Raw genomic sequence first — 55,786 nt, forward strand, 5'->3', positions numbered from 1 at the left:
TTGATCATTACCGCAGCATCGAGGAACAGCGCGCGACGCTCGGCTATGACATCGACGGCGTTGTCTACAAGGTCAACGATCTGGCGCTGCAGGGACGGCTGGGGTTCCGCTCCACCACCCCCCGCTGGGCCATTGCGCATAAGTTCCCGGCCGAACTCGCCTGGACCCGGCTGGAAGCCATCGACATCCAGGTCGGCCGCACAGGCGCGCTCAGCCCGGTGGCGCGGCTTACCCCGGTGACCGTTGGCGGGGTGGTGGTGTCAAACGCCACTTTGCACAACGAGGATTACATTCAGGGGCGCGACTCCAAGGGCGAGGAGATCCGCGGCGGCAAGGACATCCGCATCGGCGACTGGGTGCAGATCTACCGCGCCGGCGATGTGATCCCGAAAGTGGCCGATGTGGACCTGTCCAAGCGCCCGGAAGATGCAGAACCCTATGCGTTTCCGCACACCTGCCCGGAATGCGGCAGCCCGGCGGAACGGGAAGAAGGCGATGCCGTGCGCCGGTGTTCCGGCGGTCTGATCTGCCCTGCGCAGGCGGTCGAAAAGCTCAAGCATTTCGTCTCCCGCGCGGCCTTTGATATCGAAGGACTGGGCGCCAAGCAGGTGGAGCAGTTCCACAGCGATGGCTGGATCAAGGAGCCTGCGGATATCTTTGATCTGCAAGAAAATTATGGCTCTGGCCTGCAGCAGCTGAAGAACCGCGAGGGCTGGGGGGAGAAATCCGCTGACAACCTGTTCGCGGCGATTGAGGAAAAGCGCACGATCCCGCTGGCCAAGCTGATCTTTGCCCTTGGCATCCGCCACGCGGGTGAGGTCGCGGGCCGCGATCTGGCGCTGCACTACCGGGACTGGCAGGGAATGGCGGCTGCGATTGACGCGGCCCGTCCGGCGGCGCTGGCGCACCGGGCCGCCGATGAGGCCGAGGAGACCGAACGCCAGGCCGCCAAGGAGGAGGGCCGCCGCGCCCGGATATCTGAGACCCGTTCTGCCGCCGTTGCTGATTGCGGCGTGCCGGCCGAAGCCGCAGCCGCCTGGGCGGACCTGATCGGCGTCGACGGGATCGGCGCGGTGCTGGGCCTGTCGCTGTCGGATGCCTTTGCCAACCCGGAGGAACGCGCGGCCATCGACCGGCTGGTGGCGAAACTGACCATCGTGCCGCCCGATGCGCCGGCTGCGGACAGCCCGGTGGCGGGCAAGACTGTCGTATTCACCGGCACATTGGAGAAAATGACCCGCGCCGAAGCCAAGGCCCGGGCCGAGGCGCTGGGGGCCAAGGTCTCGGGCTCAGTTTCCAAGAAGACCGATATCCTGGTGGCTGGCCCCGGGGCGGGCTCCAAGGCCAAGAAGGCGGCAGAGCTGGGCATCCAGACCCTGGATGAAGACGGCTGGCTGGAGCTGATCGCAGAGGCATGAGCGGGCGTCCGGAGATCCTGTTTCCGCTGTTTGCCGGCGCCGAGACCCTGCAGGGTGTCGGCCCGAAAACCGCGCAGAATCTGCTCCAGATGGATATAGAAACGCCGCGCGACCTATTGTTTTCACTGCCTTATTCAGTGATCGACCGTCGGCGGCGCGACACCATCCGCGGGGTGGATTTGCCCGCGGTGGTGACGGTTGAGGTCACTGTGGGCCGTCACCGGCCCGCGCGGAGCAAGGGCGGTGCTTACCGCATTCATGTGCAGGACGCGGAGACCGAGTTCCAGCTGGTCTTTTTCCACGGCCGCAGCCGCTATCTGGAGGCACAGCTGCCGGAAGGCGCGCGCCGGGTGGTCTCGGGCAAGCTGGAGCTGTTCGACGGCATCGCGCAGATGGTGCATCCCGATCACATGCTGCCGGTGGAGGAGGCGCATGAGATTCCGGAGTATGAACCGGTCTACAGCCTGACCCATGGGGTCACGCAGAAAACCATGTATAAGGCGGCGCAAAGCGCGCTGTCGCGGATGCCGGAGCTGGCGGAATGGATCGACCCGGCGCAGATGCTGAAGGAAGGCTGGCCCGCCTGGCATGAGGCGCTGCAGTCTGCCCATGCGCCACAAGGCCCGGATGACCTGAGCCCGTTGTCGCCGGCGCGGGCGCGGTTGGCCTATGATGAGCTGTTTTCGCATCAGCTGACCCTGGCCCTGGCCCGCCAGACGGAGCGCAAGGCGCGGGGCATCGAAAGCCACGCCACCGGTCGGCTGCAGTCGCGTGTGCTGAAGGCGCTGCCTTACAAACCCACCAATGCGCAGGCGCGAGCGATCGAGGGAATCTCCGCCGACATGGCATCGCCCAAGCGCATGAACCGGCTGTTGCAAGGCGATGTTGGCGCCGGGAAAACCCTGGTTGCTTTCATGGCTTTGCTGGTCGCGGTTGAAGCGGGCGGGCAGGGGGTGATGATGGCCCCGACCGGCATTCTGGCGCAACAGCACATGGAAGGTCTTGCGCCGCTGGCCGAGGATGCGGGCGTGGTGATCGAAATCCTGACGGGCCGCGACAAAGGGGCTGAGCGCAAGGCCAAGCTGGCGGCGCTTAAGCGCGGCGACATTCAGGTTCTGGTCGGCACCCATGCGGTGTTCCAGCAGGATGTCGAATTCCGCGACCTGCGGCTGGCGATTGTCGATGAACAGCACCGCTTCGGCGTGCGCCAGCGGATGGAGCTTGCGGAAAAGGGCAAGGGCGCCGATGTGCTGGTGATGACCGCAACGCCGATCCCACGCTCGCTGGCGCTGGCGCAATACGGCGACATGGATGTCTCGGTGCTGGATGAGAAACCGCCCGGGCGCAAGCCGGTCAAGACGGCTGTCATCAGCACCGAACGCATGCAGGAGGTTGTCGATCACCTGCGCAAGGCGATTGCGGAGGGGCGGCAGTGCTACTGGGTCTGCCCGTTGGTGGACGAGTCCGAGCTGAGCGATCTGACCGCGGCGGAGGAGCGATTCAAGCATCTGCGCGCGGTGCTGGGCGAGGGGATTGCTGGCCTGGTGCACGGTCAGATGCCGCCCGCCGAGAAAGATGCCGCGATGGCGGCGTTCCAGGAGGGCAAGACCAAGGTTCTGGTCGCGACCACGGTGATCGAGGTGGGGGTGAACGTGCCCAATGCCTCGATCATGGTGATTGAGCGGGCGGAAATCTTCGGCCTGGCGCAGTTGCACCAGCTGCGCGGCCGGGTCGGGCGCGGCAGCGCTGAATCGACCTGCCTGCTGATGTATCAGCCGCCGCTGACCGAAGGCGGCCGCAAGCGGCTGGAGGTCCTGCGCGAGACAGAGGACGGCTTCCGGATTTCGGAGACCGATCTGCAGATGCGCGGGGCGGGCGACATGATTGGCACCGCGCAATCGGGCGTGCCGCGATTCCGGATTGCCGACCTGGAGCGTCAGGCCGGGCTGATGGCGGTGGCGCAAAGCGACGCCCGGTCGCTGCTGGCAGCCGATCCCAAGCTGGAAAGCGTCCGCGGCAAGGCGGCGCGTGTTCTTCTGTGGCTGATGAAGCAGGATCAGGCAATACGTTTGATTTCAGTGGGTTAAGCCGAGATTCCGTGGCGGGCTTTCTGCTGCGTTCTTGTTTGTTCGCAAATGTTCTCAAAAAGTTCTTTACAGGTGTTCCTGAAAATGAGAACAAAGGGGCAACAAGATTGCCAGAGAGCAGCGAACCAAACTGGAGGAGGCCCGAGCCATGATGACACAGATCAAGACCACCATTCAGAATGCCCATTCCACCCTGCTGCAGGACGCCATCGGCGCGGCCTCGCTGATGGTGATGCTGGTGGCCGCACTTCATTTGCCCGGCCTGCTGTGACCCTTATTCCGATTTCCTGATTGCATCTGCTGTGCCGGGCCGGCCCTTTCCTGTCCCGGACTGTTTTAGGGGGTCAACCGCCTGTCCCGATCCCTGAATGGATTGCCTCAAGATCCTGCCTGGTCTGCCCGGGTCCCGCACAGCAGAGCATAACTGCCGCCGCCATCCTGCCCGGATGCGCGGCGGTTTTTGTTGGACAGGCGGATTCAGCAGCAAATTCACCCTTGCAGTACTGCAGGGGAGGTCGCGGGTTTTACAGTCAATTGCAGTCAGTGGCGCAAAAGGCAGGCGTCAGGCGCACTGCTCCTTGGCGGCGGTCTGCATCGCCTCCAGGGTGGCCTCAAGCGCCAACATGATGGAGGCGTGGCGGTTCTTGAACTCGCGCGCGGGCTGCAGAACTTCCAGCCCGTCAAAGGGCGCATCCGGCACCGGGCCGTCCTGGGTCAGCATGGTCTTCAACTGGTCGCGCGCCGTTTCAACCTCAGCCAGCGAGCGGCCGACCACATTGGCGCCGACCACCGCTGCTGAGGCTTGCCCCAGCGCGCAAGCCTTTACGTCCTGGCCGAAATCCGTGATCCGCCCGTGCTCAACTTTGATATCAACGGTGACGGTGGAGCCGCACAGCGGGGAGCGTTTCTTGACCGTGGCGTCAGGGGCCTCCAGCCGGTCGAGATGCGGAATATCCGCGGCCAGCGCCAGAATGCGCGAAGAATACAGCTTGATCAGATCGGATTCGCCAGACATCGCTTTCCCGGGCTTTCCCTGCTTGGTGGTTCCCCATACATAGGGAGCCGAACAGCAGATGCAAAAGGTTTTTCTCCATGTCTATTGCCGCGCCCTTTGATCCCGCCAGCCTGGTATATGATGACGCGGGCCTGATCCCCTGCATCGCGCAGGACGAGGCCTCGGGCGAGGTGCTGATGATGGCCTGGATGAACGCGGAGGCGGTGGCGCGCACGCTGGAAACCCGCCGGGTCACCTACTGGTCGCGCTCGCGCCAGGCGTTCTGGATCAAGGGGGAGACCTCCGGCCACGTGCAGGAACTGGTCGATCTGCGGGTCGATTGCGACCGGGACTGCCTGCTGGCGCTGGTGCGCCAGACTGGCGCCGCCTGCCATACCAACCGCCGGACTTGTTTCTATACCGCGGTGCGGGAAGGCGGCGAGGTCGAGCTGATGAAGCCGATGGAGTGAGCAGCACCTAAGGGGGGCGGCCCTGGCGGGCCGTGCCTCCGGCGGGGATATTTTCAGCCAGAAGAAGCGGGCAGACCCACCATGCCGCGGATGTCCTGCGGGGTGGCACCCTCGGCGCGGTACCTGGCGATGGCGCGGGCGTCGTCGCGTTTGGCGAGCCGCTTGCCCTGTGCATCGCGGATCAGGCGGTGATGATGATAAACCGGTGTGGGCAGGCCCAGCAGACTTTGCAGCAGCACGTGGATTTGGGTGGCCTCGAACAGGTCAGCGCCGCGCACGGCATGGGTGATGCCCTGGTCCGCGTCATCCGCCACCACCGACAGGTGGTAGGAGCTGCCCATGTTGCGGCGCACCAGGATGATGTCGCCAACACCTGAAATCAGCTGCTCAGGGTCCAGCTGGTGCGAGCCTTCAAACTCCGGCCCGGTTTCGGTGAAGCTGCGCAGCTCTGCGGCCTGCACGGCCTTTTCCATGTTCAGCCGGATCACGTCGCGCTCTGTCGCTTCAGCGGGCGGGCGGCTGCGGCAGGTGCCGGGGTAGATGCGCCCGTCGGGGCCGAATTGCGGCACGCCTTCCTGCGGCGCCCCCGCCGCGGCCTCGATATCGGCGCGGTTGCAGCGGCAGGGGTAGGTGAGCCCCAGGGCGGTCAGCCGGTCCAGTACCGCGCGGTAGCGGGGCAGCCGCTGTGATTGGCGCATCACCGGCTGCGGCCAGCTAAGGCCCAGCCAGTGAAGGTCGTCATAGATCTGCGCCTCCCATTCGGGCCGGGCACGGGACTGGTCGATATCTTCGATGCGCAGCAGGAAACGGCCGCCCGCAGCCACGGCCATATCATGCGCCAGCAGTGCGGAATAGGCGTGGCCCAGGTGCAGCGGTCCGGTTGGCGAGGGCGCAAAGCGGGTGGTGAATGTCACGCTTTCTCAATTACATAGACGGTTGATTTCAGGTCGATTCCGGGCAGATGGTCGCCGTATTCCCTGAATAGCAGCCGTGCCGCGGAACAGTCCAGCCAGTCATTGAGCTTGCCGGTATAGGCGCGGTCCTCCAATGCGTGATCATTGTATGAGAAGACAAACAGGCCGCCGCGCGGCAAGGCGTGCATGATCATATCGAACACCGCAGGCGGGGCCGCGCCGGTGCCCAGCACACCGCAGCCGGTGATAAGGCGGTAGGCGCCTTCCGGGATCGGTGTGCTGTCGGCAACATCGATCTGTGTCAGTTTGCGGTAAACACCTTTGCTGCGGGCCTGGGCAAGCATTTCCGCCGAAGGCTCCATGCCGTCCACGGTTTCAAAACCCCGCAGCCGAAGGGCCAGGCCCGAGAGGCCAGTGCCGCAGCCGAAATCCAGAACTGGCTCGCCCATCTCCGGTTGGAATTTCGCCAGTGCTTGGGCAATCCGCCCCGGTGTCGCATACCCGTTACCGGCAATCTCGGCGTCATAGGAAGCGGCCCACTGGTTGTAGTGCTCCAGGGTCGCTTCCGGTGTTTCAAGGTCGTAGGCCTTGTCCAGAAACTTATCGCTCATGGCGTAAGTTTAGGCGCTGCTTCCGTATCGCGTCTAGGAAAAGTTGCCAAGCCACTCCTGCCAGACCGCTTTGGCGCGGTCGGTATAGGCCTTGTAGCGGTCCTTGCGGCCGCGGCGGCCGCCCTTCAGGCCGTCGACCGGGCGGAACAGGCCGAAGTTCACGTTCATCGGCTGGAAGGTCTTGGCCTCGGCACCGCCGGTGATGTGGTGGATCAGCGCGCCCATGGCGCTGTCCTGCGGCACCTCGGGCAGTTCCCGGCCGAGGATCTCTGCTGCTGCCAGCCGCCCTGCCAGCAGGCCCATGGCGGCGCTTTCCACATAGCCCTCGACGCCGGTGATCTGACCGGCAAAGCGGATGTTGGGCTTCCGCTTCAGCCGCATCTGCGCATCCAGCAGGGTGGGCGAATTGATGAAGGTATTGCGGTGGATGCCGCCAAGCCTGGCAAAGCTGGCATTCTCCAGGCCCGGGATCATCCGGAACACCTCAGTCTGGGCGCCGTATTTCATCTTGGTCTGGAAGCCGACGATGTTGAACAGCGTACCCAAAGCATTGTCGCGGCGCAGCTGCACCACGGCATGGGCCTTTTCTTCAGGCTTATGCGGGTTGGTCAGCCCCACCGGCTTCATCGGCCCGTGGCGCAGCGTTTCGCGGCCGCGTTCGGCCATCACCTCGATCGGGAGGCAGCCGTCGAAATAGCCCGCGGTTTCGCCCTCGTGGAACTCAGTTTTGTCAGCTGACAATAACGCGTCGATGAAGGCCTCGTACTGGTCCTTGTCCATCGGGCAGTTGAGGTAGGCGGTGCGCTCTTCCTCGGTCTCGCCCTTGTCATAGCGGGACTGCATCCAGGCCTGGGACATGTCGATGCTTTCGGCATAGACGATCGGCGCGATGGCATCGAAAAAGGCCAGCGACTCGGCGCCGGTCTCGGCCTGGATCGCTTTGCCCAGTTCCGGCGAGGTCAGCGGGCCGGTGGCGAAGATCCAGTGGCCGTCTGCAGGCAGCTCGGTGATCTCCTCGTAGGAGACCGACACATTCGGATGCGCCTTCAGCCTGGCGGTCACGGTTTCGGCAAAGGGCTCCCGGTCAACGGCCAGGGCGCCGCCAGCCGGCAGGCGGTGCTGATCGGCGGTGGTCATGATCAGGCCGTTCGCCTGACGCATTTCCCAGTGCAGCAGGCCGACGGCGTTCTGCTCGTCATCATCCGAGCGGAAGGAGTTGGAGCACACCATCTCGCCCAGGTTGCCGGTCTGGTGGGCAAAGGTTTCCACCTTTGGGCGCATTTCGTGGATCACCACCTGAACGCCCATGTTTGCCGCCTGCCAGGCCGCTTCCGAGCCGGCCATGCCGCCGCCCACGATGTGCAATGTCTGTGCCGAATGATCTGTCATGCCCGCCACATAGGGCAGGGGGCGGGGCTGTGCAACCGGCTTGGCGGCTCAATGCGGGCCGCGGAGATGCCGCATTCTGCGCGTGGCGAATGCCGGATGCTCAGGCTGAACGGATGAAGGGGGAATTTGGGGCCGCCGCTGCGGGAATGATCGACCGGTGAGAGAGAACCGGCTGGAGGGACCCTTCCGCAGCAGCAGCCCAAATTGTGCAGGCCCGGGACTGTGCGCCGACCTTGCCCAATCTTTGCCATCTTTCCGCCTGAATTGAAAGGCAGTTGGCTGGCGTCTTAAGGAAACAATAGGTTTCGATTGGTAAACAAAGCCTAAAGTTCTCCGAAAATTTTCGGAAAACCTTATTCCTGCCAGTCAGGCGCGCGTTTTTCGATAAAGGCGGCCATGCCTTCGATGGTGTCGCGGTACATCAGGTTCTCGACGATCACCCCGCTGGTATAGGCATAGGCCTGATCCAGCGGCATCTGCAGTTGCTCATAAAACGCCTGCTTGCCGATCTTGACCGCCGCGCCCAGTTTCGCGGCGATTGTTTCGGCCAGCTTGGTGGTTTCCGATTCCAGCTGATCCAGCGGCACAGCGCGGTTGGCCAGCCCCAGTTCCACCGCGCGGGCCGCGTCGATGAATTCGCCCGTGGTCAGCAGCTCAAACGCCTGCTTGCGCGGGATGTTGCGGGACAAGGCCACCATCGGGGTGGAGCAGAACAGCCCGATGTTCACCCCGTTGACGCCGAACCTGGTGCCCTCAGCCGCCACCGCCAGATCGCAGGAGGCGACCAGCTGGCAGCCCGCCGCCGTGGCGATGCCGTGGACCTGAGCGATCACCGGCTGGGGCAGGGACTGCAGCCCCATCATCACGCGGGTGCAGCGGGCGAACAGATCTTGGAAGTAGGCCTTGCCTCCATCTTCTGCGGCACGGCCCGCAGTCATCTGCTTGATGTCATGGCCCGCGCAAAAGCCTTTGCCGGTGCCGGACAGGATCACTACCTTGATGCTGCTGTCCTCGCGCAGGGCCTCAAACTGTTCCTGCAGCGCCGCCAGCATCTCGTCCGACAGCGCGTTCAGCTTTTCCGGTGTGTTCATGGTCAGCCGGGCAATGCCGCCCGTGTCGCAACGTTCCAGAATTGCCATCTTGCTCTCCTCCCAAGGGTTGCGCCAACTCTAGTCAGCGCGAAGGGAAAGGAAAAGCATGGCACTGGCATTTGATGTCGCAGGTCTGACGGACTACCTGCATGAGATCTTTCCGCAGGTGAAGGACGATTTTGCCATTGATGCGATGGATGAGACGGGTCTGCGGATGCGCCTTCTGACCGCGGAGCGGCACCTGCGGCCCGGCGGCACCGTGTCGGGCCCGTCGATGTTCGCGCTGGCCGATTGCGCGATCTATGCGCTGATCCTGTCGCGGCTGGGGCGCGAGGCGCTGGCGGTCACCACCAATTGCGCGCTCGATTTCATGCGCAAGCCTGTGGCAGGCGCCGATGTGATCGCCGAGGCGCGGTTGCTCAAGCTGGGCCGGGTTCTGGCGGTGGCGGATGTGCTGATGTATTCCGAAGGGATGGCGGAGCCGGTCGCCCGCGCCTCCATGACCTATTCGATCCCGCCCAAGCGCTAAAGCCCGGTGGCCAGCGGCTGGCCGACCTTGACCAGCGTTTCCCGGCCCTTGGCGCTGTTGGCCGCGAGGTCATCGGCAAACCGGATTCTGCCCGGCTCGAACACCACCACCACGGTGGAGCCGCCGAACTTGAAATAACCCTTTTCGTCCATCTTCTGCACTTCGCCGGCCGTGCGGGTGTTGACGATGGCGCCGACGCCAAAGGCGCCGACCTCGACAAAGCAGTAGCTGCCGAAGTTTTCGGTCTCAACCAGCGTCCAGCTGCGCTTGTTCTCGCCGAACACATCCGGCCCGGCCCCCAGCGCAATCGGGTTCACCGAATGCAGCGCGCCGGGAATGTCCTCTGCCGCTGCGATCCGGCCTGCGGCGGGGAAGTGATAGCGGTGATAATCCGCCGGGCACAGCCGCACGATGGCCAGCGCGCCGCCGATGAAGCGGTCCGCAATGCCCGGCAGCATGGTACGGACTGACATCGGATAGCCCTTGACCGGGACAAACACATCCTCTGCCAGTTCAGGGAACACCAGCACCCGGCCGTCGGCGGGTGATACAATATCCTTCGGGTCATCGCTGAAGGGGCGGGCTTCGGGTTTCAGGTGGCGCACAAAGAAATCGTTGAAACAAGCGTAGCTGTCAGCAGGGGCCGTGGCCTCAGACATGTCAATCGACAGATCGTCGACCACCTTGGCGATCTTGCCCCTGGAAAACCGCGAGTCGAACCAGGCGCCCATCAAGCGGCTGATGAGCGCGGAGCGGAACAGCAGCTTTTCCACCGGCCTGGCGCTGGCATTCTGATAGGCCCAGCGGATCCATTTCTCGCCCAGCACCACCTCCTCAAAGGTCTCGCCGGTTTCGCGGTCAACAACAAGGATGGGGTCGCGCTGCATTTGGCCTGCCACGTCTGATGAATGTCCCGCCGCGCCTAGCAAAGACGAGCAGTCAGGCCAAGGGGGATTGGTGCGCAACGTTAGGGCCGGGACCGTCCAGGGGCTGGATCAATCAAATCAGCGTTCGCCCGCCGTGGGGCGGGCGGACGCGTGTTTGCCGCTGGCGCGGCAGGCGAATTGGAAAAAACAGACCCGGTTCAGGCTGCAACCAAACAAGACGTAATAGATTACAACAAGGTTTCCGAATTAGCCCCGGATACGAAAAAGGGGGCCGAAGCCCTCTCATGCCTCCCGCTTACGGGAACAGCTTTTTCACATAGTTCGGCAAGGCAAATGCGGCTTTGTGAACTTCCGGGTTGTAATACCCGGTCTCGATCCCGGCAGCGGCAAAGCGTGCCTCCAGATCCTCAAGGCTCACGTTGCGGGCTTTGTCCGAGTGGCTGCCCCAGCCGAACGCCATCGGCCCGCCCGCATAGGTCGGCACGGTGGCCAGATAGCAGGACGCATCGGCAAACAGCGCCTGGAATGCGCGCAGGGTGCCGGTCAGCTCATCGCCCTGCATGAACGGCACGCCGTTCTGGGTGACGATGATTCCGTCCTCGGTCAGCGACCGCGCCGCATGGCCATAGAAGGTATCGGTGAACAGAACTTCACCGGGGCCGATCGGGTCAGTCGAATCGACGATGATCACGTCGAACTTCTCGGTGTTCTCTTTCATGAAGAGCGCACCGTCGTTGATCACCAGATTGAGGCGCGGATCATCAAAGGCGCCGTCGCTCAGCATCGGCAGATACTCTTTCGAGAAATCCACCACGCCGCCGTCGATCTCCACCATGGTGACATGCTCGACCGAGGTGTGGCGCAGCGCCTCGCGGGCCATGCCGCCGTCGCCGCCGCCGATGATCAGCACGCGCTTTGCGTTGCCATGCGCCAGGATTGGCACATGGGTCAGCATCTCGTGGTAGATGAAGTTGTCGCCTTCGGTGGTCTGCACCACGTCGTCCAGCGTCAGAATGCGGCCGAACTGGCCGTTCTGGAACACTTTCAGGCGCTGGTGCTCGGTGTTGCTGTCATAGAGCATCTCATCCACGCGCAAACGCTGGGCGTAATGCGCGTGCAGGCTCTCTGTGACCCACTCCTTCTTGACGGCATCGCTCATGCTGCCACCTCTTTGGCGATCAGCTCCTCCCCGCGCAGCAGTTCGCGCACTTCCACCATGTCGGTGCTGAACGCTTCCTTCAGCACGCCGACGGCTTTCCAGGGCTCTGCATCGCCGCACATGAACACGTCAAACGCGCCATAGCCGATTTCCGGCCAGGTGTGGACGGAGATGTGGCTTTCCGCCAGCACGGCCACGCCGGACACGCCCTGCGGCGAGAACTTGTGGGTGTGGATGTGCAGCAGGGTGGCGCCGCAGACCTCGACGCATTTGCGGAAGGCGTTCTGTATGCGCTCTTCGCAGTCCAGGCCGGTGCCCTTCATCACTTCGATGATCAGATGGGTGCCGGCAAACACCTTGCCATCCTTGCGGATGAAATGGTCTTCGCGGTCGGAATCAACAACAGCATCAAGATTCGCGGCAGTTACACCGCGGGCGGTATCTTCCTCATGGGCGCCTGTCTCCAGACCGATCCCCAGTTGGAAGAGGTTGGCGTCTTTCATGGCGCTCCCCTTCGTTCCAGTAGATGACAATCCAGACGGCCCTTAGCGCCCCCCCGGATAAGAGTCCGGGGTTGGGATCGGTGCCGAAAGTGAAGGGGCATGTAGGACCCATGAAGGATTCGATCAACCTTTAATTTCCGCATAGCTGGTAACGCATGGGCGGGCGGGTCCGGCCGGGGCGCGGAGGGCATAAAAAAAGGCCGGGGCGAACCCCGGCCGTCAGGTTGTTCTTTTGCCCAGGGGATCATGGGCGCCAGAACGGAAGAGTGGCTTCATAATGAGCGTCGGCGCGGGACAGGCCGATGTCCTGCAGTTGCGCGTCGCTCAGGTGTTTCAGCTGGCACCGGGTTCGGTGGCGCAGGCTCCACTTGGTCACCAGCACGGCAAAGAGGACGGCCCACTGCGCCAGCACCGGCAGGGCCGGGCGGCTGTTCAGAAAGGACATGTTCGATTGTGCCATTTGCGTGTGCTGTGCCATGGGAGGCTTCCTTCGTATTGTGTTGATACAATCCTGTTGATTTGCTGTAAATTCCTGATACAAAGAGGCGGGTGTAATGTCCAAGGATGGATTGTAATGGGTACAATTTGGCCGCAGAGCCTGGCAGAGGCCAAAGGGCCGAAGTATAAGATGGTGGCCGACACAATCCGGTCCGCCATCGAAACCGGCGGATTGAAAACCGGTACAAAGCTCCCTCCGGTCCGCGATCTCGCGTACCAGTTGAGCATTACGCCCGGCACCGTGGCCCGCGCCTACAGCATTCTCACCGATGAGGGGGTGCTGGAAGCCGAGGTCGGGCGCGGCACCTTTGTAGCCGAAAAGAAGAAACCGGTGCCGGATGACGTATGGTCGCGGCAGCTGCATTTGGCCGAGGCGCGCGATCCCGGCCACGTCAGCCTGTTCAGCCCGCGCATTGCCGACATGGGGCAGGTCGCCGCGGTGCGCGAAGCGCTGCAAAAAGTGGCCGAAGGCGACGCGCAGAAGTTTCTGAATTACCCGACCCGCGACGCCTATCTGCCGGTGCGCCAGGCCGCAGCCGCCTGGGTGGGGCAATCGCCGGTCGGCACTGTCACCGAAAATGACATTGTACTGACGCACGGCGGCCAGAACGGGCTGATGGTGGTGCTGCAAGCCATCCTGGAGGGGCCGCAGCCGGTCATCATGGTCGAGGATCTGACCTATGCGGGCTTCCGCCGCGCGTCGGAGCTGCTGAGGGCGCAGGTGGTCGAGGTGGCGATGGACGACCACGGCATCCGCCCGGATTCGATGGAGCTGGCCATCCGCAAGACCGGCGCCACCGTCCTGTGCACCAGCCCGGAGGTGCACAATCCCACCGGGCTTTACACGCCTTTGGAGCGGCGAAAGGAAATTGTCCGGATTGCCCGCCGCCACGGGGTGCAGATCGTCGAGGACGACTGCTACCGCCTGGGCGAGTCCCGGGCGCCCAGCTACCGGGCGCTCGCGCCGGAGCTGGCCTGGCACGTCTCCTCGATCTCCAAGATCCTGACGCCCGCCCTGCGCGTCGGCTTTGCGCTGGCGCCAGAGGGGCGGGCGGCGGATCTGCGGCGGGTGGCGGAACACGGCTATTTCGGGCTGGCGCAGCCGCTGGCCGATCTGATCCGTATCCTGCTGACCGATCCCCGGCTCCCCGGGCTGGTCGGCAAGGTCCGCGCCGAGATGGCCCGCTATGTGCGGGTGGCGGTCAATGCACTGGGCGGCTTTGACCTGACCTGGAACCCGGATGTGCCGTTCCTGTGGCTGCGGCTGCCCTCGGGCTGGCGGGCGGCGGCCTTCACCCGCGCGGCAGAGGCGAACGGTGTGCAGATCCGGTCTGCCGATGAATTCGCCCTGCGCGACGGCCGCGCCCCGCACGCGGTCCGCATCGCCGTCAACGCCCACGTGCCGCTGAAACGCTTCGAGGAGGCGATGCTGCGCCTGCGCGCCCTGCTGGACAACCCGCCGGAGCAGATCAGCGTCTGAAATTATGGGGTATTATAATACCTATTTTATAAATCATTGAATACTAAAGGTTTATTATTGTTTGACCCTGTTGACGCAGCATTGCGATCCCCGTAAACCCCCTCCATCGCATTCAGGCGGGACCGTTTTGGATTCTGCCTTCACGACAAACAGGATTGACCTGCCATGAAAACCTTCTCTGCTACTCCGGCAGATATCGAGAAGAAGTGGATCCTGATCGACGCCGAGGGCGTTGTTCTGGGCCGTCTTGCCTCGATCGTTGCCATGCGCCTGCGTGGCAAGCACAAAGCCTCGTTCACTCCGCATATGGACATGGGCGACAACGTCATCATCATCAACGCCGACAAGGTGCAGATGACCGGCAAAAAGCGTGACGAAAAATTCTACTGGCACACCGGCCACCCGGGCGGCATCAAGTCGCGCACCAAACAGGACATCCTGGAAGGTGCCCACCCGGAACGCGTCGTGTTCCAGGCCGTCAAGCGCATGCTGCCGGGCAACCGCCTGTCGCGTCAGCAGATGACCAACCTGCGTATCTATGCCGGTGCCGAGCACCCGCATGAAGCCCAGGCCCCCGAAGTTCTGGATGTTAAATCCATGAACAAGAAAAACACCCGGAGCTGATATCGATGGCTGATCAGATCAACACTCTCGAAGAGCTCGCAGCTGCAACCGGCGTGGAAGCAGTGGCTGAGGAAACCATCGCGCGTGAGCCGGTTCGTGACGAACTGGGCCGCTCCTATGCCACCGGCAAGCGTAAAGACGCTGTTGCCCGTGTCTGGATCAAGCCGGGCTCCGGCAAGGTCGAGGTGAACGGCAAGGAAATCAACAAGTACTTCGCCCGTCCGGTGCTGCAGATGATTCTGCGCCAGCCGTTCCAGGTTGCCGGCGTCGAAGACCAGTTTGACGTCTACGCCACCGTCAAGGGCGGCGGCCTGTCCGGTCAGGCCGGCGCGGTCAAGCACGGCATCTCCAAAGCGCTGCAGCTGTACGATCCGTCGCTGCGCGGCGCGCTGAAGGCCGCTGGCTTCCTGACCCGCGACAGCCGCGTTGTGGAACGTAAGAAATACGGCAAGGCCAAAGCCCGCCGCTCGTTCCAGTTCTCGAAGCGTTAATTCGGAACACATCAAATTCGAAAGGGTCCGCCGCTGGCGGGCCCTTTTTTTTGCCTGCCTGCTTTTGCCGAAATCTTTCAGGGTTCTTTTAGAAAGATTTTCTAATTTGTTTCCGGATTCGAGTGACCAGCAAGCGAAGGCAGGACAGATAATGGTAACACCGGAAAACCCCAAGACCGCACCGATCGGAAACGGGCAGCTGGACATCGGCCGCTTCACCCATGGCTACGAGGACCTGGACATCCAGGAGCAGGGCGGCGGCGCCAATGTGTCCATCGGCGCGTTTTGCAGCATCGGCAGGGGTGCAAAGATCCTGCTCGATGCCTCGCCCGCGCTGGACCGGATCACCGCCTTTCCCTTCGGCGAGGTTTTCACCGGGGAGCTGGGCAGCGCCGGGGTTCACGTGCCGCGGCAGGGCGGCGGCGATGTTGTCATCGGCAACGACGTCTGGATCGGCGCCAATGCAACCGTGCTCGCCGGGGTGACCATCGGCAACGGCGCCGTCATCGGCCCCAACGCCACTGTTACCTGCGATGTCGGCCCCTATGAGGTTTGGGCAGGCAACCCGGCGCAGATGGTGCGCAAGCGGTTTGACGATACGGTCTGCGGAAAACTGCAGGAACTGCGCTGGTGGGACCTGCCGCTGCCGCTGATCCAGGAAATGGCGCCGCTGCTGTCGGCCCAGCCGACGGTGGAGCTGATCGAAGGTCTGCAAGGCATCGTCGCCGATCTGGTGACCTTCACCGATCAGGAAACCGCCGGCAGCGCAGCCTGAGACGGGGCAGGGCCTTTGCCCGCGGAACACCACCGTGATTTCCGGCCCGGGACCCGGCCAGGTCCCAGGGCCGTTAACTTTTGCGGAAAACTGTCGTAACATCGGCGGCACTGCTTCCTGATGGGGGAAAGCTGTCATGCCGCAAACCATTTACGAGAAATACGGCGGGTTCAGCGCCATCAGCCGCGTCGTAATGACATTTTACGAGATGGCGCTCGATTCCGATCAGATCGGGGACTACTTCGCCGACGTCGACATGGCGCGGCTGATTGACCACCAGACCAAGTTCATCTCCTCGCTTTTGGGCGGGCCGGCCTCCTTCAGCGATGAACGGCTGGAGGCGGTGCACCGGGCCCTCGGCATCACCCATGAGGATTTCGACGAAATGGCGGCCCTGCTTAAGGACGCGCTGGAGCAGCATGGCCTTTCTGAGCCGGATGTCCGCACCACGCTGGCGGCGATCGAGGCCAAGCGCAACATCATCGTCACCAGGAACGCGGCATGAGCATTGCCGCCATCAACGAACAGCTGCTGCGCGCGATCGGCGTCGGCGTGGCGGTGGTGCGGGCCTCTGACCTTGGGTTTGTTTTTCACAATCAGCCCTTTGCGGAATGGTTCGGCACGCCGGGCGAGGGCGCGGCGCTGACCGATGCCATCGACGGGCTGGACCGCGAGGATCTGGGCCCGCTTTGCGAGGAGGGGCTGCGCTATTCGGCGGAACTGAAGATCAAGCGCAAGCGGCGCACGCTGGTCTTTGCCATCAACATCTCGCAGGCCAGCCATCTGGATGAGGCGCTTCTGGTGGTGGAATGCCAGAACATCACCCGCATCCGCGAGCTGGAAAGCATGATCGACAGCTACTCCGCGATGGTCGAGCGCAACACCCGCGAGCTGGAACGCGAGAAGGAGCGGGTGGAGCGGCTCCTGCTGAACCTGATGCCGCGCCAGGTCTATGAGGAATTCAAGACCTTCGGCGTCGTCACCCCGCAGCTCTACCCGCAGGTGTCGGTGGTGATGCTGGATTTCGTGAATTTCACCGATTTCGCCTCCCGCACCGATCCAACGGTCACGCTGGGAGAGCTGAACGACATCTTCACCGCCTTCGACCGCATCGTCGAACAATACGGCTGCGAGCGGATCAAGACCATTGGCGACGCCTATCTGGCGGTGGCCGGAATGCCGGAACCGATGCCCGAACACGCCACCGCCGTGGCCCATTGCGCCACCCGCTTCCTGCGCTACTTGGAGCGGCGCAACCTGAGCCACCAGCACAAATGGCAGGCGCGGATCGGGCTGGGCACCGGCTCTGCCGTCGGCTCGGTGGTGGGGATCCAAAAATATGTCTACGACGTGTTCGGCCCCGCGGTAAACCTGGCCTCCCGCCTGCAAGTCTTTGCCAACCCGATGAAAATTGTCGCGCCTGAGGAAATGAAGGATGCCTTGTCCGAGGAGTTCCATGTCACCGACATCGGCCCCGAGGACATCAAGGGCATTGGTGAGGTGAACCTGATCAACGTTGGTGCCGAGCTGAGCGCGCCGCAGCCTGCCAGCCGGTTTTAGCTGTCCGGTTCAATCAGCCCCAGCCCGCGCAAGTAGATGCCGATGCCGCTTTCCAGCAAATCCTCGGGCGGAAACGGCGACGTGGCCCCGGGAGAGTTGCGCGCATAGAGCTCCACCACCCCGTGGCTCATCGCCAGAACATGGGCCGAAAACATCGAAGCGGGCGGGCGTTTGTGCTCCGGGATATGCTGGCTCAGGTCCGCGGCGGCGCGTTCCAGGATCGCCCGTGCGCGGGCGGCGGCATCAGCCAGTTCCGGCGTGCGGTTCACTGACACACCGCTTTCGAACATGGCGATGTAATGGCCCGGATGCTTGCGCGCAAAGGCCAGATAGGCCCGGCCCGTCGCCTCGAACGCCGCGAGCGCCGAGGGCTGGTATTTCTCATAGGCATGCTGCATCAGGTCGGCAAACATGACGTAGCCCTGGCGCGCGGCTTCTGCGATCAGATCCTCGCGCCCCTCGAAATGCCGGTAGACCGCCGCCGGGGTGACGCCCGCCTTTTTGGCAGCTTCCGACAGGGTGAATCCGGTCGGGCCCTTGGCCTCGATCAGCTGCAGGGCGGCTTCGACCAGCGCCTGGCGCAGGTTGCCGTGATGATAACCGCGTTTAGGCATCCCAGATGTCCGGGCCTCCGCAAATTTCGGTGTCCAGGGCGCCGATGGCCTTGGCGTCCTTGTTGTCATAGTCAATGGCGGTCAGAACCGCCCGGATCGCCGCCAGCCGCGCCCGCCGCTTGCCGTCGGAGCGCACGATGGTCCAGGGCGCCTCGGGGCAATGGCTGCGGTCCAGGGTCTCGGAGATTGCGGCGGTGTACTCGTCCCATTTCTCCAGCCCCTTGATGTCGATCGGGCTCAGCTTCCATTGCTTCAGCGGGTCGGACTCCCGCTTCAGGAACCGGCGCAGCTGCTCCGCCCGGCCGACGTTGAGCCAGAACTTGAACAGCAGCACGCCGTCCTCCACCAGCGCCTGCTCAAACCCCTTCACCTGGTGAAAGAACCGCTCGCGCTGGTCATCGGTGCAAAAGCCGAACACCTTCTCCACCACGCCGCGGTTGTACCAGCTGCGGTCAAAGAACACGATCTCGCCGCCCGAGGGCAGGTGTTCGATATAGCGCTGAAAGTACCACTGGCTCTGTTCCTCTGCGGTGGGTTTTGACAGCGCCACAACCCGGGCGCCGCGCGGGTTCAGGTTTTCGCGGAAGCGCTTGATCGTGCCGCCCTTGCCGGCCGCATCCCGGCCCTCGAACACGATGGCAATGCGCGCTTCGCTGGCCTTGACCCAGGCCTGCAGCTTGACCAGTTCAATTTGCAGCGCCTCCAGTTCCTTTTCATAGGCTTTGCGGCCCATCCGCTCCCGGTGGGGGTAGCTGGAGTTGAGGATTTCGTCTTTGTCCGCATCCTGGATCGCCTCGCGGATGGGCTCTGGCGCGCCGGTCTCGTAAAAGCGGCTGATGGCTCCGTCAAATGGCAGCGTCATATGCAAAACCCTTCTGTCCTCAACACCTTATATGGGTATTCAGTATGGAATGTGAATCGCATTAACGCAAACGTGCCCGGGCGGCAGCGCGGTGCACCGCTTCGGCCACAGCATCGGTTGCCACGTGATGCGGCATGTGGCCGATCCCCTCCAGCAGGGTCAGGGCGGCACTGGGGACGTCCCGGACCAGCTGCCGGGCGTGGATATTTGGGCTGACGGTGTCATCCGCGGTGCCGTGGATGATCTCGACCGGCACGCCGATCCGGCTGTAATGCGGCGCCAGCGCCTTTACCTCAGACAGCAGATTGGCGCGCTGCCGGGCATTGGCCCGCAGGGAATTGCGCCGCAGAGTCAGGCCGATGCCGAAGTGCTCGGCATAGCCGTCCGGCACCGGCTGGGGGGCAAAAACGGCGTCCAGCGTCTCCATCACCGTGGCACGGGACACAAACGCGGTGAGGGCCGGGACCGCGAGGGCGCTGCCGATCCGGGAAGACGTCACCTTGTAAAACGTGTCCAGCGGCGTGTCCCAGGGGTGCGAAACGCCTGCAACAGACACCAGTGCCGCCAGCGCCTCCGGGTGGTCGACGGCCCAGGCCAGTGCCACCGCGCCGCCATAGCTTTGGCCCAGCACCACGGGTTTTTCCGCGCCTAATTGCGCCGCGGCCTGGCGCAGCACGTCCGCCTGCTGCCGGATTGTCGCGCCGGTGCCGTTCAGACGGTCGGAATAGCCCAGCCCCGGCCGGTCAAAGACAAGGATGCGGAACTCCTTGGCCAGCGCCGGTGCCAGCCGGAAGGTCATGTCCCGGGTGTTGCCGCTGGAGCCGTGGATCAGCACCAGATCGGGCGCACTGCCCTTGGGGCGGCCCATTTCAACCACGTGCACCCGGTGGCGGCCGACCACCAGCACCTGGCCCTGCGGCGGGTGGCTGGCCTCGGCAGCTGCCTCGCGCCGTCCGGCCTGCCAGGCGGTCAGCGCGGCGCCGGTTGCAACAGCAAGGCTCAGGTAGACCAGCATCTTACCGGCCGATCTGATCCAGCTCATATGGCGTGGTCTGGTAGATCTCATTGATCCAGTTGCCATACAGCAGATGCGCGTGGCTGCGCCAGCGGTTCTGCGGCTGCTGGCTGGGATCATCGTCCGGATAATAGTTGTCCGGCACGTTGATCGGGGTGCCATTGGCCACGTCGCGGTCATACTCCTGCTTCAGTGTATCACTGTCATACTCAAAATGGTTGAAGATATAGAGCGCCCGGTGCGCCTTGTCCTCAACCAGGCAGGGGCCGACCTGATCGCTGCCCAGCAGGGTTCGCAGCCCCGGGGCCGCGTCAATTTCTGCTTGCTTCATTTCGGTCCAGCGGCTGACCGGGATCACGAAGTCATCCGAAAACCCGCGAAGGTACGGCGAGGCCGGCGCCAGGTTCTGGTGCCGGAAACAGCCGAACGCCTTGTGGTCCAGCATGTGTTTCTTCACGCCATGGAAATGGTTGATCATCGCCATGCCGCCCCAGCAGACGCCAAAGGTCGAATGCACGTTCGTCTGGGTCCATTCGAACACCTCGCGCATCTCGTCCCAATAGGTGACTTCCGGAAACTCCAGATGCTCAATCGGCGCGCCGGTGATGATCAGCCCGTCGAACTTCTGATGCTTCACTTCCTGGAAGGAGTGGTAGAACTCCTCCATATGCTCAGCCGCGGTGTTCCTGGTCTGATGCTCGGTCATCCGGATCAGGCTCAGCTCGATCTGCAGCGGCGTGGCGCCGATCAGCCGGGCAAACTGGTTCTCGGTCTGGATCTTCTTGGGCATCAGGTTCAGCAGCCCGATGCGCAGCGCCCGGATATCCTGACGCGCCGCCTGATCCGGCGACATGACCATCACGCCTTCGTTCGTCAGAACGTCATAGGCGGGGAGGTCTGCGGGGATCTTGATGGGCATGTCACTGTCCTGATTTGCGGAAGGGTGTGCGATATAGCGGAAGCTGAGAGATAAGCGGCTTAGCCGCGGGCCTCAAGGGCCGAGGCGATCAAATCCACGAAACCGGCCTCGTCCTTGACGGCTGAGATCTGGTCGGCGGTGACGGTGATGCCCCAATTGTCCGCCATCGCCTGATAGCGCGGCTGGCGGTGCGCCAGCGCCTGGGCATAGGTCCAGCGGATAAAGGCGTCGGGGTCCACATCCCCCTCAGCTATGCCATTTTCGTTGAGATACTCTTGCCAGACCCGGTCCAAGAACTCCGGCTGATAAGACATCGGCTTGGGCGCGCGGTCGAACCGGCGCACCAGCTCCTCGGTGTGCGCCTCATCGCCTTTGATCCAGACCATTAGCGTGTGCTTGCTGAGTTCCGACAGGATCTGGTCGTTGGGGTCGTTTGCATCGACCCATTCGCAGATCGACCCGCCGGTATCGCAGATGAAATTCGGATAGCCGTAAAGCTGCTGCGCCCGGTCTTCAAAATACTCGGTGTCCAGCAGCGCGCGGATTTCCGCGACCCGGAACTGCTCCTGCCGCCGCTTGTACTCCGCGATCGGCAGTCCGCCTTTGGCCGTGTCGCCGGGCTTGCCCAGATAGGCGGCAACCGGCGTCAGGTTTTCAAAGGTGATGTTGGAGCCGATGAAGATCGAATCCGACAGCAGAAGCTCCCGCAGGAATGGCACTTTCATCGCCTCGGCCTTGGCGTTGTCGGCGATGTATTCGCCCATGTAGCGGGTGCCGATGCGGTAATCGACAGAGTAGTGGAACCAGCTGCCGGCACCGCGCAGGACGTTGCTGACATAGGTTTTGCCAAGCCCGGACATGCCAAAGAACAGCACCCGTTTTTTCTGCGCATCGCGCCAGTCCTGTGCGGAAGAGTAGAGCATGAGATCCTTAGTCCCTGAAGGTTTCACGCCTTGCTAATCGCCTGCGCAGGCTGGGTCAATTCCGTGCGCGCTTGCGCCGCAAGCGGGGCTTGCCGTTCAGGACCGCAAGCCCCGCCGCCAGTAGGGCAAAACCTGCATAGGCCTGCGGCTTCAGCGCTTCGCCCAGCACCCCTGCGCCCAGCACGATGGCGACCGGCGGGATGATCAGCGTGACCAGCATCAGATTGCCGCTGCCCGCCAGCCCCAGCACCCGGTAATACAGCAAATAGGCCCCGGCGGTGGCAATCAGCGAGAAATAGGCGATCGACATCCAGGTGTCCGTTTCCAGCGCCAGCACAGGCGCGCCGTCGATCAGCAGCGCTGCCGGAGCCAGGCACAGGGTGGAACCGGTCAGCATCCCCGCCGCCGCCACCTGCGGCGGCAGGCCGGACAGGTGCAGCCGCGCCCAGGCGCTGGCAAAGGCATAAGAGACCGTGCCCGCCAGAACTGCCAGCTGCGCGGTGCTGCGGATGTCGAAATCGGCAAACTGCTCCAGCCCGATGGCCGTGGCCACGCCCAGGAAGCCAAGGCTGACCCCCAGCGCCTTGCGCGCCGTCAGCCGCTCATCAGCAAAGACCAGGGCCGCCACGATCACCCCGAACACAGCCGTCGCTGCATTCAGGATCGAGGTGAGGCCGGTTTCGATATGCAGCTGCCCCCAGGCCATCAGCCCGAAAGGAATCACGTTATTGAGCAGCCCCATCACCAGAAAAGCCCCCCAGACCCGCGGCGCCTTGGGCACCGGCAGCCCTCTTAGCAGCACAACCCCCCACAGCAGCAGCGCCGCCCAGCCGCAGCGGTGCAGCACCAGGGTGGCAACGGGGATTTCATCCAGGGCGATGCGGATCGACAGAAACGATCCGCCCCAGATCACGCCGAGCAGGATCAGCTCGGCCCAGGCGCGGGGGGATATGGTCTTTTGCGGGCTCATGACGCTCAGCTAGCGCGCCGCCGGGCGCCAAGCGACCCGGTTCTTGCGGCAAAACAAAACCCCGCCCGGAAAAGGGGCGGGGTAGAAGGCAGGTCCTGCACCGGCAGCGGCCGGAGAAAGGATCAGAAGTTGTAGCCGACCTTCAGGCCGAAGCTGACAGCGTCGTTGTCCTGGAAGTTGGTGACAGGGTTGCCGCCCGGAGAGGCAACCGCGTCGCCCAGCTGGGTATAGCGGATGCCCGCGGAAATGGTCATGTTGTCCTGCTTATAGCGCACGCCCAGGCGGATCGCCTCATAGCCGTGGGTCGGCGCCAGCGGCGACACCAGGTCGTCGCCGTCCACATCCGCATAGATCAGCGCCAGCGACCCGGACCAGTTTTCGTTGAAGCTGCGGCCGATCCCCAGCGTGTAGGTAAAGGAATCGTCCAGGTCGATCAGGTCGACGGAGCGGCCGGCAAGGGTGCTGAGGCCCGGGACCACCAGATCTGTCACGCTGTGTTCAGCCCAGCGGATTCCGCCGAACAGCAGAGTGTCCTTGGCGATGCCGGTTTGAAAGTCCAGGTTCACCGACTGCGGCGTCTTGGTCTGGGTCGAGGTGCTGGCGGTGGCCCCGCTTGCGAAGGTTTCGTTCAGGTTGAAATCATGCTCGATTTCAGAGCTGTAGGTCAGGGCTGCGCGCAGAGCGATCTCGGGGATCTCATAGGCAACGCCGGCCACCCAGCCAAAAGCGCCTTCCTTGTTCACCTTCACGTTGTAGACGCCGCCGATAGAGGTGTAAGCACCGCCCTGCAGATTGATTTCGCCGTCAATCTCCTGATAGCGGATGCCGCCGTGGACGCTGAAGCGCTCGTTGAACTTGTAACGCAAAAGGGCGGTGATCGCGTTGGAGTCCGCCTGTGCGGTGGTGCCGCCCAGAAGCAAAGAGCCGGTTGTCGGGTAGTTGACGTCCACACCCCAGGGCTGATCGAAGATCAGGGCGAAAGACAGCTGTTCGTTGAGGTCGCGCTTGTAGCCTGCACCGAACATGTTGAAGCGTTCGCCGACATCCCCGGTGGCAGAGCCAAGCGGGTTCAAGGTCGTCCTGTCGTTGCCCGACAGGTCCACCGAAGTGGTCGCAAATGAGAATTCGGCGTAGTTGCCTTCTTCGAAGATAATGCCGATCGGCTGGCCGGTGCGGTCAAGGCCGCTGGCCATGGCAGAGCCGGACACCAGCGCCAGAGCGGCGGTTGTTGCAAGATAGCGTTTCATTGTTCCTCCCTTAGCAGCGGCCTGAGCGGGCCGCTTTACGCGAAGGTAATAGGGCAGAAATCCGCAGATCAACGGTAACCAAGCGGCAACTAGCGTGAAACGTTCAGTTCCGGGCGGACCTGACGGGACGTCCGGCAACGATGTTGAGGTAATTGGCGATGCAGATGATGGCTGCGCCGCTCAGCACCCAGGCATCCAGCGCCTCACCGTAGATCACCATGCCCAGGATCGCGATGGCGGGCAGGCGGGCGAAATCGACCGGCACCACAACGCTGGCGGGGGCCAGCGACAGCGCGGTGGTCAGGCAGAAATGCGCGGTGAGGCCGGCGATTCCGATCAGCACCAGCCAGGGCAGGGTAGAAGCATCCGGCAGCGCCATATCGCCGTCCCAGCCCGCTGCCAGCAGCCCCATGCCCAGCTGCATCGCCGTCAGCCATAAAAGGATCGACGCGGTCTGCTCGTGCCGGGTCAGCCTTTTGGTCAGGATCGCGGTGAGCGCAAAGAAGATCGCGCAGCTGGCCGCCGCCCCCAGACCCAGGTTCAAGGTGTCCGGACTGGGGCGGGCCACGATCAGGATGCCGGCAAAGCCCAGGCCAACCGCCAGCATCCGCCGCCGGGTCAGGGTCTCGCCCAGCAGCAGCGGCGACAGGATGATGACCCACAGGGGCGAGGTGAACTCCAGCGCAAAGACCTGCGCCAACGGCACCAGCGTCACCGCCAGGAACCACAGGTTCTGACCGGTGAAGTGAAACATGTTGCGCAACAGATGCACGCCCAGCCGGTCCTGACGCACCTGATGCCAGCGCCCGGTGGCCGTCAGCACCGCTGCCACGATCAGCAGGCCCACCATGCTGCGGTAGGTCATGATCTCGAACGTGTCCAGCGTCAGCCCGGCCTCGCGGCCCGCGATGGCCATGGCGGAAAAGGACACGATGGCGCCCACCATCCACAGGGCTGCCAGTCCCGCGCGCGCTTCACCCTCTGCCATTGCGGCACCTCTCCCGTTGCTGCTGGCGGGACCAGACAAGGATCGGGGCCGGGGGTCAAGCACAAGAATGGCCCGGCTGCAGCAGGCGCGCAGCCGGGCCGGGTATCAGGATCCGCAGGGCCGGGGCTGGCGACACCCCGGAGGTCAGGCCGCCGCGCTGCGCCGGGCAGCGCCGTCCAGAGTGCGGCCCGCGTTGATATAGGCGGTTGCCTGAGCCACCGGGTCAAAGTTCAGCCGCCCCAGCAAGGTCCGGATTTCGGCGGTCAGTGCCTCCGTCACCTCAGACTGATTGACGGTGGCGTTCTTCTTCTCCGGCAGAACCGGCACGCCGTGGTGGCCTAGGGCCGCCAGCAGCCTGGCGGCACCTTCCGGTTTTGTGGCTTCTTCCAGCTTTGCTTCGACAAAGTTGATCTGATCGCCGTATTTGATCTGATAGTAGGCATAGCGCGCTTCCATCTCCAGCGCGTACCAGATCGCCCAGCCGATCTGCCCCAGCTTCCGCAAGGCAGAGGCGTTTACGATCACATTGGTATAGCCCATGTCCAGATACCACTGCCATGGGATGGTGATGTTCTGGAAATCGTTGCGTCCGACATAGCTGGCACATTGCTTGGCCAGGTCCCGGCGCAGGATGATGACAGTAGTGCGGCTGCCGATGCTGCTGTCCGCCAGCGCCTCGATCAGCCCGCATTTGCCCAGCGTGTGGTTGGCTTCGGCATAAGGCGCCTGCAGCGAGGCCAGCTTGTTGCGCCAGAACTTTCGCGTTACGCCGTCCATGCCCAGGGTGTTGAACCTGCGCATGTGGCTGATTTCCGGCATTGCCGTGCCGAAATCCTCGACACCGATCGGTTCGTGGACCGATCGTATGCGCAGGTTGTCACCCAGGAACTGCGCCAGCCAGGCAGTGCCGGTGCGCCCGGCGGAGAGGGTGAAGATAAAGTCGGTCCTGCCGGCCGTTTCCGGCTTGGCCATTGCCGGCGCTGTGCCAGGGCGTTTGTAGCCGAATTTGCGGATTTCAGCTGCGCACTGCTCTGCCACGATATCTGCCGCCGCGGGGTGCAGGGTATACAGTGTCTCCGGATCGGCGCCGCTGCGCGGGCGGATGGCGCCTTTTGCGCGAAGGCCGGAGAACCGCTCCCACAGACCGTCAATGCCGAGCGCGGAGATATCTTCCTCCAGATGCTCGTAGCGCAGGTAGACGTCCAGCGCATCCGGCCCGTCCAGCGGGGCGATTTGGCTGTTCTCGGTCAGCATGCTTGTGAAACCGCGCACGAACTTTCCAAACGGAATGCCGGCAGCGTCCGCCTTTTCCCAGTAGTAGCGGGAAATGATGGCATCATAAGGATCCCGCCAGATCGTAACCTTGGTGTAACTGTCCCAGATCTCTTGCGGGATGATGGCTTTAGCCTGGGCCGCTGGGATGTGGTTATAGAAAGTTTCAGCGGTCTCAGTGCCGTCCGGCCAGACCTGCTGCTGATGGTTCTGGGCGCCGCGATAGCCCAATTCAGCACGGGTCTTTTCATCGTTCGGGGAAATCGGCGTTATGACACTTGTTTCGTCGCAGAAACTGGACAGGGCGATTTCAAAGGATGTGCCGCCGACCTTCTTGGTCTTGATGAAGATCAGTTTCAGCGGGTGGCAAATGATCATTGGGTTCTCCAAACCAGCGGACCTTGGGGAAACTATCCAATAAACACCTGACGGATTGGTTAATGCGGAGAAAAACTGCTTTGAAATTTTATTCTATTTTTCCGCTGGGCTGCACATAAATAAAAACCCCGGCCGCCGGGCCGGGGTTCCTGTGTCCTGATCATTCCCACTCGATGGTGCCCGGAGGCTTGGAGGTGATGTCATAGGTGCAGCGGTTGATGCCCTTCACCTCGTTGATGATCCGGGTGGCGGTTTCGCCCAGGAACTCATGGCTGAACGGGTAATAATCCGCGGTCATGCCGTCCACCGAGGTCACCGCGCGAAGGGCGCAGGCATAGTCGTAGGTGCGGCCGTCGCCCATCACGCCGACGGTGCGCACCGGCAGGATCGCCACAAATGCCTGCCAGATCTCGTCGTAAAGACCGTGCTTGCGGATCTGGTCGATATAGACCGCATCGGCCTCGCGCAGGATGTCCAGCTTCTCGCGGGTGATCTCGCCGGGGCAGCGGATCGCCAGGCCCGGCCCCGGGAAGGGGTGGCGGCCGATGAAGCTCGCGGGCAGGCCCAGCTCGTGGCCCAATGCGCGCACCTCGTCCTTGAACAGCTCGCGCAGCGGCTCGACCAGTTTCAGGCCCATCTTCTCCGGCAGGCCGCCCACGTTGTGGTGCGACTTGATGGTGACAGAGGGGCCGCCCGAGAAGGAAACCGACTCGATCACATCCGGATACAGCGTGCCCTGCGCCAGGAACTCGGCGCCGTCGATGGTGTCGGCGTGTTTCTGGAACACGTCGATGAACAGCTTGCCGATGATCTTGCGCTTGGTCTCGGGGTCCGACTGGCCTTCCAGCTCGCCCAGGAACAGTTCGCTTTCGTCCGCGTGGATCAGCTGAATGTTGTAGTTGTCGCGGAACATCTTGACGACTTCTTCCGCCTCGTTCTTGCGCAGAAGGCCGTGGTCCACAAAGACGCAGGTCAGCTGGTCGCCGATCGCCTCGTGGATCAGCACCGCCGCAACCGAGGAGTCGACGCCGCCCGACAGGCCGCAGATCACCTTCTTGTCGCCGACCTGCTCGCGGATCAGGCGGATCGCCTCGTCCTTATAGGCGCCCATGGTCCAGTCGCCGGTAAAGCCTGCGATCTTGACGAAGTTTTCATACAGCGTCTTGCCGTTCGGGGTGTGGTGCACCTCGGGGTGGAACTGCACCGCAAAGAAGTTGCGCTCCAGATCGGCGGTGATCGCAAAGGGCGCGTTAGGCGAGGTGCCGTAGACCTCAAAGCCCGGAGCGATTTTGGAGACATGGTCGCCGTGGCTCATCCAGACCTGCTCGCGCTCTTCCAGGAACCAGCCGTTCAGCAGCGGGATGCGCTCCTGGCTCGGGGTCACATAGGCGCGGCCGAATTCGGCGGTGCCGTGGCCGCTGACCACTTGGCCGCCCAGCTGGTGCATCATCACCTGCTGGCCGTAGCAGATGCCCAGGATCGGCACGCCATAGTCGAAAATCTCCTGCGGCACACGCGGCGACCCCTCGCGGGTGACGCTGTCCGGCCCGCCCGAGAAGATCACTGCCTTCGGCGCCAGTTCGCGCACGAAGTCCATGGTGACATTCTGATAGGGGTGGATTTCGCAATAGACGTTCAGCTCGCGCAGGCGGCGCGCAATCAGCTGCGTGACCTGGCTGCCAAAGTCGATGATGAGAAGGCGGTCATGGGATGTCTCTGTCATGCACGCGCCATAGGGCAGGAACGCATTTTCCGCAAGAGGGTTTGGCGCTTGGCCCGCGCGCGGCCCGTTTTTTCACGGCTGTGCGGCCCATTGCCGGCGCAAGCTGTGCCAAGGGCCGCCGCTTCGGTGGAAAATGCCCCGCCAATGTCGCTTTTCAACTTGAATGGCCGTAATCCTGCGGCGCGGGGCGGCGCGGTGGCTATAATACCCTTCGCAATGAAATGCCTGTGGTGAGGATAAACCATGACAGAAGCAGCACCGCGCCGGCGTGCCCGGGGTGGCGGCGGCGCCGCCCGCCGCGCCGAACGCACCAGCGTCAAGATCGAGACCGCCAAGTACATCGAGCGCAATATCCCGAACTTCGAAGTTCTGAACGACGAAGCGCTGGAGATCATCGAGTACAACGCGGAAACCATCCTCGAAGAGGTCGGTGTCAACTTCGTTGACAACCCGGCGGCGCTGGAGCGCTGGCGCGAGGCGGGTGCGGATGTTCAGGGCGAGCGTGTGCGCATCCCCCGCGGCCTGGCCCGCAAGCTGTGTGAAACCGCGCCGTCGGAATTCACCCAGCATGCCCGCAACCCCGAAAAATCGGTGGTTATCGGCGGCCGCAACATGGTGCTGGCGCCGGTTTACGGCCCGCCGTTCGTGCGCGACGCCAATGGCGGCCGCCGCTATGCGACCATGGACGACTTCAACAAGTTCGTGAAGCTGGCCTATATGTCCAAGTGGCTGCACCACTCCGGCGGCACCGTGTGCGAGCCCACCGACATCCCGGTGAACAAGCGCCACCTGGACATGCTGATGGCCCACATGACCCTCAGCGACAAGCCGTTCATGGGCTCTGTCACCGAACCCAGCCGCGCCCAGGACTCCGTCGAAATGGCCGGCATTCTGTTCGGCAAGGAGTTCGTGCAGAACAACACCGTGATGACCTCGCTGACCAACATCAACTCGCCGATGACCTTCGACGACGTGATGATGGGCTCGCTGGAAGTCTACGCCAAGAACATGCAGGCCTGCATCATCTCGCCCTTCATCGTCGGCGGCGCCATGGCGCCGGTGTCGGTGGCGGGCACCCTGACACAGGTTCTGGCCGAGGTTCTGGCCGGCATCGCCTACAGCCAGCTGTGCCGGGCCGGTGCGCCCGCGATCTTCGGCGCCTTCGTGTCCTCGATCGACATGAACTCCGGCGCGCCGACCTTCGGCACCCCCGAAGCGTCGCTGGTCACCTATGGCGCAGGCCAGCTGGCCCGCCGCCTCGGCGTGCCGTTCCGCTCGGCCGGCTCCTTCTGCGGCTCCAAGCTGCCGGATGCGCAGGCAGCCTATGAAACCGCCAACTCGCTCAACATGGGCCTCTTGTCCGGTGTGAACTTCATGCTGCACTCCTGCGGCTGGCTCGAAGGCGGCCTGGTTGCGGACTTCGAAAAGTTCGTGATGGACGCCGACCAGCTGGGCACGCTGCACGGCCTGGCCAAGGGCATTGCAGTCGACGAAAACGGCCAGGCGATGGATGCCATTCGCGAAGTCGGCCCCGGCGGCCACTACCTGGGCTGCGCGCACACTCAGGCCAACTTCAAATCTGCCTTCTGGAAGACCGAACTGCTGGACTACAAGCCGTTCGAGCAGTGGGAAGAGGAAGGCAGCCGCGACACCTATGCGCTGGCCACCAGCCGGGTCGAGAAGCTGCTGGCCACCTACGAGCAGCCGGCAATGGACCCCGCCATCAAGCAGGCGCTGGAGGAATACGTTGCCGAGAAAAAGGCCTCGATGCCCGACGCCTTCATGTAAGCGCGCCTGAAATCATTCAGGGGCAGGGGGCTGCGCTCTCTGCCGCTGTGGAACGGCGGTCCGCAAGGGCCGCCGTTTTTGCTTCCCCCGGACGGCCCGGCGCCCGCAAACAGGCCGCTTCGCCGGCCAGCGCGATCAGCACATCCACATGGCGGATCATTGAATAGCCCGCTTCACCCGCCTTGCGCGCTGTATTCAGGGCGCTTTCCATCTCCAGCAGCCGCATCACCGCGGCGGCCGGCTTGGGCAAGCCGCCATAGCCCAGGATCCGCCGCAAATCGCGCTGGCGGCAATAGTTTGCGGCGCCCAGACGGGCCGCCCTGGACAGAATCCGCGGACGGCGAAGCAGCGAGACCCGGGTGACTACATCCTGCATTGTCCTCTCCTTTTCCATTCTCTGTGCCGGACCTGCTATAACACAACCTATCGTGGTGTTGCGGAAAGGGCGCTACCGGCGAACGGTCCGTTTTTTGATGATTATTCATTTTCTGGAAACAATAGCGCCTGATCTGAATTTCTTTTCAAAACCAGTCGGGTGACCGTGGAGGAGCCTTCGGGCGCGTTGCGCGCGGCCGGCGGGCGGGCCCGACTGACGACCGGGGGTCTGAAAATGCAAAACCTACCGCACGCGCCCTTGCCTGGCTGGGTGCCGCTTGAGACATGCCGTTATCTTCAGCACACGGAGGCGGGCCGCCCGATCCGGCAGCTGGCCCGCAAGGCCGGATGCCATCCGTCCACCATTCTGCGCCAGGTCCGGCGGGTGGAAACCCTGCGGGATGATCCGCTGATAGACGAGGTTCTGAATTATCTTGCCGGGCGCTATCAGGCCGCCGCCAAGCCAGGCGCGGCTGTGGACAAGCCAGCGCCGCGCGGCCTGACGGCCGGGTTCGAGCGCGAAGCGGCCAGCGTTCTGACCCTGCTCAGCCGCGGCGGCGCGGTTCTGGCTGCGGCTGAGGGGATGGAAATGGCGGTGGTTGTGCGCGAAGGTCAGGACAGCGACGGCCAGAAGGTCGCCGTGTCCCGCCCGCTGGCCGGGGCGCTGGCGCTCACTGGCTGGATTTCCTGCGCCCGGCGGGGGCGGATCAGCCGCTATGCCATTACGCCCGCCGGCCGCAACGCCCTGAAACGGATTATCGCCGATCAGGAAAACCGGGCGCGGGCGCGGCTGGAGGGTGGATTTGCCGAGGCGCAGGCGCCGTTCCTGGCGCCGGATGCCGAAGGCAAGCCCGGCTATGGCCGCAAACCGCGCTATGGCACCTCGGAAACCCCGCTGGAGATGCTGGCCCGGCTGGCGGACAAGGACGGCAAGCCGTTCCTGTCCGACGCCATGGTCAGCGCCGGCAAACGGCTGCGCGAGGATTTCGAGCTGGCCCAGATCAGCAGCCATCTGATGCAGGAGACGCTCTATTTCACGCCGGGCAGCCAGGCCCTGCGCAGCAACAGCCACGAGGCCGGCGCCGCCGCGCAGCAGCGGATGACGGAGGCGCTGCAGAAACTGGGCGCGGGCCTCAGCGACATTGCCTTGCGCTGCTGCTGCCATCTGGAGGGGCTGGAAACCGCCGAACGCAGCCTGGGCTGGCCGGCCCGCTCCGGCAAGGTGGTGCTGCGCATCGCCCTGCAGCATCTGGCGGATTACTATGGCGAAACCAGCGCCCGCGAAGCTGAACTGATCGGCTGACCGCCCGATGCCTGCAAAAGAAAACGGGCCCGCACCTGGCGGACCCGTGAAACTGCCTGATTAGGCAATGCCTCAGGCGGTGACTTCTGCCTTGGCTTCTTTCAGGTGCTTCAGCACGGTTTCCGGGGAGGACACGCCATAGGGGTCTTCGCCGTGGTTGTCGCGCAGGCCCGGCTCTTCGAACCATGCTTCGACCACACCATCGTTGACGATGGCGGCGTAACGCCAGGAGCGGGCGCCGAAGCCCAGGTTGTCCTTGGCGACCAGCATGCCCATCTTGCGGGTGAACTCGCCGGAGCCGTCAGGGATCACCTGCACGTTTTCCAGCTTCTGATCACGCGCCCAGGCGTTCATCACAAAGCTGTCGTTCACGGACATGCAGTAGATCGCGTCGATGCCTTCGGCCTGGAAGTCGGCAAAGCCTTTTTCAAAGCCCGGCAGCTGGTAGGTGGAGCAGGTCGGGGTGAAGGCGCCCGGCAGCGAGAACAGCACAACGCGCTTGCCTGCAAAGTAATCAGCGGTGGTCTTGTCTTCCCAGCGGAACGGGTTCGGGCCCTCGATCGACTCGTCACGGACACGGGTGCGGAAGGTCACGTCGGGCAGCTTAACGCCAGCTTTCATCTCTGAATCTCCTGAAGGTGTATGCTCGTTCGGCGCGCAGACTTAAAATGATTCTAAGCCGGTATCAACACGTCCATGACTCCAGGATATACGTTCTGTTGCTGCGCTGCGGCAAGCGGCGCAGATGCGCCTTTCAAGGCGCGGAACGCGGCAGATCCTTGCCGCCGCTATTCCCTGTCAGCCGGCAGGCGCGGCGCTAGGCCGCAGCCTTCTTGATCGTCACCGTGGTGCCGCGCAGCTTGCGCTCGGCGGCGGCGGTGAGGTCATTGAATTTCTTCAGCGTCGCCAGCAGTTTCTTCTTGTCCTTGGAATCGTCGATGGCGCCGGGGAACTTCTTCTTCACGGTCTGGTACTGGTCGTTGATCTTCTTCAGATCCTTGTACTTGGCCGCGGCAGCCTTCAGATCCGGCGCCGCTGCCTTGAGGTCCTCTCCCGCCTTGTCGATGGCCGCCACGCAATGGGCGTTGATCGCCTTGACCAGCGCGCCAACCTGGTTGGTGTATTTCTTCAGGTTGCGGTCCACCAGCAGCTGCGGCAGCTCGGTCGCGTCCAGCTTCTTGTCATGGCTGTCCGGCTTTTCCTTCATGATCTTGGCGACGTTCTTCTGGAAATTCGCCGCATACAGCTTCTGCATCGCGTTCAGCTTACCCTCGTATTCCGAGGCCTTCTTGACCCCGGCAATCTCCTTGGCCAGCGCGCCCTGCAGCGCCTCGATGTCCTTCTTGGAGTCCGAGGTCTTGGACCGCTTTTTCAGATCCTTCTCGATATCTGCCGCCAGCTTGCTCATCTTGGCCAGATGCGCCTTGGCCTCGCCGCAAAAGGCGGCCATCGCGTCGACTTCGCCTTGGTGAATGTCCACCGCCTTGTTCCAGGTGGTCATGCCGTCCTTGAAATGCTTGTTCTTCTGGAAATCCGCCAGTTTGCCGGAGGTCACCCCGTCGGCGCGCGCCTTGGCCAGGCTTTCGCGGAAATAATCCTCCCCCTCCCAGGCGTTGCCCAGCGAAATCCCGATCCGCTTCTTGATCTTGTCGCCCTCGGCGGTGGTGAATTTCTTGGTGCCCGCCGCCAGCTTCTTGTGCTCCGCCTTGAACTTCTCCAGCTCTTTGGCCATCACGCCCTCCCGTACTGATAACCTGTACCGTTTTCCCGTGCAGTTGCCCTGCACAGCTAGACTATGTGCGGCGATGCGGCGCTTTGGCAAAGGAAAACGGCACCTGTATGGGGTGGCCAAGCCATGATCAGGCAGCAAGGCGGGGTTGACGATATGCCCGTGCCAAGCCAAATCAGCTATGGTACACCCGCAAGGAAGCCAGAGGCCGGAAGGGAAACCCACGTGAGAGACCTAAAGATCCCGGAGCAGCGCCACCCCGAAAAGGCGCATCGTCCCGACAACGCTCAGCCCAAGAAGCCAAGCTGGATCCGGGTCAAGGCGCCGGGCGGCAAGGGTTATGCCGAAACGCATAAGATCATGCGCGACAACCAGCTGACCACGGTCTGCGAGGAAGCGGGCTGCCCCAACGTCGGCGAATGCTGGAGCCAGGGCCACGCCACCATGATGATCATGGGCGAGATCTGCACCCGCGGCTGCACCTTCTGCAATATCGCCACCGGCCGCCCCGACGCGCTGGACGCGTTTGAGCCGGGCCGGGTCGCCCATGCGGTGCAGAAGCTGGGCCTGAACCATGTGGTGATCACCTCCGTCGACCGCGACGATCTGGAGGATGGCGGGGCTGAGCATTTTGCCCAGACCATCCGCGCCGTGCGCCACCGCAGCCCCAAGACCACGATTGAGATCCTGACGCCCGATTTCATCAAATGCGATGACAGCGCGCTGGAACTGGTGGCCGAGGCCAAGCCCGACGTCTTCAACCACAACCTGGAAACCGTGCCGGGCCTTTATCCTGAGGTCCGCCCGGGCGCGCGCTACTTCCACTCCCTGCGCCTGCTGCAGCGGGTCAAGGAGCTGGATCCGTCGATCTTCACCAAGTCCGGCATCATGGTGGGGCTGGGCGAGGATGCGCAGGCGGTGAAACAGGTGATGGACGACATGCGTGCGGCCGACGTCGATTTCCTGACCATCGGCCAGTACCTGCAGCCGACGCCCAAGCACCACGCGGTCGACCGGTTCGTGACGCCTGAAGAATTCAAAACCTACGAGAAAGCCGCCTATGGCAAGGGCTTCCTGATGGTGTCGGCAACGCCGCTGACGCGCTCTTCCTACCACGCGGGCGACGACTTTGCCCGTTTGCGCGAGGCGCGCAACAAGAAGCTGGGCCTGGCATAACCCTGCAGCCTCTGGCGCAGCTTGTCCGGCTGCGCCGCGCGCTCCAGCGGACCCTTGCGGTTCCCGGCACCGCGGTAAAGACCACCGCGGGAAGGGCGCCATGCCCCGGCACTGGTCCGGGGGCTGAGGTCAGTCCGGCAAGACGGACAAGGCAGCGATGCTTTGACCGGAGTTAGACACAGCCGCAGCTGCACAATTCGGTTTGCGATGTCCGGTTTTCGATGTCCCGGACGCGGCAATCCCGGCCGGAGCCGGGATTTTTCAGCAATGTTGTGCACCCGGCTGGGCTGACCTTTACTGGGTCAGTGCATTAACGACGGCCACCGCACCGACAATTGCCAGCGTGTCTTTGACCACCTCGAAAATCTTGTTGTCCTGCCGCACATAGCGGTGCCCGTCGCGCGGCGGCTCCAGCCCCCAGCGGCCGTAGTCGTCCACATAAACCCAGTCATCACCGCGGATGCGGTCCTCATAGCGGTCATGCTCATGGTCGCGATCGTGATCGTGGCTGTGCTTGGAGTGGTGGCGTTTCTTGACGTGGCCCGGAGCGTAATGGGCGGCGCTGTTGTCGTGGCCCGGCGCCCATTTCGGCGGCCCGGCATAGGCGGCTGCGGGGGCTAGGGCGAGGCTTGTGGCGGCGGCGGCGGCCGTCATCAGAAACTTGTGCATGTGCGGATCTCCTGTGATCTCTGCGATTGCCATCCAAATGGGCAAGACGGGCAGAAAAGGCAAATCCGCTGCGCCGGAATGCGCCGGCGGCAAGCGGAAACCGGCGGACCGGCGCCGGTTCCTGCTGCGGTGCAGGTTCCTGATTTTTGTGGCATTTCTGCACAGAGACTGCGGCAGGCTGCACAGGCGGTGTACGGGTGGTGCACAGGGGGCGCACGCTGGGTGCCGCATGGTCTTGACGGATGGCGGGCGATTCCGCCCGCCGCTTGGGGCCTGGTTCAGCCCTCTCCGGTGAACCGCACTTTGCCGATATGGGGCAGGTTCCGGTTGCGCTGCGCATAGTCGATGCCATAGCCGACGACGAATTCATCCGGGATTTCAAAGCCAACCCAGTCGGAGCGGAAATCCACCTCGCGCCGCGACGGCTTGTCCAGCAACGCAATGGATTTCAACCGCGCGGGATTGCGGCTTTGCAGCAGGTGGGTGACATGGTTCAGCGTGTGACCGGTGTCGACGATATCTTCCACTACCAGCACGTCGCGCCCTTCAATAGCGCCGCGCAAGTCCTTGAGAATGCGAACTTCCCGGCTGCTCTCCATCGCATCGCCATAGGACGATGCTTCCAGAAAGTCGACCTCGATCGGCAGGTCCAGCTCGCGCACGAGATCGGCAATGAACACAAAGCTGCCGCGTAAAAGGCCGACCACCACGAGTTTGTCGGTGCCTTCGAATTCATGGTGAATCTCTGCGCAAAGCTCCTCGATCCGTGCTGCGATTGCCTTGGCCGAGATCATCACATCAATGACATATGGACGCTGTGACATGGCTGCCCCCTTGAATTTCCCGCGCGTACATAGGACATGACGCGGCACAATTGTAGCAGAAAATCAGCGGACAGATGCCCACACACTCGGAAACCCGCCAGATGCCCTATACGGCGCAGCAGATGTACGATCTGGTGGCCGACGTCGCGCAGTACCCGAAATTCCTGCCCTGGTGCGCCGCCGCCCGCATCCGCAGCCGTGCCCGGATGGGCGAAGCAGAGGTGATGGAAGCGGATCTGGTGATCTCCTTCAAGGTCTTCCGCGAGCGGTTCGGCAGCCGGGTAACCCTTTATCCTGCTGAGAAAAAAATAGACACCGAATACCTCGACGGCCCGTTCCGCTACATGAAGTCGAACTGGTCCTTTGCGCCGCGCGAGGACGGCACCTGCGACGTCTCTTTCTTCGTTGATTTCGAGTTTAAAAACGCGGTTCTGCAGGGCATCATCGGCGTGGTGTTCAACGAGGCGATGCAGCGCATCGTGCGCGCATTCGAGCGCCGCGCGGCGGATCTGTACCGGTAACAGCCGGCTGGCCGCAAATCTGTTGACCTGAAGCCGGCTTCAAGTTGTATCACCGCGGGGCTTTGGATTTTCTCAATGGAAGGAACGGCCCGTAATGGATCAGGATTTCTGGCAGGCACGCTGGCGCGAAAACCGCATCGGCTTTCACGAGGCTGCGCCAAATACCCTGCTGGTAAAGCACTTTTCCCGGCTTGAATTGGCGGCGGGGCAAACTGTCTTTGTGCCGCTTTGCGGCAAGGCGCTGGATCTGGACTGGCTGTGCGGGCAGGGGCTGCGCGTGACAGGGATTGAGTTCAATCAGGACGCAGTCGAAGAAGTGTTCGCGCGCCAGGGGCTGAAGCCGGAGGTGTCGCATACAGGCTCTCTCTCACGCTATCAGGCCGGACGCCTGACCCTGTTCGCCGGGGATTTCTTTGCGCTGGCGGCAGGGCATCTTGGCCCTGTGGATGCGGTCTATGACCGGGCGGCCCTGGTTGCGGTCAAACCGGAAGACCGCGCGGCGTATACTACCCATCTCAACCAGGTTACGCGCACGGCAAAACAGATTCTGATCGGGTTTGATTATGACCAGACCCTGATGGAGGGTCCGCCGTTTTCAGTGCCGGGCGAAACTGTTCAGGCGCTCTACCGGGACACCCATGCCATAACGCTGATCGAGGAACGCGCCGCAGACGGACGGATCGGCGAGCGTTGCAGCGCGCTGGAGCAGGCCTGGCTGCTGGAACCCCTGCCATAAGGCCGGCGGGCTGACACGAAAACGGGTCCCCGAAGGGACCCGTCCGGTGCGACGTATGCACCGCCTGCCGTGAGTGGTGGCATTCGTCATTGCCGGGGTCAGCTGTTCATGTCGTATGCACGCTCACCGTGCACTGAAAGATCGAGGCCGTTGGTCTCGCTTTCAAGGTCCACGCGCAGGGATGTGATCGCGGCGGTGAGTTTCACCAGCAGGATGGTCACCACCATGGTGAAGATACCGACGATCACCAGCGCGCCCAGCTGCGCGGCCCAGGCGCCGGCGCCGAAGACGGCAATCATGATAGTGCCGAAGATGCCGCCCACGCCATGCACCGCGAAGACGTCCAGCGTGTCGTCAATTTGCATCCTGTTGCGGATCAGGTTGACCATCTCCTGGCACAGAACGCCGGCAACCGCGCCGATGATCAGCGCCTCCACCGGGCCGACAAAGCCGGAGGCGGGGGTGATCGAGGCGAGGCCCGCAATGGTGCCGGTGACCAGGCCCACGAGGGACGCCTTGCCGTATTTGATCTTTTCCCACAGCGCCCAGCTGAGCGAGGCCGTGGCGGCAGAAAGATGGGTCACGGTCAGTGCCATCGCCGCGCCGCCGTCGGCTGCCAGCTGCGAGCCGCCGTTGAAGCCGAACCAGCCGACCCACAGCATCGCGGCGCCGATCATCACATAGCCGGGGTTGTGCGGCGGGATGGTGCGGTTCTTGCGCGGCCCGAGGAAGAAGGCGATGATCAGTGCCGCAAGGCCTGCGGTTTCATGCACCACGATGCCGCCGGCAAAATCCTTGACGCCAATCTCGCCGAAGATGCCGCCATCGGCCAGAAAACCGCCGCCCCAGATCCAATGCACCACGGGCGCGTAGCACAGCAGCATCCAGAGGCCGGAGAACACCAGCACGAAGCCGAAACCCACACGCTCAACATAGGCGCCGACGATCAGTGCGGGCGTGATGATTGCAAAGGTCATCTGGAAGGCAAAGAACAGAACCTCGGGCAGGGTGCCCGACAGGCTGTCGGCGGTGACACCGTTCAGGAACATCTTGTCCAGCCCGCCCCACAGGCCGCTGGTGCCGCTTCCGAAGGCGATTGTGTACCCGAAGGCCAGCCACAAGACGCTCATCAAACAGGCAATGGCGTAGCAATGCATGAAGACGCTGAGCACATTGCGGGCACGCACAAGGCCGCCGTAAAACAGGGCCAGCCCTGGCAGTGTCATGAAGAGGACCAGGGCCGTGGCCACAATGATCCATGCGGTATCCGCTCCGTTCATCCGATTGTTCCTTCCCCTCGAAAACCGTTGGGATCAGGAGAAAGCGGAAAGCCCGCGCAGAAAAAAGCGGCAGGGGTGCGGAGAGCGCACAAAAACGGGGCTTTTTTGCAAATGCCGAAAAATTGGGCGGCACTGGGGGTCAGCTGCCCGTTTCGCGTTCGATTTGGGAAACTGCTTGCGCCAGCAAGTCCAGCGCATGGTCGCGGGTGGCGGCGCGGACCTTGTCCCGCCCGATGGCGCCGTATTCCACCGTTTCGGTGACGGTCTCCTGGCCGCTGCGGGCGAGGCCAAAGCAGATGCGGCCCTCGGGCTTGAACTCTGACCCGCCGGGGCCGGCAATGCCGGTGACGGAGACCGCCAGCGTCACGCCTGCGTTCGCCAGCGCGCCAGCGGCCATTTCGGCGGCGACCTCCTCGCTGACCGCGCCCACAGCATCCAGCGTCTCCGTCTTGACCCCCAGCATCTGCATCTTGGCTGCGTTGGAGTAGGTGACAAAGCCCCGGTCCACCACGGCGGAGGAGCCGGGGATGTCGGTCAGCGCTGCGGCAATCATCCCGCCAGTGCAGCTTTCAGCCGTGGCGATGGTAATGCCAGCAGCAGTGGCGCGGCGGATGAGCTCTGCGGTGTCCATTATCACATTCCTAGAACACCGTGGGACAGGAATGCCAGCGCAACAACGCCGATGGCGGCCATGATGCCGGCAATAACGTCATCCATCATCACGCCGGTCGCCCCCTTCTGCCGGTCGGCCCAGCCGACGGGGCCGGGCTTCCAGACGTCGAACAGGCGGAACAGCACAAAGGCGGCAATCCAGCCCGGCCACAGGGCGGTGATCTCGATATCATGCGCCCAGGCGGGATAGGAAATGGCCCAAAGTGCAATGAACTGGCCTGCGACCTCATCCAGGACAAATTCCGACGGGTCCATATTCTCGCGGTTGCGGGTCATGGCCTCTGCCGCCCAGACGCCCACCACCATGCAGAGCACGGTCGCCAGCGCCAGTAGCAAGAAGCCGCCCAGCTGATGCAACGCATAGGCCATGGGAAGCGCTGCAAGCGAACCCCAGGTTCCAGGCGCCGGGCGCAGATAGCCGATGCCGCCCACGGTGCCGATCAGGAAGGCCAGATGCGATCTCTTCATGGTTTCACCAGCGCTGCGGTGGCGATGGCGGCGATGCCCTCGCCGCGGCCGGTGAAGCCAAGGCGCTCGGACGTTGTAGCCTTGATCGACACCCGGCTGGCCTCGATGCCCAGGATCTCTGCCATGACGCTGCGCATTTTGGCCGCATGCGGGCCGACCTTGGGGTATTCGCAGACCAGGGTGCAGTCCACATTCGACAGGGTGAAGCCCATCTCGCGCGCCAGATTGGCGGCGTGGCGCAGGAAAATCTCGCTGGCGGCACCCTTCCACTGCGGGTCAGAGGGCGGGAAGTGCTGGCCGATATCGCCCTGCGCCAGGGCACCATAGATGGCGTCGGTGACGGCGTGCATGCCCACGTCGGCGTCGGAATGGCCCTGCAGGGTCTTCTCGTGCGGGATTTCGACACCGCAGAGGATCACGCTGTCGCCGGGGCCGAACCGGTGCACGTCGTAGCCATTGCCAAGCCTGATATCCATGTCTGCTCCCAGTATGCGCTCCGCCCGGGCAAAATCCTCTGGGCGGGTGATTTTGATATTGTCGGGCTCGCCCGGAATGATGCGGACGTCAAGCCCTGCGGCGCGGGCGACCTCCACGTCATCCGCTGCTCCGCCCGGGTGGGCGAGGTGCGCGGCGAGGATGTCCTGATAGCGGAAGCCCTGCGGCGTTTGCGCCGCAAACAGGCCGTTGCGGTCCTGGGTGCCGGTCACGCTGCCGTCGGCGCCAGTCCACAGCGCATCGGTGACGGCAAGCGCCGGCGCTGCTGCAGGTCCGAGGTCCAGTGCATTGATAATGCCGTGAATCAGAGCCGTGCTGACACAGGGTCGGGCGGCGTCATGGATCAGAACTTTATCCACGCCGCGGCCATCCAGAGCCTTCAGCCCGTTCAGGGCAGAGGCCGCCCGCTCGGCTCCGCCTTCGGCAAGGATCAAACCGGGTTTTCCGGAAAATTCCGTCCAAGCGTGAGGGTCGTCCGCGGAGAGAACCAGAACGGTGAAATCCACCCCCGCCTTTTCAAAAGCGTCCAGCGTCCAGTCGATCACCCGGCGGCCATTCAGCGGGCGCCACTGCTTGGGCGTGCCGCCGCCCGCGCGGGTGCCGCGTCCGGCGGCGACGATCAGGGCGGCTGTGGTCATGAAGGCCTCATTGCAAATCCGGTCTTTGTTTATGAGGTGGCGCGTGGTTAGGCAATCACCTGGCGGAATGTGCCTAAAAATTAGGCAAACAGCGGCTGACTGTGCCTTGCAGAGGGCGGTTTCATTGCTGCATAGCAGGGACTTCGGATAAAAACGCTTCAGTTGCACAAGGATTAGGCAGTTGTCCTTCACGCTTGGAACCACCTCGATGTCTCCGCCGATTGCATTGGCGCCGATGGCCGGAATCACCGACCGTCCGTTCCGGGATCTGGTCCGCTCCTTCGGCGCCGGGCTTATGGTGAGCGAGATGGTGGCAAGCCAGGAGATGGTGCAGGCCAAGCCCGGCGTGCGCGAACGGGCTGAGTTGAGCGCGGATGTGGAAAACACCGCGGTGCAGCTGGCGGGGCGTGAGGAATACTGGATCGCCGAGGCCGCCAAGCAGGTCGCGGGACAGGGCGCGCGGATCATCGACATCAACATGGGCTGCCCGGCCAAGAAGGTGACCAACGGCTATTCCGGATCGGCCCTGCTGAAGACGCCGGATCACGCGCTGCGGCTGATCGAGGCGGTGGTCGGCGCGGTGGATGTGCCGGTGACGCTGAAGACGCGGCTGGGCTGGGACGATACCTGCCTGAACGCCCCCGATGTGGCGCGCCGCGCGGCGGAGGCCGGGGTGCAGATGGTGACGATCCACGGCCGCACCCGCTGCCAGTTCTATAAAGGCTCCGCCGATTGGGCGGCGATCCGGGCCGTCAAGGACGCGGTGACTGTACCGGTGCTGGCGAATGGCGATATCGTCGATACCGCGGCTGCGCGGCAGGCGCTGGAGTTGTCGGGTGCGGACGGTGTGATGATCGGGCGCGGCGCGGAAGGCAAGCCCTGGCTGCTGGCAGAGGTCTCCCATCACCTGTGGGGCACCCCGGCGCCGGAGATCCCGGAAGGGGATGCATTTATCCGAATGGTTTCAGAGCATTACCTGGCAATGCTTGATTTCTATGGGCAAGACCTGGGCGTGCGCGTCGCGCGCAAGCATCTGGGCTGGTACATGGACGAGGCCGGGACCGGCCCCGCGATGCGCCGGGCGGTGCTGACGCAAAAAGACCCGGCAGAGGTCCTGGCCCTGCTGCCGGACGCTCTGAGCGCGCAAAGTGCGGAGGCCGCCGCATGATGGACAGTGCCGCCCTTTGGGCCTCCCTGCCGGTGCCTGCGTTTCTGATCGACGCCTGGGACAACATTGCCGATGTAAATGCAGCCGGAGAGGGGTTTTTGAACACCTCCCGCAAGGCTTTGCTGGGGCAGCCGGTCTGGGACACGCTGGCGATCGACGCTCCGATCGAGGACGCGTTTGCCCGCGCCCGGGTGCAGGGCACACCGCTGTTCGTGAATGACATCGACGTGGGCTCCGGCAGCCGGGCGCCGCTGCAGTGCGGGGTGCAGATCGCCTCGCTGCAGGGGCAGGAGGGGGTGATGCTGCTGATGGTCACCCCGCGGGAGCTGGCCGGACGGATGACCCAGACCCATTCCGCCAAATCCGCCGCGGCCTCGGCCATTGGCATGGCGGAGATGCTGGCGCATGAGATCAAGAACCCGCTGGCAGGCATCACCGGTGCAGCGCAGCTCCTCAGCATGAACCTGGGGCCGGAGGACCTGGAACTGACCGACCTGATCGTTAGCGAAAGCCGCCGCATCGTGAAGCTGCTGGAGCAGGTGGAGCAGTTCGGAAATCTGTCGGAACCGGCCTTTCAGCCGGTGAACCTGCATGATGTGCTGGACCGGGCGCGGCGGTCCGCTTTGCTGGGGTTCGGCGCCCATATGACCATCACCGAGGAATACGACCCCTCGCTGCCGATGGCCTGGGGGGATGCGGATCAGCTGCTGCAGGTGGTGCTGAACTTGTTGAAGAACGCCTCTGAAGCTGCTGACCCCAAAGGCGGGCATATCCATATCCGCACCTACTATGAGCATTCTTTCCGGCTGCGCCGCAGTGACGGGACCGGCAAGCTGCTGCCCCTGCAGATCGAGATTATCGACGACGGGCCGGGGCTGCCGGAAAAGATCAGGGATGATATTTTCGACCCGTTTGTGTCGGGCCGGGAGAATGGCACCGGGCTGGGCCTTGCTTTGGTGAGCAAGATCGTCTCGGAGCATAATGGCTGGATATCGGTAAGCTCGGTTCCCGGGCGCACGGTGTTCCGGCTGTCGCTGTCGCGCGTGCCGCGTGACGGAAAACCGCAGGAGAGCTGATCTATGGACGGCACCGTTCTGGTCGCTGACGACGACCGCACCATCCGCACCGTTCTGACCCAGGCGCTGACCCGCGCCGGGTGCAAGGTGCATGCGACCTCATCGCTGACCACGCTGATGCGCTGGGTGGGCGAGGGCAAGGGCGATGTTGTAATATCGGACGTGATGATGCCGGACGGGAACGGGCTGGAGATGCTGCCCAAGATCCAGTCCGACCGCCCCGGGCTGCCGGTGATCGTGATCTCGGCGCAGAACACCATCATGACGGCCATCAAGGCGGAAGAGGCTGATGCCTATGATTATCTGCCCAAGCCCTTTGACCTGCCGGAACTGATGAAGCGCACAGCCAAGGCGCTGGCGGCCAAGCGGGTGGCGCCGGGCGTCCAGAAAGGCGAGGCGCAGGAACGGCCGGAGGAACTGCCGCTGATCGGCCGCAGCGAGGTGATGCAGACGCTGTACCGCTTGATTGCCCGGGTGATGAACACCGATCTGCCGCTGCTGATCACCGGTGAAAGCGGCACCGGCAAGTCCCTGATTGCGCAGGCTATTCATGATTTTTCCGACCGCCGGACGCTGCCCTTTGTGCATGCCGATGCCGCCAGCCTGATTGAGCTGGAAGGCCCGGCGCGGCTGCTGGCGCAGGCTAAGGGCGGCACGCTGGTGATTGATGAACTGGCGGACCTGCCGGAAGAGGCGCAGGCGCGGCTGGTGCGGATGATGGACAGCCCCGGCGACCACGCGCCGCGCTTCATCGCCTCCAGTCAGAAGGACCTGGCATCCGCGATGGAGGCAGGTGAATTGCGCCAGGACCTGTATTACCGGATCTGCGGCACCGCGCTGCATGTGCCGGCCCTGCGCGAGCGGGTGGAGGACATTCCGCTGCTGTCGGAGCATTTCCTGATCCGGGCCGAAAATGAGGGCGCGCCGCACCGGGTGCTGAGCGAGGGCGCGCGCGAAGTGCTGCGCCATTTCGCCTGGCCGGGCAATGTGCGGCAGCTGGAAAACGCGGTGCGCCGCCTGGCCCTGACCGCGCGCGGGGAGGAGATCACCCAGGCCGATGCAGCCGCGGTGCTGGGGCCGCAGACCGGGCCGGAGCCTGCAGTGGCCGGCCTCTCCAATGAGAAATTGTCCGAATCCGTCGGCCGCCACTTGCAGCGCTATTTCGACCTGCATGGAGACATGCTGCCGCCGCCCGGCCTCTACATGCGGCTGCTGCGCGAGGTGGAGACGCCCTTGATCGAGATTGCGCTGGCGGCGACTGGCGGAAACCAGGCAAAATGCGCCGAACTGCTGGGGATCAACCGGAATACCTTGCGTAAGAAGATCACTGATCTGGATATTGAGGTGACACGCCGCCGCAAACTGATGTAATATCGCCACAGAAATGTGGCTTTGCCGTGAATTTCCTAGGCAGGGCCACGAGATATGGCGGTGACTCGCAAAGAGTCGCACATCAGGATGAGGGCAGTAAGTGGCGTATAAGTCACATCTGAGGGCGGCATACGGGCCACTTGCGGCTATTGACCGATGGCGGCGAACCCGCCGCGCCCGCAATATCGGCACCATTGGCCTGGTTTTGCTGGGGCCGGTGCTAGCCTTGGCGACATTCCTCATCATCGGCCCGCTGGGGCAGGGGGCGTCCTCGCGGTCGCTGCGGCTGATTCTGCTGGCGGATCTTGTCTATATCCTGACCATCGCGGCGCTGGTGATGGCGCAGATCGTGCGCCTGTTTGCGGCGCGGCGGTCGAAATCGGCAGGCTCCCGCCTGCATTTGCGGCTGATCGGCGCGTTTGGCTTTCTGGCGCTGATCCCAACCGTGATTGTCGCGGTGTTCGCAGTGCTGACGGTGAATGTCGGGCTTGAGGGCTGGTTCTCGCAGCGGGTGCGCCAGGTGATCGGCAGCTCGCTGGCCGCGGCGGAAGCTTATCAGGCGCAGCAGAAAGGCGACCTGAGCGAAGACGCCCAGGCCCTGGCACGCTATCTGGACAGCAGCCGGGCGCGCAGTTTCTTTATCAACGATGCTGAGCTGCGGCAGGTGCTGGCACAGGGGCAGCTGCAAATCCAGCGCGGCCTGCGCGAGGCCTATATCGTCGACAGCGGCGGGCAGATCCGGGCGCGCGGCGAACGCTCTTATGAGTTTGATTTTGAAAAACCCGACAACCAGCAGTTGGAGGCGGCCCGCCAGAACGGCATGCTGCTGATTGAGGACTGGGACAACAGCGAGTTCCGCGCCCTGGTGCAGCTGAGCGCCTTTGTCGACCGGTTCCTGTACATCAGCCGGGATGTGGATGGCGAACTGCTGAACCTGCTGGATGACACCCAGGAAACCGCACACCTCTATCAGCAGCTGGAAAGCGAGCGCGGAAGGGTGCTGTTTGAATTTGCGCTGCTCTACATCGGCTTTGCGGTGATTCTGATCCTGGCGGCGATGTGGCTGGGCATGTGGTTTGCTGAACGGCTGTCGCGCCCCGTCGGGCGGCTGACGGTGGCGGCGCAGCGGGTGGGCGGCGGCAATCTGGACGTTCAGGTGCCGGTCGATGACGGCGGTGACGAGATTTCCCAGCTGGGCCAGTATTTCAACCAGATGACCCGCGAGCTGAAGGCGCAGCACAGCCGCCTGCTGGACAATACCCGGCAGATCGAACGCCGCCGCCGCCTGTTCGATTCAGTCCTGTCGTCGGTGACCTCCGGGGTTGTCGGCCTGGATGCCGACGGGCGGGTGACATTCGTGAACCGCTCTGCCGAACGGCTGCTGGACTGGCAGGAGGATCAGCAATTGATGGCGCTGGCGGTGGCAGTGCCGGAATTCGGGCCGCTGTTTGCCGAACTGATCGAGACCGGCGCCGAAGTGGTCCAGGAGGAAATCAAGGTGACCCGCCAGGGCCGGCTGGAAAACCTGCTGGTCCGGATGTCGCCGCGCCGCTCTGAGGAAGGCGGGCTGGAAGGCTATGTGGTGGCCTTTGACGATGTGACCGACCTGGTCAGCGCGCAGCGGATGGCGGCCTGGGGCGATGTGGCCCGCCGGATCGCGCATGAGATCAAGAACCCGCTGACCCCCATCCAGCTGAGCGCGGAGCGGATCAAGCGCAAGTTCGCGCCCAAGCTGGGCGAGGAGAACAGCGATCAGCTGCAATCCATGACCGATGTGATCGTGCGCCAGACCAACGATTTGCGCCGGATCGTGGATGAGTTCTCGAAATTCGCCCGCATGCCGGAACCAGAGCGGCGCGAAGAGGATCTGGTCAAGCTGGTGCGGGACGCGGTGATCCTGCAGCAGCAGGGCCAGCCGGATGTCCGGATCACGGCGGAGCTGCCAAAGGTGCAGATGCCGTCGGATCTGGATGCAACGATGATTGGCCAGGCGCTGACCAATCTGATCAAGAACGCAGGCGAAGCCATCGAAAGCCTGCAGAAGAAGGGGGCTCCGGACGGTCTGGTCCCGGAGATCCGGGTGACTGCGGAAAAGACGGGCAGCTTCTACGAAATCCGCATCGCCGACAATGGCATCGGTCTGCCCGAAGACCGGGCGCGGCTGTTTGAGCCCTATGTGACCACGCGCGACGCGGGCACAGGGCTTGGGCTGCCGATCGTCAAGAAAATCATCGAAGAGCACGGGGGCACGCTGACGCTGGAAGACGCCCCGGTGTTCGAGGGACAAGCGCATAACGGCGCAATGGCGGTGATCCGCCTGCCCGCCGCAGCCAAAAAAGCGGCGGCGCCTAACAAGAGCACAGTGAAAGCAGGTCTGACATGAGTGACATTCTGATTGTAGATGATGAGCGGGATATCCGTGAGCTGATCTCGGACATTCTGGAGGACGAGGGCTATGCCACCCGCAAGGCCGGCAGCTCGGATGAGTGCATGGCCCGGCTGGAAGAAGCCAAGCCCGCGCTGATGATCCTGGATATCTGGCTGAAGGACAGCCAGATGGACGGCATCGACATCCTGAAGACGGTCAAGCGGGACACGCCGGACATCCCGGTGGTGATCATTTCCGGCCACGGCAATATCGAAATCGCTGTCGCCGCGATCAAGCAGGGCGCCTATGACTTCATCGAGAAGCCCTTTAACATCGACCAGCTGATGGTGGTGATCCGCCGCGCGATGGAAACCTCGCGCCTGCGCCGGGAGAATTCCGACCTCAAACGCAAGGAGACCGGCCCGGCGGACATGATCGGCACCTCCGCCGCGTTCCGCACCCTGGTCGGCCAGCTGGACAAGGTGACCAAATCCAACGGCCGGGTGATGCTGACCGGTCCGGCAGGCAGCGGCAAGGAGATTGCGGCGCGCTACATCCACGCAAACTCCAACCGGGCGTCGGCGCCCTTCATCACCGTGAACTGCGCCAGTATCGAACCGGACCGGATGGAAGATGTGCTGTTCGGCCGCGAGTCATCCGAACGCGGGGTTGAGCCGGGCCTGCTGGAACAGGCGCATGGCGGCGTTGTGTTCTTTGACGAAGTGGCGGACATGCCGCTGGGCACCCAGTCCAAGATCCTGCGGGTGCTGGTCGATCAGCAGTTCCAGCGGGTTGGCGGCTCGGACAAGATCCGCGTCGATCTGCGGGTGGTATCCTCCACCAACAAGGATCTGGATGCGGAGATCGAGGCCGGCACCTTCCGCCAGGAGCTGTATCACCGCCTGAACGTGGTGCCGGTTGCGGTGCCGTCGCTGGCGGACCGGCGCGAGGATATCCCGCTGCTGGCCAATTACTTCATCTCCCAGTTCAACGAGGCCCAGGGCCTGCCGCTGCGGGAACTGACCGAGGAAGCCGTGGCGCTGATGCAGACCATGCCGTGGCCGGGAAACGTGCGCCAGCTCAAGAACCTGGTGGAACGGGTGCTGATCCTGGGCGACGGCAGCGGCCCGATCGAGGCCAAGGACCTGCCGCGCGAAGAAGAGAAGACCGAAGAGGAGGGCCGGGTGGTGCTGTCCGGCGCGCTGGCAACCCTGCCGCTGCGCGAGGCGCGGGAGGCGTTCGAGCGGGAATACCTGCTGACCCAGATCAACCGCTTTGGCGGCAATATCAGCCGCACCGCGTCTTTTGTCGGCATGGAGCGCTCGGCGCTGCACCGTAAGCTGAAGTCGCTGGGGGTGGTGACCTCCAACAAGGCTGGCGCCCGGGTGGCGCATGTGGAAACCGAGGAAGAACAGGCCTGATCAGGCCGCCATTGCGCCCGGGTGAACCGGGCGCAGGCGGGGTCAGAACAGGTCCTGTCGGATCGGGTTCACCGCAAAATGGATCTGCGCGGCCAGCTGAAGCCGGCTGACCGGATCGTCGGGAACGATGGCGGGCAGGCCCGCCTCCCGCGCGTGGTTCTCAAGCTGCTTGCGCGAGGCAGGGCCGAACTGGCCGTCAACGGCAATGCCAGAACCCAGCTGACGCAGGATATACTGGGTGCCGGCGGCTATGTCCCGCTCAGACATGCCGGAGAGCAGCTCGCGCGCGGCAGCGCGGGCGTCGGGGTCATTCAAAGCCATCGCCTTGCCGGCCCGCGCGGCGGCAGCGTGGGCGGGAACGCGGTCCGCAAGCCTGTTGAGGGCAACCCAGGCGCCGTTGGCGCCGCCCCAGGCATCGCCGCGCGACAATCCCATGTCATACCATTCCAGTGCCTCAGCCGCGTCCCGGCCGGGCAGGTCGCCGCCCATGATCATGCGGCCGATCTCTGCCGGGGCGTGCGGGTGGCCCAGCTGCGCCGCTTCAGCAAACAGCGCCCGGGCCTTTTCCTTGTCGACCGGCTTGCCCGCGCCGCCATCGCGGTAGACATAGCCGAGGTTGGCGGTGCCGTAGATGTCGCCGCGGCCGGCAGAGGCCTCCAGATAGGAAAGCCCGCGTTCCGGCTGCGCCAGCTCATCACCGCTCCACAGGAAGAACACGCCCAGCTCGTTCATTGAATAGGTGTGGCCAAGCTCCACCGCGCGGCTCAGCAGATCGAAGCCGCGCTGCTTTTCCTCAGGCGTGCTGCTTTTGCGCAAAAGCCGCTTGCCGCGGGCGTGCATCGAGAAGGGGTCGCCTGCCTCGATTCCCTTGTCCCACAGGGCAAAGGCCTTGTCCGGGTCATAGGGGATCGGCACGGTTTCGCGGTCGACATTCGGGGTGACATGCAGATAGGCGACCGCGTTAAAGGCGCGGACATGGCCCAGTTCCGCGGCCTTTTCAAAGGCTTCATAGGCTTCGATCAAGCGGCCCTGGCCCTGCAGCGCACGGCCCAGCTGGTAATGCAAGCGCCCCAGTTCCGGTGCGGCCTGCACCGCCTCGCGGCAGGCGGCCTCTGCCGCTTTCAGATCAATCTCATTAGGGTAGCGGTAGAGCCCGACGCCTTGGAGATCCAGCAAATCCCCGGCTTCGAGGTCGCATTGGCGGGCAATCATCTCCAGGTTCACGGTCACGTCGCGCACCGTGTCAGCTTGGGCAAGCCGCAGAACCATCCGGTCCTTGCGCACCTGGCCGCCGTCCTGACGCGCGGGCAGTTCCGCCAGCTTGGGCGCATAGCTGAGGCTGAGCGCACTTCCGTCCCCCGCTTGCAGCGAGGTGACGCCGGAGGAGGGGGACTCTACAATTGTCACCGTGGTGCCGGCCCGGACATAGGGGCTGATTTCCGGCGCCAGCTCCAGCGAGCGGCCGAGCGGGATTTTCACCGACAGCTGATCCGGCAGCTGGTCAAGGCTGGCCGGAGCGGTTTCGGGCTGTGCCTGGGCGACGTTCAGCGACCGCTCCGCCGGACGCAGGTAGATCTTCTGTGTCAGCGTCGAGCTTTCCCAGGGCACCTGGGTGTTGCCGGTTGCGCTGTAGACATCGCCGCGGATCGCCGCCAGCACCGTCATCGCGTCCTCCTCCGGTCGGTCGGGGAAGTGGCGCACGACGGAGGAGGTATAGGGGCTGTTGCCGCCCGGCTCGCCATCCAGCGCGGTGGCGCCGGGCGAGGTGGAGAAGGCGACCAGCGTGTTCAGCGGCGGGCGGAACACGTCAAACCCCTCGCGCGCCTCATACAGCTGGGCGCCGACCTCGGCGTTCAGCTTGACATCGGGCACCGGGTTGTCGCGGCAGGAATCCAGCATCAGGATCTGGCTGCCCGCCTTGCCGCCGAGAATGGCGGACACCCGGTCCAGGGTGACCGATTGGAAGGGCAGGTCGTGAATGCCCGACAGCTCTGCATCGCTGGTCAGCAGGTAGTTGCGCCGCCCCAGCTGGATACCGTGACCTGCGTAGTAGAAAAACACCTGGCTGCCGTCGCGGATATTGAGGGCGGCCTGGCGCAGCAGTGCCTCGAACCCGCGCTTGTCCAGATCATAGCCTTCAAAAACCGTATAGCCAAAGGATCTGAGCATTTCTGCCATCGCCTTGGCATCGTTGCGGGTGTTGGTCAGGTCTGTGACGTGGTCATAGTTCTGAATGCCGATCACGATAGCGGTTTCGGGTGCAGACGCCCGCTCGCTGGTTTCATAGGCGGCCCTTGCAGGTGCCGCGGGCAGCAGCGCAGAGCAGGCCAGCACTGCGGCTGCAAGAGAGGACGGTCTGAAAGACAGCGCTGTCATGGCAATGTCCCGGGTTAACCCCAGCCTCCTCCGCCGCCTGAGCCGCCGCCACCGCCGCCGGAGCCGCCTCCGCCACCGCCGCCGCTTCCGGCACCGCCGCCGCCAGGCGGACCGATCGGTTCAGGTTCCGGGGCGGGCGCTTGTGCCGGAACTGGGGCCGGTGCGGGTGCGCGGTATGTCGTGGGCGCGCTGTATGTTGCGGGCGCGGACGCCGGGGCGGTTGCAGCAGTTGGGGGCGGGGCAATGGGCGCTGTCGGCTCGCAGGCTGCTGTGACAGCGGCCAAAGGCAGCGCGGCAAACAGGAAATGTATCCGCATCGGGTACCTTTCTCTTTGGAAATACTGGTCAACAAACAATCCGGTGAACAGCTTACTTGATCCGGCGGTGCAAATCAAAGTTAACCCGCCGCCCTTCACCCGCCACAGTCCGGGCCTCAGATGGAGGATCAGCCGCGGGGACGGATAATGACACTGCCATCCCTGTTGCGCTGCGCGCAGGCGGCTTCGGTCAGCGGTGCCAGCCGCGCGCCGGGCGCAACCGCCGGGGCGGTCCGCCGGGTGCAGCGTTTCAGGGCGATCTGCTGATAGCCCTTGGCGGCCATGCAGGATCTTTCCAGCCGCTTGCGCAGCGGCTTGTTCACATCCACCGTGTAGATGCTGCCCTCCACCCAATAGCCGGGGTGGTAATAGCAGTCACCGCTGTGGCAGACCTTGCGCCCGGGGTAGAAAACGGGCGGGTGCTGGCGGATTTCATTGGCGACCGGCGCGTCTTTCAGGGCCTGGGCCTGGCAGATCAGCTCATCGGAGCGCAGGCGGGACACCTCCGCCCCCTGCCGGTAGTAGACCGGTAGCGGGCCGCAGGCCGCGGCGCCCACCAGCAGGGCGAGGCCCGCCAGGATGGACAGATCGCTGCGCATGGGGAAATAATGGCTGCAATCAGAGCAAGTTACAATTAATTTGACCGTGAAAGCGGCTTCTGTCATTCACGTCGGGCAAAACTCCGCCGGAATTTCCGCCAAGGGATACGCAAATGAAAGTCATTATCTGCGGTGCGGGCCAGGTCGGCTGGCAGATCGCCCGGCATTTGTCCGGCGAGCACAATGACGTGACGGTTGTCGACAACAATGCGGAACTGGTGCGCCGCGCCACCGATACGCTGGACGTGCAGGGCATTCACGGCTTCGCCTCCTACCCGGATGTGCTGGAGCGGGCCGGGGCGCGGGATGCCGACATGATCATCGCCGCCACCCATTCGGACGAAGTCAACATGGTGACCTGCCAGGTGGCGCATTCGGTGTTCAAGGTTCAGCGCAAGATTGCCCGCCTGCGGGCCAAAAGCTATCTGACGGCGATTTATTCCGACCTTTACCAGCGCGAGCATTTGCCGATCGACGTGGTGATCAGCCCGGAGCGGGAGGTCGCCGCGGCAGCGATGCAGCGGCTGTCGGCGCCGGCGGCGTTTGATACCGAGACGTTCATGGGCGGGATGGCGCAGCTTCTGGGCATCCAGATCGATGCCGATTGCCCGGTGGTGAACACGCCGCTGCGCCAGCTCACCGACCTGTTCTCGACGCTGCGGGCGCTGGTCGTCGGCGTGCGCCGCGACGGCACCCTGTTTGCGCCGGAGCCGGGCGATCAGCTGTTTGTCGGCGACAGCTGTTATGTGTTCTGCCACGTGGACGACGTGCCCCGCACCATCGAGGTGTTCGGCAAGCACGAAAAACGCCAGGACCGGGTGGTTGTGGTCGGCGGCGGCAACGTCGGGCTGGAGGTCGCCAAGGCGCTGGAGAGCAGCACCTCCCGGATCCGCGCCAAGGTGATCGAACGCGACCGCAAATGCGCGGAGCGCGCCGCGGAAGAGCTGGAGCGCACCATCGTGCTGAATGGCGACGGGCTGGACCGGTCTCTGATGATCGAGGCTGGCATCGACAAGGCGGATGCGATGCTGGCGGTGACAGATGACGACAAGACCAACATGCTGGCCGCGGTGCGCGCCAAGGCAGAGGGCTGCCCGCTGGCGATTGCGCTGATCAACGATCCAACCCTGGTGCCGCTGCTGCCGCACCTCGGAATCGACGCCTATATCAACCCGCGCTCCACCACTGTGAGCTCTATCCTGCGCCATATCCGTTATGGCCGGGTGCGGCAGGTCTATTCCCTGGGCGACGCCGAGGCGGAGATGATCGAGGCCGAGGTGCTGTCGACCTCGCCGATTACCGGGCAAATGATCCGCGACACGGACTTTCCCGAAGGCGTTCTGGTGGGCGGGGTGCTGAAGAACGGCGAGATGCTGCGTCCTTCCGGCCAGATGCGGATCGAGGAGGGCGACGTGATCGCGCTCTTTGCCATGGCGGATGACGTGCCGGAGGTCGAACGCCTGCTGCAGGTGTCGATCGACTATTTCTAGAATGCGCCGCACGGTCCAAGCCCCCATCGGCGTGCTGCGCCTGCCGCTGTTCCTGCTGATCTGCGGCATTGCATCGCTTGCGATGTGGCTGCCGGCCGTGCACGCGCTGGTGCTGGATGACCACCAGACCTCGCGCAGTTTCTTCTATGCCGGGCTTGCCGGGATGATCCTGGTGGTGCTGATTGCCCTGTCGATGGGCAACCGGGTGCCGCGCTACAGCATGCCGGGTCAGCTCTTGTCGCTGCTGGCGACCTTTACGGTGCTGCCCTTGTTCCTGGCGGTGCCGGTGCAGGATGCGCTGGTCAGCGCCCATTACCTGAACGCCTATTTCGACATGGTCAGCGCGATCACCACCACCGGCGCTGATATCTGGGCCGATCCGGGCCGTCTGCCGCCCAGCGTGCATCTGTGGCGGGCGATTGTCGGCTGGCTGGGCGGGTTGCTGATGTGGATTGCCGCCTCGGCGGTGCTGGCGCCGATGTCGCTTGGCGGTTTCGAGGTCACAGCCAAGGGGGAGCCGGGCGGCGGCACCGCCGCGCCCATGCACATGGAAAGGGCCGACCCGCGCCGCCAGCTGGTGCTGGTCACCAGCACGCTGGCGCCGGTTTATGCAGGGCTGACCCTGGTGCTGTGGATGCTGCTGATCATCACCGGCGAGGAGGCGCTGGCGGGCCTGAGCCACGCCATGTCGGTGATGGCGACCTCGGGCATTTCGGCAACCGGCGGGGTCGAAAATGCCGCCAGCGGCATTGCTGGCGAGATGGTGATGTTCCTGTTTATGTTCTTTGCCCTGTCCCGGCTGACGTTTTCCAGCGACACGGTGACGGCGGGCCAGGGGCGCCTGGACAAGGACCCTGAATTCCGCACCGGGCTGCTGATTGTCTTTGGCGTGCCGCTGCTTCTGTTTCTGCGCCATTGGGTGGCCGCCTATGAGGTGGACGCCGGCGAGGACCTGCCGCGGGCGCTGCACGCGCTTTGGGGGACGCTGTTCACGGTGATGTCCTTCCTGTCGACCACCGGATTTGAAAGCGTCCACTGGGAGGCCGCGCGCTCCTGGTCGGGGCTGGAGACGCCCGGCATGATCCTGCTGGGGCTGGCGGTGTTCGGCGGCGGCGTTGCCACCACCGCGGGCGGGGTCAAGCTGCTGCGGGTCTATGCGCTCTATCTCAACGGGCTGCGCGAGATGGAACGGCTGGTGCATCCCAGTTCCGTCAGCGGCGAAGGCGACCGCACCAAGCGGCTGCAGAAGAACGGCGCCTTTGTTGCCTGGATCTTCTTCATGCTGTTTGCCCTGTCACTGGCGCTGATCAGCACGGCGCTGGCCGCCGTCGGCACCGACTTCGAGCAGTCCATCGTGCTGGCGATTGCTTCGCTTGCGACCACCGGGCCGCTGACTGAAAGCGCCGCCAGCGAGCCGATCGTGCTGAACCTGCTGGCCACACCGGCGAAATTGATCCTGTGCATTGCGATGGTGCTGGGGCGGCTGGAGACGCTGGCGTTCATCGCGCTGTTGTCGCCGAACCTTTGGCGCAGCTGACGGCCGCTTGCCGTTAAGACGTGTTTTTCGGGTGGAAACTTATTTTTTCTCCGTTCATAGTGGTTTTTAACGTGCGTGCTGGTCCGCAGCGCGTGGCAAGAACAAAGGCGAGATAATAAAAAATGGCTTCGGACAGACAGAATCTTCAGGATGCCTTCCTGAATCACGTTCGCAAAACCAAGGTTCCGGTTACAATCTTTCTGATCAACGGGGTTAAACTGCAGGGTGTGATCACCTGGTTCGACAATTTCTGCGTGCTGCTGCGCCGCGACGGACAGTCGCAGCTGGTCTACAAACACGCGATTTCGACCATCATGCCGGCCCAGCCGATCAGTCTCTATGAGGGTGAAGACTCCAATTGATGGAGCATGAAAGGAAGCGCACCCGCGCCTGGGTGCTGCATCCGGAAATCAAATCCGACAGCGGGCGCCGCGACGCAGCCCCCGCACTTGAGGAGGCCGTTGCGCTGGCAGCGGCCTTGCCCGATCTTGATGTGATCGGCTCCAACGTGGTGCGCCTGCCCAAGGCGCATCCGGGGACGCTGTTCGGCTCCGGCAAGATCGAGGAGCTGGGGAGCATCCTGAAGGCGGAGGAGATTGAACTGGTCTTGATTGACGGGCCGGTTTCCCCCGTTCAGCAGCGCAACCTGGAAAAGGCATGGAAGGTCAAGATCCTGGACCGGACCGGGCTGATCCTGGAGATCTTCTCGGACCGTGCGGCCACCCGCGAAGGCGTGCTGCAGGTCGAGATGGCGGCGCTCAGCTATCAGCGCACGCGTCTGGTGCGGGCCTGGACCCACCTGGAACGCCAGCGCGGCGGACTGGGCTTTGTCGGCGGACCCGGCGAAACCCAGATCGAGGCGGACCGGCGCGCCATTGACGATCAGCTGGTGCGCCTGCGCCGCCAACTGGACAAGGTGGTGAAAACCCGGACCTTGCACCGCGCCTCTCGCGCCAAGGTGCCCTATCCGATTGTGGCGCTGGTGGGCTATACCAACG

At 63.6% G+C, this 55,786-nt stretch carries 55 protein-coding genes (2 of these 55 cut by a window edge); 25 read left to right on the plus strand and 30 right to left on the minus strand.

Annotated elements, in window-relative coordinates:
- The 3 genes from ligA to CAER_RS30665 all read left to right on the plus strand — a co-directional run.
- On the plus strand, positions 1–1,418 hold the 3' portion of the coding sequence (ligA, locus tag CAER_RS0122390) for an NAD-dependent DNA ligase LigA (protein ID WP_209320217.1). 862 nt of this gene lie to the left of the window's left edge; 1,418 of the gene's 2,280 nt are visible here — the last part of the coding sequence; the start codon falls outside the window, past its left edge; it ends in the stop codon at positions 1,416–1,418.
- Positions 1,415–3,505, plus strand: a complete 2,091-nt coding sequence (recG, locus tag CAER_RS0122395) for an ATP-dependent DNA helicase RecG (RefSeq protein ID WP_027237460.1) — start codon at positions 1,415–1,417, stop codon at positions 3,503–3,505. Before ligA ends, recG begins: the two co-directional genes overlap by 4 nt.
- A gap of 148 nt (positions 3,506–3,653) precedes the next feature.
- A complete protein-coding gene (locus CAER_RS30665; protein WP_008557605.1) occupies positions 3,654–3,776 on the plus strand; it encodes a hypothetical protein in 123 nt (40 codons plus the stop codon).
- A 291-nt stretch (positions 3,777–4,067) separates the two neighbouring features.
- Here the strand turns inward: CAER_RS30665 and CAER_RS0122405 are convergent, their stop codons facing one another.
- Complete coding sequence (locus CAER_RS0122405) at positions 4,068–4,520, minus strand: iron-sulfur cluster assembly scaffold protein (RefSeq protein WP_027237461.1); 453 nt, start codon at positions 4,518–4,520, stop codon at positions 4,068–4,070.
- A gap of 77 nt (positions 4,521–4,597) precedes the next feature.
- Here CAER_RS0122405 and hisI point away from each other — a divergent pair, with 77 nt between their 5' ends.
- Complete coding sequence (gene hisI, locus CAER_RS0122410; protein ID WP_027237462.1) at positions 4,598–4,969, plus strand: phosphoribosyl-AMP cyclohydrolase; 372 nt, start codon at positions 4,598–4,600, stop codon at positions 4,967–4,969.
- A 53-nt stretch (positions 4,970–5,022) separates the two neighbouring features.
- On the opposite strand, the gene gluQRS is transcribed toward hisI, so the two are convergent.
- From gluQRS to CAER_RS0122430, 4 genes are all read right to left on the minus strand, one after another.
- Positions 5,023–5,883: a tRNA glutamyl-Q(34) synthetase GluQRS gene (gene gluQRS / locus CAER_RS0122415; RefSeq protein WP_027237463.1), complete on the minus strand. Its 861-nt coding sequence runs from the start codon at positions 5,881–5,883 to the stop codon at positions 5,023–5,025.
- Positions 5,880–6,494 carry a class I SAM-dependent DNA methyltransferase gene (locus tag CAER_RS0122420; protein ID WP_027237464.1) on the minus strand — a complete coding sequence of 205 codons (615 nt, stop codon included), beginning with the start codon at positions 6,492–6,494 and terminating at the stop codon, positions 5,880–5,882. Before CAER_RS0122420 ends, gluQRS begins: the two co-directional genes overlap by 4 nt.
- A 33-nt stretch (positions 6,495–6,527) precedes the next feature.
- Positions 6,528–7,883 carry a methylenetetrahydrofolate--tRNA-(uracil(54)-C(5))-methyltransferase (FADH(2)-oxidizing) TrmFO gene (gene trmFO, locus CAER_RS0122425; RefSeq protein WP_027237465.1) on the minus strand — a complete coding sequence of 452 codons (1,356 nt, stop codon included), beginning with the start codon at positions 7,881–7,883 and terminating at the stop codon, positions 6,528–6,530.
- 353 nt (positions 7,884–8,236) lie between these two features.
- Entirely contained in the window at positions 8,237–9,022 is a 786-nt protein-coding gene (locus CAER_RS0122430; RefSeq protein WP_027237466.1) for an enoyl-CoA hydratase, read from the minus strand.
- 58 nt (positions 9,023–9,080) lie between these two features.
- On the opposite strand from CAER_RS0122430, the gene CAER_RS0122435 reads away from it, so the two are divergent.
- On the plus strand, positions 9,081–9,503 hold the full coding sequence (locus CAER_RS0122435) for a PaaI family thioesterase (protein WP_027237467.1): 423 nt from the start codon (positions 9,081–9,083) through the stop codon (positions 9,501–9,503).
- Here the strand turns inward: CAER_RS0122435 and asd are convergent.
- From asd to CAER_RS0122455, 4 genes are all read right to left on the minus strand, one after another.
- On the minus strand, positions 9,500–10,390 hold the full coding sequence (asd, locus tag CAER_RS0122440; protein WP_027237468.1) for an archaetidylserine decarboxylase: 891 nt from the start codon (positions 10,388–10,390) through the stop codon (positions 9,500–9,502). The two genes, CAER_RS0122435 and asd, sit on opposite strands and share 4 nt — an antisense overlap.
- A 295-nt stretch (positions 10,391–10,685) precedes the next feature.
- The gene (gene speE, locus CAER_RS0122445; protein ID WP_027237469.1) at positions 10,686–11,549 is read right to left on the minus strand and encodes a polyamine aminopropyltransferase; all 864 of its coding nucleotides are present in this window, start codon (positions 11,547–11,549) and stop codon (positions 10,686–10,688) included.
- Positions 11,546–12,052: an adenosylmethionine decarboxylase gene (gene speD / locus CAER_RS0122450; RefSeq protein ID WP_027237470.1), complete on the minus strand. Its 507-nt coding sequence runs from the start codon at positions 12,050–12,052 to the stop codon at positions 11,546–11,548. Before speD ends, speE begins: the two co-directional genes overlap by 4 nt.
- Before the next feature lie 244 nt (positions 12,053–12,296).
- The gene (locus CAER_RS0122455; protein ID WP_027237471.1) at positions 12,297–12,530 is read right to left on the minus strand and encodes a DUF1127 domain-containing protein; all 234 of its coding nucleotides are present in this window, start codon (positions 12,528–12,530) and stop codon (positions 12,297–12,299) included.
- 96 nt (positions 12,531–12,626) lie between these two features.
- Here CAER_RS0122455 and CAER_RS0122460 point away from each other — a divergent pair, with 96 nt between their 5' ends.
- The 6 genes from CAER_RS0122460 (at position 12,627) to CAER_RS0122485 (ending at position 17,480) form a co-directional block, all read left to right on the plus strand.
- Complete coding sequence (locus CAER_RS0122460) at positions 12,627–14,030, plus strand: aminotransferase-like domain-containing protein (RefSeq protein WP_027237472.1); 1,404 nt, start codon at positions 12,627–12,629, stop codon at positions 14,028–14,030.
- A gap of 165 nt (positions 14,031–14,195) precedes the next feature.
- A complete protein-coding gene (gene rplM / locus CAER_RS0122465; RefSeq protein ID WP_027237473.1) occupies positions 14,196–14,654 on the plus strand; it encodes a 50S ribosomal protein L13 in 459 nt (152 codons plus the stop codon).
- A gap of 5 nt (positions 14,655–14,659) precedes the next feature.
- On the plus strand, positions 14,660–15,145 hold the full coding sequence (rpsI, locus tag CAER_RS28365) for a 30S ribosomal protein S9 (RefSeq protein WP_036797529.1): 486 nt from the start codon (positions 14,660–14,662) through the stop codon (positions 15,143–15,145).
- Positions 15,146–15,296: 151 nt separating this feature from the next.
- Complete coding sequence (locus tag CAER_RS28370; protein ID WP_027237475.1) at positions 15,297–15,920, plus strand: CatB-related O-acetyltransferase; 624 nt, start codon at positions 15,297–15,299, stop codon at positions 15,918–15,920.
- 136 nt (positions 15,921–16,056) lie between these two features.
- Positions 16,057–16,425 carry a group I truncated hemoglobin gene (locus CAER_RS0122480; protein WP_027237476.1) on the plus strand — a complete coding sequence of 123 codons (369 nt, stop codon included), beginning with the start codon at positions 16,057–16,059 and terminating at the stop codon, positions 16,423–16,425.
- Positions 16,422–17,480 (plus strand): adenylate/guanylate cyclase domain-containing protein, encoded by a 1,059-nt coding sequence (locus CAER_RS0122485; RefSeq protein ID WP_027237477.1) that lies wholly within the window; start codon positions 16,422–16,424, stop codon positions 17,478–17,480. Before CAER_RS0122480 ends, CAER_RS0122485 begins: the two co-directional genes overlap by 4 nt.
- Here the strand turns inward: CAER_RS0122485 and CAER_RS0122490 are convergent.
- From CAER_RS0122490 to guaA, 10 genes are all read right to left on the minus strand, one after another.
- Complete coding sequence (locus CAER_RS0122490; RefSeq protein WP_027237478.1) at positions 17,477–18,094, minus strand: TetR/AcrR family transcriptional regulator; 618 nt, start codon at positions 18,092–18,094, stop codon at positions 17,477–17,479. The genes CAER_RS0122485 and CAER_RS0122490 overlap by 4 nt on opposite strands.
- Positions 18,087–18,956 (minus strand): polyphosphate kinase 2, encoded by an 870-nt coding sequence (gene ppk2 / locus CAER_RS0122495; protein WP_027237479.1) that lies wholly within the window; start codon positions 18,954–18,956, stop codon positions 18,087–18,089. Before ppk2 ends, CAER_RS0122490 begins: the two co-directional genes overlap by 8 nt.
- Positions 18,957–19,017: 61 nt before the next feature.
- Positions 19,018–19,971 (minus strand): alpha/beta fold hydrolase, encoded by a 954-nt coding sequence (locus CAER_RS0122500; protein ID WP_027237480.1) that lies wholly within the window; start codon positions 19,969–19,971, stop codon positions 19,018–19,020.
- 1 nt (position 19,972) lies between these two features.
- Complete coding sequence (gene metA / locus CAER_RS0122505) at positions 19,973–20,890, minus strand: homoserine O-acetyltransferase MetA (protein WP_027237481.1); 918 nt, start codon at positions 20,888–20,890, stop codon at positions 19,973–19,975.
- Positions 20,891–20,949: 59 nt separating this feature from the next.
- Positions 20,950–21,813 carry a hypothetical protein gene (locus tag CAER_RS0122510; protein ID WP_027237482.1) on the minus strand — a complete coding sequence of 288 codons (864 nt, stop codon included), beginning with the start codon at positions 21,811–21,813 and terminating at the stop codon, positions 20,950–20,952.
- Between the two features lie 55 nt (positions 21,814–21,868).
- The gene (locus CAER_RS0122515; RefSeq protein ID WP_027237483.1) at positions 21,869–22,783 is read right to left on the minus strand and encodes a DMT family transporter; all 915 of its coding nucleotides are present in this window, start codon (positions 22,781–22,783) and stop codon (positions 21,869–21,871) included.
- Positions 22,784–22,905: 122 nt separating this feature from the next.
- Positions 22,906–24,030: an OmpP1/FadL family transporter gene (locus tag CAER_RS0122520; RefSeq protein ID WP_027237484.1), complete on the minus strand. Its 1,125-nt coding sequence runs from the start codon at positions 24,028–24,030 to the stop codon at positions 22,906–22,908.
- 103 nt (positions 24,031–24,133) lie between these two features.
- Positions 24,134–25,018: a DMT family transporter gene (locus CAER_RS0122525; protein WP_027237485.1), complete on the minus strand. Its 885-nt coding sequence runs from the start codon at positions 25,016–25,018 to the stop codon at positions 24,134–24,136.
- Positions 25,019–25,162: 144 nt separating this feature from the next.
- Positions 25,163–26,668 (minus strand): hypothetical protein, encoded by a 1,506-nt coding sequence (locus CAER_RS30365; protein WP_027237486.1) that lies wholly within the window; start codon positions 26,666–26,668, stop codon positions 25,163–25,165.
- A 160-nt stretch (positions 26,669–26,828) separates the two neighbouring features.
- On the minus strand, positions 26,829–28,391 hold the full coding sequence (guaA, locus tag CAER_RS0122535; protein WP_027237487.1) for a glutamine-hydrolyzing GMP synthase: 1,563 nt from the start codon (positions 28,389–28,391) through the stop codon (positions 26,829–26,831).
- A 243-nt stretch (positions 28,392–28,634) separates the two neighbouring features.
- On the opposite strand from guaA, the gene CAER_RS0122540 reads away from it, so the two are divergent.
- Positions 28,635–30,179, plus strand: coding sequence for a trimethylamine methyltransferase family protein (locus tag CAER_RS0122540; RefSeq protein ID WP_027237488.1), 1,545 nt, complete (start codon positions 28,635–28,637; stop codon positions 30,177–30,179).
- 16 nt (positions 30,180–30,195) lie between these two features.
- Here the strand turns inward: CAER_RS0122540 and CAER_RS0122545 are convergent, their stop codons facing one another.
- Positions 30,196–30,555: a DUF6477 family protein gene (locus CAER_RS0122545; protein ID WP_027237489.1), complete on the minus strand. Its 360-nt coding sequence runs from the start codon at positions 30,553–30,555 to the stop codon at positions 30,196–30,198.
- A gap of 234 nt (positions 30,556–30,789) precedes the next feature.
- Here CAER_RS0122545 and CAER_RS0122550 point away from each other — a divergent pair, with 234 nt between their 5' ends.
- Positions 30,790–31,857, plus strand: coding sequence for a DUF6456 domain-containing protein (locus CAER_RS0122550; protein ID WP_027237490.1), 1,068 nt, complete (start codon positions 30,790–30,792; stop codon positions 31,855–31,857).
- A 72-nt stretch (positions 31,858–31,929) separates the two neighbouring features.
- Here the strand turns inward: CAER_RS0122550 and CAER_RS0122555 are convergent, their stop codons facing one another.
- Entirely contained in the window at positions 31,930–32,478 is a 549-nt protein-coding gene (locus CAER_RS0122555; RefSeq protein ID WP_027237491.1) for a peroxiredoxin, read from the minus strand.
- Positions 32,479–32,674: 196 nt separating this feature from the next.
- Entirely contained in the window at positions 32,675–33,589 is a 915-nt protein-coding gene (locus CAER_RS0122560) for a hypothetical protein (protein ID WP_036797532.1), read from the minus strand.
- Positions 33,590–33,811: 222 nt separating this feature from the next.
- Here CAER_RS0122560 and lipA point away from each other — a divergent pair, with 222 nt between their 5' ends.
- On the plus strand, positions 33,812–34,762 hold the full coding sequence (lipA, locus tag CAER_RS0122565) for a lipoyl synthase (RefSeq protein ID WP_027237493.1): 951 nt from the start codon (positions 33,812–33,814) through the stop codon (positions 34,760–34,762).
- Positions 34,763–35,056: 294 nt separating this feature from the next.
- Here the strand turns inward: lipA and CAER_RS0122570 are convergent, their stop codons facing one another.
- Both CAER_RS0122570 and hpt read right to left on the minus strand, forming a co-directional pair.
- Complete coding sequence (locus CAER_RS0122570; RefSeq protein ID WP_027237494.1) at positions 35,057–35,431, minus strand: hypothetical protein; 375 nt, start codon at positions 35,429–35,431, stop codon at positions 35,057–35,059.
- 278 nt (positions 35,432–35,709) lie between these two features.
- Complete coding sequence (gene hpt, locus CAER_RS0122575) at positions 35,710–36,255, minus strand: hypoxanthine phosphoribosyltransferase (RefSeq protein ID WP_027237495.1); 546 nt, start codon at positions 36,253–36,255, stop codon at positions 35,710–35,712.
- A gap of 74 nt (positions 36,256–36,329) precedes the next feature.
- On the opposite strand from hpt, the gene CAER_RS0122580 reads away from it, so the two are divergent.
- Both CAER_RS0122580 and tmpT read left to right on the plus strand, forming a co-directional pair.
- A complete protein-coding gene (locus CAER_RS0122580; protein WP_027237496.1) occupies positions 36,330–36,776 on the plus strand; it encodes a type II toxin-antitoxin system RatA family toxin in 447 nt (148 codons plus the stop codon).
- Positions 36,777–36,870: 94 nt separating this feature from the next.
- Positions 36,871–37,512 (plus strand): thiopurine S-methyltransferase, encoded by a 642-nt coding sequence (gene tmpT, locus CAER_RS0122585; protein ID WP_027237497.1) that lies wholly within the window; start codon positions 36,871–36,873, stop codon positions 37,510–37,512.
- A gap of 98 nt (positions 37,513–37,610) precedes the next feature.
- Here tmpT and CAER_RS0122590 read toward each other — a convergent pair whose 3' ends face one another.
- The 4 genes from CAER_RS0122590 to CAER_RS0122605 all read right to left on the minus strand — a co-directional run bounded on the left by CAER_RS0122590 (position 37,611) and on the right by CAER_RS0122605 (position 41,065).
- Complete coding sequence (locus CAER_RS0122590) at positions 37,611–38,792, minus strand: ammonium transporter (protein ID WP_027237498.1); 1,182 nt, start codon at positions 38,790–38,792, stop codon at positions 37,611–37,613.
- A gap of 139 nt (positions 38,793–38,931) precedes the next feature.
- Positions 38,932–39,423, minus strand: coding sequence for a CinA family protein (locus CAER_RS0122595; RefSeq protein ID WP_027237499.1), 492 nt, complete (start codon positions 39,421–39,423; stop codon positions 38,932–38,934).
- Between the two features lie 2 nt (positions 39,424–39,425).
- Positions 39,426–39,932, minus strand: a complete 507-nt coding sequence (locus tag CAER_RS0122600; protein ID WP_027237500.1) for a phosphatidylglycerophosphatase A family protein — start codon at positions 39,930–39,932, stop codon at positions 39,426–39,428.
- Positions 39,929–41,065: a bifunctional 2-C-methyl-D-erythritol 4-phosphate cytidylyltransferase/2-C-methyl-D-erythritol 2,4-cyclodiphosphate synthase gene (locus CAER_RS0122605; protein ID WP_027237501.1), complete on the minus strand. Its 1,137-nt coding sequence runs from the start codon at positions 41,063–41,065 to the stop codon at positions 39,929–39,931. Before CAER_RS0122605 ends, CAER_RS0122600 begins: the two co-directional genes overlap by 4 nt.
- 181 nt (positions 41,066–41,246) lie before the next feature.
- Here CAER_RS0122605 and dusB point away from each other — a divergent pair, with 181 nt between their 5' ends.
- The 5 genes from dusB to ntrX all read left to right on the plus strand — a co-directional run bounded on the left by dusB (position 41,247) and on the right by ntrX (position 48,469).
- Complete coding sequence (gene dusB, locus CAER_RS0122610) at positions 41,247–42,233, plus strand: tRNA dihydrouridine synthase DusB (protein ID WP_027237502.1); 987 nt, start codon at positions 41,247–41,249, stop codon at positions 42,231–42,233.
- The gene (locus tag CAER_RS0122615; protein ID WP_027237503.1) at positions 42,230–43,309 is read left to right on the plus strand and encodes a two-component system sensor histidine kinase NtrB; all 1,080 of its coding nucleotides are present in this window, start codon (positions 42,230–42,232) and stop codon (positions 43,307–43,309) included. Before dusB ends, CAER_RS0122615 begins: the two co-directional genes overlap by 4 nt.
- A gap of 3 nt (positions 43,310–43,312) precedes the next feature.
- Positions 43,313–44,680: a sigma-54-dependent Fis family transcriptional regulator gene (locus tag CAER_RS0122620; protein ID WP_027237504.1), complete on the plus strand. Its 1,368-nt coding sequence runs from the start codon at positions 43,313–43,315 to the stop codon at positions 44,678–44,680.
- A gap of 100 nt (positions 44,681–44,780) precedes the next feature.
- Positions 44,781–47,063, plus strand: a complete 2,283-nt coding sequence (locus CAER_RS0122625) for a sensor histidine kinase NtrY-like (RefSeq protein WP_027237505.1) — start codon at positions 44,781–44,783, stop codon at positions 47,061–47,063.
- Positions 47,060–48,469, plus strand: coding sequence for a nitrogen assimilation response regulator NtrX (ntrX, locus tag CAER_RS0122630; protein ID WP_027237506.1), 1,410 nt, complete (start codon positions 47,060–47,062; stop codon positions 48,467–48,469). Before CAER_RS0122625 ends, ntrX begins: the two co-directional genes overlap by 4 nt.
- Positions 48,470–48,511: 42 nt before the next feature.
- Here the strand turns inward: ntrX and CAER_RS0122635 are convergent, their stop codons facing one another.
- Positions 48,512–50,845 (minus strand): caspase family protein, encoded by a 2,334-nt coding sequence (locus CAER_RS0122635; protein ID WP_027237507.1) that lies wholly within the window; start codon positions 50,843–50,845, stop codon positions 48,512–48,514.
- Positions 50,846–51,290: 445 nt separating this feature from the next.
- Positions 51,291–51,761: a hypothetical protein gene (locus CAER_RS0122640; protein WP_027237508.1), complete on the minus strand. Its 471-nt coding sequence runs from the start codon at positions 51,759–51,761 to the stop codon at positions 51,291–51,293.
- A 113-nt stretch (positions 51,762–51,874) separates the two neighbouring features.
- Here CAER_RS0122640 and trkA point away from each other — a divergent pair, with 113 nt between their 5' ends.
- From trkA to hflX, 4 genes are all read left to right on the plus strand, one after another.
- On the plus strand, positions 51,875–53,251 hold the full coding sequence (gene trkA, locus CAER_RS0122645; protein WP_027237509.1) for a Trk system potassium transporter TrkA: 1,377 nt from the start codon (positions 51,875–51,877) through the stop codon (positions 53,249–53,251).
- Between the two features lies 1 nt (position 53,252).
- Positions 53,253–54,788, plus strand: a complete 1,536-nt coding sequence (locus CAER_RS0122650) for a TrkH family potassium uptake protein (protein WP_027237510.1) — start codon at positions 53,253–53,255, stop codon at positions 54,786–54,788.
- Positions 54,789–54,910: 122 nt separating this feature from the next.
- Positions 54,911–55,150, plus strand: coding sequence for an RNA chaperone Hfq (hfq, locus tag CAER_RS0122655; RefSeq protein ID WP_005611588.1), 240 nt, complete (start codon positions 54,911–54,913; stop codon positions 55,148–55,150).
- Positions 55,150–55,786, plus strand: the 5' portion of a protein-coding gene (gene hflX / locus CAER_RS0122660; RefSeq protein WP_027237511.1) for a GTPase HflX. It continues 635 nt past the right edge of the window; only the first 637 of its 1,272 coding nucleotides appear in the window; its start codon is at positions 55,150–55,152; its stop codon lies off the right edge, out of view. Before hfq ends, hflX begins: the two co-directional genes overlap by 1 nt.

The sequence above is a fragment of the Leisingera caerulea DSM 24564 genome (assembly GCF_000473325.1).
Taxonomy (GTDB): Bacteria; Pseudomonadota; Alphaproteobacteria; order Rhodobacterales; family Rhodobacteraceae; genus Leisingera; species Leisingera caerulea.

Coding starts and splice junctions, on each gene's coding strand:
- recG (WP_027237460.1), top strand. CDS start 1,415: ATGAGCGGGCGTCCGGAGATCCTGTTTCCGCTGTTTGCCGGCGCCGAG.
- CAER_RS30665 (WP_008557605.1), top strand. CDS start 3,654: ATGATGACACAGATCAAGACCACCATTCAGAATGCCCATTCCACCCTG.
- CAER_RS0122405 (WP_027237461.1), bottom strand. CDS start 4,520: ATGTCTGGCGAATCCGATCTGATCAAGCTGTATTCTTCGCGCATTCTG.
- hisI (WP_027237462.1), top strand. CDS start 4,598: ATGTCTATTGCCGCGCCCTTTGATCCCGCCAGCCTGGTATATGATGAC.
- CAER_RS0122420 (WP_027237464.1), bottom strand. CDS start 6,494: ATGAGCGATAAGTTTCTGGACAAGGCCTACGACCTTGAAACACCGGAA.
- trmFO (WP_027237465.1), bottom strand. CDS start 7,883: ATGACAGATCATTCGGCACAGACATTGCACATCGTGGGCGGCGGCATG.
- CAER_RS0122430 (WP_027237466.1), bottom strand. CDS start 9,022: ATGGCAATTCTGGAACGTTGCGACACGGGCGGCATTGCCCGGCTGACC.
- CAER_RS0122435 (WP_027237467.1), top strand. CDS start 9,081: ATGGCACTGGCATTTGATGTCGCAGGTCTGACGGACTACCTGCATGAG.
- asd (WP_027237468.1), bottom strand. CDS start 10,390: ATGCAGCGCGACCCCATCCTTGTTGTTGACCGCGAAACCGGCGAGACC.
- speE (WP_027237469.1), bottom strand. CDS start 11,549: ATGAGCGATGCCGTCAAGAAGGAGTGGGTCACAGAGAGCCTGCACGCG.
- speD (WP_027237470.1), bottom strand. CDS start 12,052: ATGAAAGACGCCAACCTCTTCCAACTGGGGATCGGTCTGGAGACAGGC.
- CAER_RS0122455 (WP_027237471.1), bottom strand. CDS start 12,530: ATGGCACAGCACACGCAAATGGCACAATCGAACATGTCCTTTCTGAAC.
- CAER_RS0122460 (WP_027237472.1), top strand. CDS start 12,627: ATGGGTACAATTTGGCCGCAGAGCCTGGCAGAGGCCAAAGGGCCGAAG.
- rplM (WP_027237473.1), top strand. CDS start 14,196: ATGAAAACCTTCTCTGCTACTCCGGCAGATATCGAGAAGAAGTGGATC.
- rpsI (WP_036797529.1), top strand. CDS start 14,660: ATGGCTGATCAGATCAACACTCTCGAAGAGCTCGCAGCTGCAACCGGC.
- CAER_RS28370 (WP_027237475.1), top strand. CDS start 15,297: ATGGTAACACCGGAAAACCCCAAGACCGCACCGATCGGAAACGGGCAG.
- CAER_RS0122480 (WP_027237476.1), top strand. CDS start 16,057: ATGCCGCAAACCATTTACGAGAAATACGGCGGGTTCAGCGCCATCAGC.
- CAER_RS0122485 (WP_027237477.1), top strand. CDS start 16,422: ATGAGCATTGCCGCCATCAACGAACAGCTGCTGCGCGCGATCGGCGTC.
- CAER_RS0122490 (WP_027237478.1), bottom strand. CDS start 18,094: ATGCCTAAACGCGGTTATCATCACGGCAACCTGCGCCAGGCGCTGGTC.
- ppk2 (WP_027237479.1), bottom strand. CDS start 18,956: ATGACGCTGCCATTTGACGGAGCCATCAGCCGCTTTTACGAGACCGGC.
- CAER_RS0122500 (WP_027237480.1), bottom strand. CDS start 19,971: ATGCTGGTCTACCTGAGCCTTGCTGTTGCAACCGGCGCCGCGCTGACC.
- metA (WP_027237481.1), bottom strand. CDS start 20,890: ATGCCCATCAAGATCCCCGCAGACCTCCCCGCCTATGACGTTCTGACG.
- CAER_RS0122510 (WP_027237482.1), bottom strand. CDS start 21,813: ATGCTCTACTCTTCCGCACAGGACTGGCGCGATGCGCAGAAAAAACGG.
- CAER_RS0122515 (WP_027237483.1), bottom strand. CDS start 22,783: ATGAGCCCGCAAAAGACCATATCCCCCCGCGCCTGGGCCGAGCTGATC.
- CAER_RS0122520 (WP_027237484.1), bottom strand. CDS start 24,030: ATGAAACGCTATCTTGCAACAACCGCCGCTCTGGCGCTGGTGTCCGGC.
- CAER_RS0122525 (WP_027237485.1), bottom strand. CDS start 25,018: ATGGCAGAGGGTGAAGCGCGCGCGGGACTGGCAGCCCTGTGGATGGTG.
- CAER_RS30365 (WP_027237486.1), bottom strand. CDS start 26,668: ATGATCATTTGCCACCCGCTGAAACTGATCTTCATCAAGACCAAGAAG.
- guaA (WP_027237487.1), bottom strand. CDS start 28,391: ATGACAGAGACATCCCATGACCGCCTTCTCATCATCGACTTTGGCAGC.
- CAER_RS0122540 (WP_027237488.1), top strand. CDS start 28,635: ATGACAGAAGCAGCACCGCGCCGGCGTGCCCGGGGTGGCGGCGGCGCC.
- CAER_RS0122545 (WP_027237489.1), bottom strand. CDS start 30,555: ATGCAGGATGTAGTCACCCGGGTCTCGCTGCTTCGCCGTCCGCGGATT.
- CAER_RS0122550 (WP_027237490.1), top strand. CDS start 30,790: ATGCAAAACCTACCGCACGCGCCCTTGCCTGGCTGGGTGCCGCTTGAG.
- CAER_RS0122555 (WP_027237491.1), bottom strand. CDS start 32,478: ATGAAAGCTGGCGTTAAGCTGCCCGACGTGACCTTCCGCACCCGTGTC.
- CAER_RS0122560 (WP_036797532.1), bottom strand. CDS start 33,589: ATGGCCAAAGAGCTGGAGAAGTTCAAGGCGGAGCACAAGAAGCTGGCG.
- CAER_RS0122570 (WP_027237494.1), bottom strand. CDS start 35,431: ATGCACAAGTTTCTGATGACGGCCGCCGCCGCCGCCACAAGCCTCGCC.
- hpt (WP_027237495.1), bottom strand. CDS start 36,255: ATGTCACAGCGTCCATATGTCATTGATGTGATGATCTCGGCCAAGGCA.
- CAER_RS0122580 (WP_027237496.1), top strand. CDS start 36,330: ATGCCCACACACTCGGAAACCCGCCAGATGCCCTATACGGCGCAGCAG.
- tmpT (WP_027237497.1), top strand. CDS start 36,871: ATGGATCAGGATTTCTGGCAGGCACGCTGGCGCGAAAACCGCATCGGC.
- CAER_RS0122590 (WP_027237498.1), bottom strand. CDS start 38,792: ATGAACGGAGCGGATACCGCATGGATCATTGTGGCCACGGCCCTGGTC.
- CAER_RS0122595 (WP_027237499.1), bottom strand. CDS start 39,423: ATGGACACCGCAGAGCTCATCCGCCGCGCCACTGCTGCTGGCATTACC.
- CAER_RS0122600 (WP_027237500.1), bottom strand. CDS start 39,932: ATGAAGAGATCGCATCTGGCCTTCCTGATCGGCACCGTGGGCGGCATC.
- CAER_RS0122605 (WP_027237501.1), bottom strand. CDS start 41,065: ATGACCACAGCCGCCCTGATCGTCGCCGCCGGACGCGGCACCCGCGCG.
- CAER_RS0122615 (WP_027237503.1), top strand. CDS start 42,230: ATGATGGACAGTGCCGCCCTTTGGGCCTCCCTGCCGGTGCCTGCGTTT.
- CAER_RS0122620 (WP_027237504.1), top strand. CDS start 43,313: ATGGACGGCACCGTTCTGGTCGCTGACGACGACCGCACCATCCGCACC.
- ntrX (WP_027237506.1), top strand. CDS start 47,060: ATGAGTGACATTCTGATTGTAGATGATGAGCGGGATATCCGTGAGCTG.
- CAER_RS0122635 (WP_027237507.1), bottom strand. CDS start 50,845: ATGACAGCGCTGTCTTTCAGACCGTCCTCTCTTGCAGCCGCAGTGCTG.
- CAER_RS0122640 (WP_027237508.1), bottom strand. CDS start 51,761: ATGCGCAGCGATCTGTCCATCCTGGCGGGCCTCGCCCTGCTGGTGGGC.
- trkA (WP_027237509.1), top strand. CDS start 51,875: ATGAAAGTCATTATCTGCGGTGCGGGCCAGGTCGGCTGGCAGATCGCC.
- CAER_RS0122650 (WP_027237510.1), top strand. CDS start 53,253: ATGCGCCGCACGGTCCAAGCCCCCATCGGCGTGCTGCGCCTGCCGCTG.
- hfq (WP_005611588.1), top strand. CDS start 54,911: ATGGCTTCGGACAGACAGAATCTTCAGGATGCCTTCCTGAATCACGTT.